48 protein-coding genes and 2 pseudogenes (1 of these 50 running past the window's edge) are annotated in these 57671 nt (G+C 69.2%); 33 read left to right on the forward strand and 17 right to left on the reverse strand.

Features of this window, described 5'->3' with window-relative positions:
• From NNI01S_RS17720 to NNI01S_RS17730, 3 genes are all read left to right on the forward strand, one after another.
• The coding region (locus NNI01S_RS17720) for a non-ribosomal peptide synthetase (protein WP_157114841.1) at positions 1-8590 on the forward strand (8590 nt) is incomplete at its 5' end.
• A gap of 238 nt (positions 8591-8828) precedes the next feature.
• Positions 8829-9818 (forward strand): alpha/beta hydrolase, encoded by a 990-nt coding sequence (locus NNI01S_RS17725; RefSeq protein WP_063021321.1) that lies wholly within the window; start codon positions 8829-8831, stop codon positions 9816-9818.
• A 138-nt stretch (positions 9819-9956) separates the two neighbouring features.
• Positions 9957-11198 carry an Nramp family divalent metal transporter gene (locus tag NNI01S_RS17730; RefSeq protein WP_063021322.1) on the forward strand — a complete coding sequence of 414 codons (1242 nt, stop codon included), beginning with the start codon at positions 9957-9959 and terminating at the stop codon, positions 11196-11198.
• Positions 11199-11219: 21 nt separating this feature from the next.
• Here the strand turns inward: NNI01S_RS17730 and NNI01S_RS17735 are convergent, their stop codons facing one another.
• Together NNI01S_RS17735 and NNI01S_RS17740 are read right to left on the reverse strand one after the other, a co-directional pair.
• Positions 11220-12245, reverse strand: coding sequence for an SDR family oxidoreductase (locus tag NNI01S_RS17735; protein ID WP_063021245.1), 1026 nt, complete (start codon positions 12243-12245; stop codon positions 11220-11222).
• A 48-nt stretch (positions 12246-12293) separates the two neighbouring features.
• Positions 12294-13109 (reverse strand): enoyl-CoA hydratase, encoded by an 816-nt coding sequence (locus NNI01S_RS17740; RefSeq protein ID WP_063021246.1) that lies wholly within the window; start codon positions 13107-13109, stop codon positions 12294-12296.
• Between the two features lie 127 nt (positions 13110-13236).
• Here NNI01S_RS17740 and NNI01S_RS17745 point away from each other — a divergent pair, with 127 nt between their 5' ends.
• On the forward strand, positions 13237-14475 hold the full coding sequence (locus NNI01S_RS17745) for a TetR/AcrR family transcriptional regulator (protein ID WP_084488941.1): 1239 nt from the start codon (positions 13237-13239) through the stop codon (positions 14473-14475).
• A 5-nt stretch (positions 14476-14480) separates the two neighbouring features.
• Here the strand turns inward: NNI01S_RS17745 and NNI01S_RS17750 are convergent, their stop codons facing one another.
• Positions 14481-16007 (reverse strand): aldehyde dehydrogenase family protein, encoded by a 1527-nt coding sequence (locus NNI01S_RS17750; RefSeq protein WP_084488951.1) that lies wholly within the window; start codon positions 16005-16007, stop codon positions 14481-14483.
• A 364-nt stretch (positions 16008-16371) separates the two neighbouring features.
• Between NNI01S_RS17750 and NNI01S_RS17755 the strand changes: the two genes are divergently transcribed.
• From NNI01S_RS17755 to NNI01S_RS17765, 3 genes are read left to right on the forward strand one after another with little or no spacing between them, the layout of a single operon-like run.
• Complete coding sequence (locus NNI01S_RS17755; RefSeq protein ID WP_063021247.1) at positions 16372-17355, forward strand: daunorubicin/doxorubicin resistance ABC transporter ATP-binding protein DrrA; 984 nt, start codon at positions 16372-16374, stop codon at positions 17353-17355.
• Complete coding sequence (locus NNI01S_RS17760; RefSeq protein WP_063021248.1) at positions 17352-18176, forward strand: ABC transporter permease; 825 nt, start codon at positions 17352-17354, stop codon at positions 18174-18176. Before NNI01S_RS17755 ends, NNI01S_RS17760 begins: the two co-directional genes overlap by 4 nt.
• Positions 18173-19051: an ABC transporter permease gene (locus NNI01S_RS17765; protein WP_063021249.1), complete on the forward strand. Its 879-nt coding sequence runs from the start codon at positions 18173-18175 to the stop codon at positions 19049-19051. The genes NNI01S_RS17760 and NNI01S_RS17765 overlap by 4 nt, the downstream gene beginning before the upstream one ends.
• Positions 19052-19068: 17 nt before the next feature.
• Here NNI01S_RS17765 and NNI01S_RS17770 read toward each other — a convergent pair whose 3' ends face one another.
• Positions 19069-20265: a lycopene cyclase family protein gene (locus tag NNI01S_RS17770; RefSeq protein ID WP_063021250.1), complete on the reverse strand. Its 1197-nt coding sequence runs from the start codon at positions 20263-20265 to the stop codon at positions 19069-19071.
• Between the two features lie 222 nt (positions 20266-20487).
• On the opposite strand from NNI01S_RS17770, the gene NNI01S_RS17775 reads away from it, so the two are divergent.
• Genes NNI01S_RS17775 through NNI01S_RS17785 form a run of 3 tightly spaced genes read left to right on the forward strand, consistent with a single transcriptional unit; the run spans position 20488 to position 23241 of the window.
• Positions 20488-21492: an alpha/beta hydrolase gene (locus NNI01S_RS17775; RefSeq protein ID WP_063021251.1), complete on the forward strand. Its 1005-nt coding sequence runs from the start codon at positions 20488-20490 to the stop codon at positions 21490-21492.
• Positions 21493-21509: 17 nt separating this feature from the next.
• The gene (locus tag NNI01S_RS17780) at positions 21510-22445 is read left to right on the forward strand and encodes a lipase family alpha/beta hydrolase (RefSeq protein WP_063021252.1); all 936 of its coding nucleotides are present in this window, start codon (positions 21510-21512) and stop codon (positions 22443-22445) included.
• Between the two features lie 43 nt (positions 22446-22488).
• Positions 22489-23241, forward strand: coding sequence for an ATP-binding cassette domain-containing protein (locus NNI01S_RS17785; protein WP_063021253.1), 753 nt, complete (start codon positions 22489-22491; stop codon positions 23239-23241).
• Here the strand turns inward: NNI01S_RS17785 and NNI01S_RS17790 are convergent.
• A complete protein-coding gene (locus NNI01S_RS17790) occupies positions 23216-23692 on the reverse strand; it encodes a hotdog fold domain-containing protein (RefSeq protein WP_063021254.1) in 477 nt (158 codons plus the stop codon). The two genes, NNI01S_RS17785 and NNI01S_RS17790, sit on opposite strands and share 26 nt — an antisense overlap.
• A gap of 438 nt (positions 23693-24130) precedes the next feature.
• Between NNI01S_RS17790 and rpsJ the strand changes: the two genes are divergently transcribed.
• From rpsJ to NNI01S_RS17850, 12 genes and pseudogenes are all read left to right on the forward strand, one after another.
• Entirely contained in the window at positions 24131-24436 is a 306-nt protein-coding gene (gene rpsJ, locus NNI01S_RS17795; RefSeq protein ID WP_003938093.1) for a 30S ribosomal protein S10, read from the forward strand.
• 14 nt (positions 24437-24450) lie between these two features.
• The gene (gene rplC / locus NNI01S_RS17800) at positions 24451-25116 is read left to right on the forward strand and encodes a 50S ribosomal protein L3 (protein ID WP_062971941.1); all 666 of its coding nucleotides are present in this window, start codon (positions 24451-24453) and stop codon (positions 25114-25116) included.
• Positions 25113-25823, forward strand: coding sequence for a 50S ribosomal protein L4 (gene rplD / locus NNI01S_RS17805; protein WP_063021255.1), 711 nt, complete (start codon positions 25113-25115; stop codon positions 25821-25823). The genes rplC and rplD overlap by 4 nt, the downstream gene beginning before the upstream one ends.
• Positions 25820-26125 (forward strand): 50S ribosomal protein L23, encoded by a 306-nt coding sequence (rplW, locus tag NNI01S_RS17810; RefSeq protein WP_029923608.1) that lies wholly within the window; start codon positions 25820-25822, stop codon positions 26123-26125. Before rplD ends, rplW begins: the two co-directional genes overlap by 4 nt.
• 33 nt (positions 26126-26158) lie before the next feature.
• A complete protein-coding gene (gene rplB, locus NNI01S_RS17815) occupies positions 26159-26995 on the forward strand; it encodes a 50S ribosomal protein L2 (protein ID WP_063021256.1) in 837 nt (278 codons plus the stop codon).
• Between the two features lie 15 nt (positions 26996-27010).
• Positions 27011-27292: a 30S ribosomal protein S19 gene (rpsS, locus tag NNI01S_RS17820; protein ID WP_043719741.1), complete on the forward strand. Its 282-nt coding sequence runs from the start codon at positions 27011-27013 to the stop codon at positions 27290-27292.
• Positions 27289-27693 carry a 50S ribosomal protein L22 gene (gene rplV, locus NNI01S_RS17825; protein ID WP_063021257.1) on the forward strand — a complete coding sequence of 135 codons (405 nt, stop codon included), beginning with the start codon at positions 27289-27291 and terminating at the stop codon, positions 27691-27693. Before rpsS ends, rplV begins: the two co-directional genes overlap by 4 nt.
• Complete coding sequence (rpsC, locus tag NNI01S_RS17830; protein ID WP_043687258.1) at positions 27694-28488, forward strand: 30S ribosomal protein S3; 795 nt, start codon at positions 27694-27696, stop codon at positions 28486-28488. It abuts the gene before it with no gap.
• A gap of 3 nt (positions 28489-28491) precedes the next feature.
• Positions 28492-28908, forward strand: coding sequence for a 50S ribosomal protein L16 (gene rplP, locus NNI01S_RS17835; protein ID WP_063021258.1), 417 nt, complete (start codon positions 28492-28494; stop codon positions 28906-28908).
• Entirely contained in the window at positions 28908-29147 is a 240-nt protein-coding gene (gene rpmC / locus NNI01S_RS17840) for a 50S ribosomal protein L29 (protein ID WP_040864843.1), read from the forward strand. Before rplP ends, rpmC begins: the two co-directional genes overlap by 1 nt.
• Positions 29148-29167: 20 nt before the next feature.
• Positions 29168-29416 (forward strand): annotated as a pseudogene (rpsQ, locus tag NNI01S_RS17845) (30S ribosomal protein S17); the annotation flags it as partial.
• Positions 29417-29621: 205 nt separating this feature from the next.
• On the forward strand, positions 29622-30434 hold the full coding sequence (locus tag NNI01S_RS17850; protein WP_063021259.1) for a phosphatase: 813 nt from the start codon (positions 29622-29624) through the stop codon (positions 30432-30434).
• On the opposite strand, the gene NNI01S_RS17855 is transcribed toward NNI01S_RS17850, so the two are convergent.
• A complete protein-coding gene (locus NNI01S_RS17855; protein ID WP_063917545.1) occupies positions 30424-31329 on the reverse strand; it encodes an NAD-dependent epimerase/dehydratase family protein in 906 nt (301 codons plus the stop codon). The two genes, NNI01S_RS17850 and NNI01S_RS17855, sit on opposite strands and share 11 nt — an antisense overlap.
• A gap of 206 nt (positions 31330-31535) precedes the next feature.
• Between NNI01S_RS17855 and NNI01S_RS17860 the strand changes: the two are divergent.
• A pseudogene (locus NNI01S_RS17860) lies at positions 31536-32372 on the forward strand (SDR family NAD(P)-dependent oxidoreductase).
• Positions 32373-32447: 75 nt separating this feature from the next.
• Here the strand turns inward: NNI01S_RS17860 and NNI01S_RS17865 are convergent.
• Entirely contained in the window at positions 32448-32843 is a 396-nt protein-coding gene (locus NNI01S_RS17865; protein ID WP_063021261.1) for a RidA family protein, read from the reverse strand.
• A 96-nt stretch (positions 32844-32939) separates the two neighbouring features.
• Between NNI01S_RS17865 and NNI01S_RS17870 the strand changes: the two genes are divergently transcribed.
• From NNI01S_RS17870 to NNI01S_RS17880, 3 genes are all read left to right on the forward strand, one after another.
• The gene (locus NNI01S_RS17870) at positions 32940-33914 is read left to right on the forward strand and encodes a helix-turn-helix transcriptional regulator (protein WP_063021262.1); all 975 of its coding nucleotides are present in this window, start codon (positions 32940-32942) and stop codon (positions 33912-33914) included.
• A 349-nt stretch (positions 33915-34263) separates the two neighbouring features.
• A complete protein-coding gene (locus NNI01S_RS17875; RefSeq protein WP_169812981.1) occupies positions 34264-34743 on the forward strand; it encodes an EXLDI protein in 480 nt (159 codons plus the stop codon).
• A gap of 43 nt (positions 34744-34786) precedes the next feature.
• Positions 34787-36934 (forward strand): MMPL family transporter, encoded by a 2148-nt coding sequence (locus NNI01S_RS17880; RefSeq protein ID WP_063021264.1) that lies wholly within the window; start codon positions 34787-34789, stop codon positions 36932-36934.
• 112 nt (positions 36935-37046) lie between these two features.
• On the opposite strand, the gene NNI01S_RS34580 is transcribed toward NNI01S_RS17880, so the two are convergent.
• The 7 genes from NNI01S_RS34580 to NNI01S_RS17915 form a co-directional block, all read right to left on the reverse strand.
• Complete coding sequence (locus NNI01S_RS34580) at positions 37047-37259, reverse strand: hypothetical protein (protein WP_157114842.1); 213 nt, start codon at positions 37257-37259, stop codon at positions 37047-37049.
• A gap of 176 nt (positions 37260-37435) precedes the next feature.
• The gene (locus tag NNI01S_RS17890) at positions 37436-39364 is read right to left on the reverse strand and encodes a sigma-70 RNA polymerase sigma factor region 4 domain-containing protein (protein WP_157114843.1); all 1929 of its coding nucleotides are present in this window, start codon (positions 39362-39364) and stop codon (positions 37436-37438) included.
• 915 nt (positions 39365-40279) lie between these two features.
• The gene (locus NNI01S_RS17895; RefSeq protein WP_063021267.1) at positions 40280-41023 is read right to left on the reverse strand and encodes a CPBP family intramembrane glutamic endopeptidase; all 744 of its coding nucleotides are present in this window, start codon (positions 41021-41023) and stop codon (positions 40280-40282) included.
• 94 nt (positions 41024-41117) lie between these two features.
• On the reverse strand, positions 41118-42047 hold the full coding sequence (locus NNI01S_RS17900) for an RluA family pseudouridine synthase (protein ID WP_063021268.1): 930 nt from the start codon (positions 42045-42047) through the stop codon (positions 41118-41120).
• A 51-nt stretch (positions 42048-42098) separates the two neighbouring features.
• Positions 42099-42680: a putative glycolipid-binding domain-containing protein gene (locus NNI01S_RS17905; protein ID WP_063021269.1), complete on the reverse strand. Its 582-nt coding sequence runs from the start codon at positions 42678-42680 to the stop codon at positions 42099-42101.
• Between the two features lie 5 nt (positions 42681-42685).
• Positions 42686-43138 (reverse strand): TIGR03667 family PPOX class F420-dependent oxidoreductase, encoded by a 453-nt coding sequence (locus tag NNI01S_RS17910; RefSeq protein ID WP_063021270.1) that lies wholly within the window; start codon positions 43136-43138, stop codon positions 42686-42688.
• A 95-nt stretch (positions 43139-43233) separates the two neighbouring features.
• The gene (locus NNI01S_RS17915) at positions 43234-43428 is read right to left on the reverse strand and encodes a hypothetical protein (RefSeq protein WP_063021271.1); all 195 of its coding nucleotides are present in this window, start codon (positions 43426-43428) and stop codon (positions 43234-43236) included.
• Positions 43429-43824: 396 nt separating this feature from the next.
• Here NNI01S_RS17915 and NNI01S_RS17920 point away from each other — a divergent pair, with 396 nt between their 5' ends.
• Together NNI01S_RS17920 and NNI01S_RS17925 are read left to right on the forward strand one after the other, a co-directional pair.
• Complete coding sequence (locus NNI01S_RS17920; protein WP_063021272.1) at positions 43825-45678, forward strand: ABC transporter ATP-binding protein; 1854 nt, start codon at positions 43825-43827, stop codon at positions 45676-45678.
• Positions 45675-47411, forward strand: coding sequence for an ABC transporter ATP-binding protein (locus NNI01S_RS17925; protein WP_063021273.1), 1737 nt, complete (start codon positions 45675-45677; stop codon positions 47409-47411). Before NNI01S_RS17920 ends, NNI01S_RS17925 begins: the two co-directional genes overlap by 4 nt.
• A 237-nt stretch (positions 47412-47648) precedes the next feature.
• Here NNI01S_RS17925 and NNI01S_RS17930 read toward each other — a convergent pair whose 3' ends face one another.
• Together NNI01S_RS17930 and NNI01S_RS17935 are read right to left on the reverse strand one after the other, a co-directional pair.
• Positions 47649-48356, reverse strand: coding sequence for a siderophore-interacting protein (locus tag NNI01S_RS17930; protein WP_063021274.1), 708 nt, complete (start codon positions 48354-48356; stop codon positions 47649-47651).
• 104 nt (positions 48357-48460) lie between these two features.
• Entirely contained in the window at positions 48461-48928 is a 468-nt protein-coding gene (locus NNI01S_RS17935) for an MTB12 C-terminal domain-containing protein (protein WP_063021275.1), read from the reverse strand.
• A 172-nt stretch (positions 48929-49100) separates the two neighbouring features.
• On the opposite strand from NNI01S_RS17935, the gene NNI01S_RS17940 reads away from it, so the two are divergent.
• Positions 49101-50387 carry a SidA/IucD/PvdA family monooxygenase gene (locus tag NNI01S_RS17940; protein WP_063021276.1) on the forward strand — a complete coding sequence of 429 codons (1287 nt, stop codon included), beginning with the start codon at positions 49101-49103 and terminating at the stop codon, positions 50385-50387.
• 41 nt (positions 50388-50428) lie between these two features.
• On the opposite strand, the gene NNI01S_RS17945 is transcribed toward NNI01S_RS17940, so the two are convergent.
• A complete protein-coding gene (locus NNI01S_RS17945) occupies positions 50429-51091 on the reverse strand; it encodes a GNAT family N-acetyltransferase (protein WP_063021277.1) in 663 nt (220 codons plus the stop codon).
• Between the two features lie 187 nt (positions 51092-51278).
• On the opposite strand from NNI01S_RS17945, the gene NNI01S_RS17950 reads away from it, so the two are divergent.
• The 4 genes in view from NNI01S_RS17950 to NNI01S_RS17965 are tightly spaced (at most 35 nt apart) and all read left to right on the forward strand, a layout consistent with a single transcriptional unit that may run on beyond the window.
• Positions 51279-52052 (forward strand): thioesterase II family protein, encoded by a 774-nt coding sequence (locus NNI01S_RS17950; protein ID WP_063021278.1) that lies wholly within the window; start codon positions 51279-51281, stop codon positions 52050-52052.
• Positions 52053-52059: 7 nt separating this feature from the next.
• The gene (locus tag NNI01S_RS17955; RefSeq protein WP_063021279.1) at positions 52060-53388 is read left to right on the forward strand and encodes a beta-ketoacyl [acyl carrier protein] synthase domain-containing protein; all 1329 of its coding nucleotides are present in this window, start codon (positions 52060-52062) and stop codon (positions 53386-53388) included.
• Entirely contained in the window at positions 53381-56455 is a 3075-nt protein-coding gene (nbtC, locus tag NNI01S_RS17960) for a nocobactin polyketide synthase NbtC (protein ID WP_063021280.1), read from the forward strand. Before NNI01S_RS17955 ends, nbtC begins: the two co-directional genes overlap by 8 nt.
• A 35-nt stretch (positions 56456-56490) precedes the next feature.
• A protein-coding gene (locus NNI01S_RS17965) for a non-ribosomal peptide synthetase (RefSeq protein WP_063021281.1) crosses the window boundary here: on the forward strand, positions 56491-57671 show its 5' portion. It continues 3352 nt past the right edge of the window; 1181 of the gene's 4533 nt are visible here — the first part of the coding sequence; its start codon is at positions 56491-56493; the stop codon falls past the right edge of the window.

Below are 57671 nucleotides of genomic sequence, written 5' to 3' on the forward strand. Positions count from 1 at the left end.
ACTGGAGACTCGCGTCCCGGTCCGGACGATCTTCGAGGCCGCGACCGTGGCCGGACTGGCGATCAAGGTGGAACGCGGCTTCGGGGAACGCAAGCGCGCCCCGCTGATCGCCGGGCCTCGCCCCGAGCGCATCCCGCTGTCGTTCGCGCAGCAGCGCATGTGGTTCCTCAACCAGTTCGACACCTCCGCTTCGGTCTACAACATCCCGGCCGCGATCCGCTTGTCCGGCGACCTTGATGCGGCCGCGTTGCGGCAGGCCGTCGCGGATCTGGTGGCGCGGCACGAGATCCTGCGCACGGTCTACCCGCAGACAGCCGACGGCCCGGTTCAGCGAGTGCTCGCTCCGCACGAGGTCCCGGTGGATCTGAACCCCGCGCAGATCGGCGACGAGCACGTCGCCGACGAGGCGCAGCGCATCGTCGCCGCCGGCTTCGACGTGACCACCGAGGTGCCGTTCCGCACCCGGCTGTTCCAGCTCGCGGCCGGCGAATACGTGCTGGTCTTCGTCGCGCACCACATCAGCGCCGACGGCTGGTCGATGGGCCCGCTGACGAGGGATTTGATGCGGGCCTACGTGGCGCGCAGCGGCGGCGCCGAGCCGTCCTGGGCGCCGCTTCCCATCCAGTACGCCGACTACGCGCTGTGGCAGCGCGACGTGCTCGGCGCCGACGACGATCCCGAGTCGCTCGCGGGCGCGCAACTGGCCTACTGGACCACCGAGCTCGCCGACCTGCCCGACGAGCTGAACCTGCCCGCCGACCGGCCGCGCCCGCCCGCGCAGTCCTTCGCGGGCGGCCGAACCGATTTCGTCGTCGACGCCGACGTGCACGCCGCACTGGCCGACCTCGCGCGGCAGCACAGCGCCACGCTGTTCATGGTGGTGCACACCGCGTTCGCGGTCTTCGTGTCGCGCTTGTCCGGCACCGACGACATCGCCGTCGGCACGCCCGTCGCCGGCCGCGGCGAAGCCGAACTCGACGATCTGATCGGCATGTTCGTCAACACGCTGGTGCTACGCACCCGGGTCGCGCCCGGACTCGCTTTCACCGAACTCTTGGCCCGTACGCGGGAAACGGACCTACGCGCCTTCGCCAACGCCGACATCCCGTTCGAGCGGCTGGTCGAGGTACTCGACCCAGAACGCTCGGCCGCTCGCCACCCGCTGTTCCAGGTGGCGCTGTCCTTCGAGAATCTGGCCGCCATCAGCTTCGAACTACCCGGACTGAGCTGCACCGCGCTCGACCCGGCCACCGACACCGCGAAGTTCGATCTGCTGTTGACCCTGCGCGAGCAGCGCACCGCCGCCGGCGCGGAAGCCGGACTCGCCGCCGAATTCACCTACGCCCGTGATCTGTTCGACGAGCAGACCGTGGTCGAGTTCGGCCGCCGGTTCCGCCGCCTGCTGGCCGCGGTCGTCCGGCGCCCCGGCACGGCGGTGGGTGACCTGGAAATCCTGGACGACTCCGAGCGCGCCGACCTGATCGCCCGCACCGGCGCACCCGCCGTGCCGCCGCGCACGCTGCCGGATCTGATGGCCGCCGCCGTCGCCGCGAACCCGACCGGCATCGCCGTGGTCGCGGACGACCGCACCTTCAGTTACACCGAACTCGACACGGCCTCAGCTCAATTGGCGCGTGCGCTGATCGAGCTCGGCGCGGGGCCGGACGTACTGGTCGCCATCGCGCTCCGCCGTTCGGTGGAATCCGTGCTCGCGCTGTGGGCGGTGGCCAAGACCGGGGCGGCGTTCGTCCCGATCGATCCGACCTATCCGGCCGATCGCATCGCGCACATGGTCGCCGATTCCGGCGTGGCACTCGGCGTGACGGTGACCGCCGAGCTGGACAACCTTCCCGTTCTCGCCGGGGGCGCCTGGGTCGCCCTGGACGATCGGGACTTCACCCTCGACGTCGCCGAGCGCTCGGACCAGCCGTTGCGGGCCGGCGAACTACGCGGGCCGCTGCGCGCGAGCAACGCCGCGTACGTGATCTACACATCCGGCTCCACCGGGCTGCCCAAGGGCGTCGTGGTGACCCACGCCGGCCTGGCGAATTTCAGCGCCGAGCAGGTGGAACGCTATCGGCTCGACCGATCCGCCCGCGCCTTGGCGTTCGCGTCGCCGTCGTTCGACGCGTCGATGCTGGAACTGCTGCTCGCGCTCGGCTCCGCGGGCGGGCTCGTGGTGGCGCCGCCGCTCACCTTCGGTGGCGAGGAGCTGGCCGAGCTGATCCGCGCCGAGGGCGTCACGCACGCCTTCCTCACCCCCTCCGTGCTCGCCTCGCTCGACCCGGAAGCGTTGTCCGGGATGCGCGCCATCGTGGCGGGCGGCGAAGCGGTGCCCGCCGATCTGGCGGACAAGTGGACGACCGTGCCGGAGCGCGCCTTCCACAACGGCTACGGGCCCACCGAGACCACCATCATGACCAACATCAGCGACCCGCTGCGGCCCGGTGAACCGGTCACCGTCGGCGGACCGATCCGCGGCACGCGGTCGCTGGTGCTCGACGGCAGGCTGCGTCCGGTGCCCGAAGGCGTCACCGGCGAGCTGTATCTGGGCGGCATCCAGCTGGCGCGCGGCTACCACGCCCGCGCCGCGCTCACCGCCGCTCGGTTCGTGGCCGATCCGTACGGCGCACCCGGCGAGCGCCTCTACCGCACCGGCGACTTGGTGCGCTGGCGCCGGGCCGGGGACGCACCGGTTGTGGAGTACGTGGGCCGCAACGACTTCCAGGTGAAGGTGCGCGGCTTCCGCATCGAGCTCGGCGAGATCGACGCCGCCCTCGCCGCGCAGCCCGAAGTCGGCTTCGCCGTGACCCTCGGACGCCCAACCGGTTCCGGCGCGACCATGCTGGTCTCCTACGTGCTGCCGGCGAAAGACGCCACCGTGGACCAGGCCGTGCTGACCGAGCGGATCGGGCGCACGCTGCCGGAATACATGGTTCCGGCGGCGATCGTCGTGCTCGACGCGCTTCCGCTGACCCCGGTGGGCAAGCTGGATCGCAAGGCGCTGCCCGAGCCGGAGGCGCAGACCCGCGCCTATCGCCCGCCGCGTACCCCGGCCGAACTGGTGATCGCCGAGGTGATCGGCGAGGTGCTCGGCATCGACCGGGTCGGGCTGGACGACGACTTCTTCGCCCTCGGCGGCGACAGCATCGTGTCCATCCAGGTGGTCTCCCGCTCGCGCGCTCGCGGCGTGACCTTCGCCCCGCGGGATGTCTTCGAATGCCGGACCGTCGCCGCGCTGGCCCGCGCCGCCGCGGTGGCGGGCGGCCCCGGTGACGAGGCTGGCGAACTGCCGCTGACGCCGGACGCGGCCCGCATGCTGGACGAGGGCATCGAAGTGCGGGCCATCGCCCTCGACGTCCCCGAGACCTGCCCGGTCGAGACGGTGCACGGTGCGGTGACCGCCGTGCTCGACCAGCACCCGATGCTGTGGGTGCAGCTGCGATACGACGACGACGGCGCGCCGGTGCTGCGCATTCCGCCCGCCGCCGAGCGCACCGGCGAGGCGTTCCGGCGCCTGGACCCGCAGCGCGGCGAAACTTCACTGCCCATCGACGACGTGGTGCAGGCGGTCGCGGCCGCCTTGGACCCCGAGCAGGGCCGCAACATCTATTTCGTGCTCACCGGCGGCCCCGAGGGCCGTTCCACGTTGATCGTCGTGGCCAGCAGCCTCGTGGTCGACGACGTCTCCTGGCGGGCCGTCGTCGATCAGCTCACCGCCCGCTGGAATCGGGCCCGCCACGCCGCGCCCGCGAGCCCCGAGTCCGGCCTCGGCCCGCTCATCCGGGCACTGTCGGCCAAGGCGCACGACCCGGCCACCGTAGCCGAGATGGACTGGTGGCGACGGGCTCTGGGTTCCGTCCCGGAGGGTGCGGGAACCGACGGACGAGACCTGCACGCGCGCAGCCGGGTCTCGCTCACGATCACGGCCGAGGGCGCGGCGGCCGTCGCCGCGGCCGCCGAGGCCTATCACGCCGGGGTGGACGACATCCTGCTCACCGCGCTGGCACTGGCCCTGCAGACCGCCGCGGGGGAGGCGGTCACGCGCGCCATCGGTTCGGTCGTGCGACTTCCGTCCGACGGCCGCGCGGTCACCGGGGCCGACGCGGAGAGCACGGTGGGCGGCTTCGTCACCGAATATCCGTTGCCGCTGCGGTTGACCAGGATCGATATCGAGGACGCCCTGATCGGCGGCCCCGCGGCGGGCACGGCGATCGCGCAGATCAAGGAGCTGCGGCGCGCGGTTCCCTCGCGCGGTGCGGGCTACGGACTGCTGCGCCATCTCAACGCCGCGACCGCCGCCGAACTACGCGGCCTCGGCCGTGGCCGGTTCGCGCTGCGCTACCGGGATCTGCGCCCGGCGCGGGTGCACACCGACATCCCGTCCGACGACCTGCTGCTCGTGCTGACCGTCGACGCCACGGACGAGGGCCTGCTCGCCCGGTTCGACTTCGCCGCCGCCGCGTTCCGCACCGACGACGCGAAAACCTTCGCGCAGCATTGGATTCGCGCGCTCGGCGGCCTGGCCGAACACGGTCTGCGCCCGGACGCGGGTGGTTTCACGCCGTCGGACTTCCCGCTGGTGCGGCTCAAGCAGCCCGACATCGATCGCTTCGCCCGCGCCTACCCGGACCTGTCCGACGCCTGGCCGCTCACGCCGCTGCAATCGGGCATGCTGTTCCACGCCCTGCTCGCCGAGCACTCGGTGGACGTCTACACCACCCAGTTCGTGCTCGATCTCGGCGGCGCGGTGGACGCGCGCCGGATGCGGGCGGCCGCGCAGGCGGTGCTGGACCGGCACGACAATCTGCGGGTCGCTTTCGCCGACGACAGCGAGGGCAAACCCGTGCAGATCGTGCAGGAATCGCTGGAGGTGCCGTGGCGCCTGATCGATCTGTCCCAGCTGGAACCGGGCGCGGCCGAAGCCGAGCTGGACCGGATCAAGGCCGCCGACCTGGCCGACCACTTCGACATGCGGACCGCGCCGCTGCTGCGTTTCGCGCTGATCCGTTCCGCCGCCGCCCGATACCACCTGCTGGTGACCAGCCACCACATCCTCATCGACGGCTGGTCCATGCCGCTGCTGCTGAAGGACCTGCTCACGCTGTACGCGTTCGGCGGCAACTCCCGTCACCTGCCCGCGGTGCGGTCCTACCGGGACTACCTGGCGTGGCTGGTCGCGCAGGACGCGGAGGCGGCCCGTGCCGCGTGGCGCACCGCGCTGGCCGGTGTCACCGAGCCGACGCCGCTGGCGCCGGTCGACCCGGGCCGCGAGATCTCCGCGGGCGTCGGCGAGGTCGGCTTCGAGCTTCCCCCGGCCGACACCACGGCGCTGACCCGGTTCGCGTCGGGTCTCGGCGTCACGGTGAACACCGTGGTGCAAGCGGCCTGGGGTCTGTTGATCGGACGCACCGTCGACCGGGACGACGTGGTCTTCGGCGCCACCGTCTCCGGCCGCCCGCCGCAGCTCGACGGGGTGGAGGCGATGGTCGGCCTGTTCCTCAACGCGATTCCGGTGCGGGTGCGGCTGGAGGCGACCCAGACGCTCAGCGGACTGCTGCGCCAGTTGCAGGCCGAGCAGGCCGCGCTCCTGGATCACCACTACCTGGGGCTGAGCGAGATCCAGGAAACCGTCGGCGTGGAAGGCTTGTTCGACTCGCTCGTGGTGTTCGAGTCGTTCCCGGTGGACCGGGAGGGCCTGGACGAGGCGGGCGCCATCGACGGGATGAACGTCATCGGCGTCGGCGCGGTCAACGGCACCCACTATCCGTTCACGGTGCTGGTGGTGCTGGACAGCCGGTTGCGCGTCTCGGTGAAGTACCTGCGCGACGTCACCGGGGAAGCGGAGGCGCTCGCGCTCGCGCAGCGGCTCTCGGCGCTGATCGGCCGTTTCGTGACCACTCCGCAGGCGCGCGTCGGCGACGTCGACGTGCTCCTGGACGACGAACGCGCCGAACTGGCCGCGCGCAACGCCACCGATGTGCCGGAACTGCTCGACGGCGCGACATTGCCCTCGCTGTTCGACGCGCAGGTGGCGCGGACTCCGGACGCGCCCGCGGTGCGCTTCGGCGACATCACACTCAGCTACGCCGAACTCGACTCGCGCGTCCGGTCCCTGGCGGTCGAACTGATGCGCTGGGGTGTCGGCCCGGAGACGCTGGTGGCCGTGGCCATGCGCCGCGGCATCGACCTGGTGGTCGCGATCTACGCGGTGTTGCGCGCGGGCGGCGGGTACGTCCCGATCGATCCGGACCACCCGGCCGAGCGCAGCGAGTACGTCCTCGACAGCGCCGCGCCGATCTGCGTGCTGACCACCACCGCGGACGCGTTCGACACCGCGACCGGCGTGCCGGTGGTCGCGGTGGACACGCTGTATCTGCCGCCGTTCGAGGGCCCGTGGCCGCAGGAATACGTCCATCCGGACACCGTCGCCTACGTCATCTATACCTCGGGTTCGACCGGTCGTCCCAAGGGCGTGATGATCACCCACCGGCAGATGGTCAACCAGTTCCGCTGGGCGCAGTCGGCCTATCCGCACGACGGCGGCGACGTGGTGCTGCACAAGACGCCGATCACCTTCGACATCTCCGCCTGGGAGTTGTTGTGGCCGTTGCAGACCGGGGCGTCGATCGTCGTCGCCGCGCCCGACGGCCATCGCGACCCGGCCTACCTGGCCCGCCTGATCATCGAGAACGCCGTCACCACGGTGCATTTCGTGCCGTCGATGCTGGAGGCGTTCCTGGACCCGGTGGCAAACCCGGCCGCGGAGTACCCGTCGCTGCGGCGAGTGTTCGCCGCGGGCGAGGCGTTGGCGGGGGAGACGGCGGCGCGTTTCGCCGCGACGGCGCCCGCCGCCGCGCTGGTCAACTGGTACGGCCCCGCCGAAGCCACCGTGGTCACCGACCACCCTGTCCGGGACACCGCCGCGGTGGCGGTGCCGATCGGCCTTCCGGTGGCCAACACCCGCGTGCACGTGCTCGACCGGCAACTGCGGCCGGTGCCTCCGGGCGCTGCGGGCGAGTTGTACGTCGCTGGTGTGCAGGTGGCGCGCGGCTATCTCGGCGCGCCCGCCCTCACCGCAGAGCGTTTTGTCGCGCACGCGGGCGGCACGCGCCTGTATCGCACCGGTGACATCGTGCGCTGGCATGACGGAGCGCTGGAGTACCTTGGTCGCGGCGACTTCCAGGTCAAGCTGCGCGGACAGCGCGTGGAACTCGGGGAGATCGAGGCCGTGCTGACCGGTCATCCGCAGGTGCGGCACGCCGCGGTCTCGGTGGTGCGTGGCGCCACCGGCGACCGGCTGGTCGCCTATGTGGTCGCCATGCCGGGCGCGAGTCTCGACGAGGCCGAACTGCTGCTGCACGCCCGCACCGCGCTGCCGTCGTACATGGTGCCCTCGGCGGTCGTCGCGCTCGCCGAGCTGCCGCTCAACGCCAGCGGCAAACTCGACCGCAAGGCGCTGCCCGAGCCGCGGTTGGTGGCGCGTCCGTACCGCGCGCCCGGCACGCCGCTGGAGCGGACCGTGCTCGAGGTGTTCGACGCGGTGCTCGAGCCCGGCGCCGGACAGCGGGTCGGCATGGACGACGACTTCTTCGACCTGGGCGGCACGTCGCTGGTCGCCACGCGCGCGGTCAGCAGGCTGCGTGCGCTCACCGGCGCCGAAGTGCGGGTGCAGTGGTTCTTCACCGATCCCACCCCGGCGGCGCTGGCCGCCCGCATCCTGGCCGCCCTGGCCGACGACCACGACTACGACCAGGACTCGAACGCGGCGCTCGGCGTGCTGCTGCCGATCCGGACCATGGTGCCGCACGACGTGGCCGCCGCCCAGCCGCTGTTCTGCCTGCACCCGATGTACGGATTGTCCTGGTGCTACGCGGGTCTGGCGCGCTACGTGGCCGCGAGCACGCCGATCTTCGGCCTGCAGTCGCCCGCGCTGACCGAGGACGGCTACCTGCCGCGGTCGCTGGCGGAGATGGCGCATCGCTATGTGGCCGAGATCCGCGCGGTGCAGCCGCACGGGCCCTATCGGCTGCTCGGCTGGTCGCTCGGCGGTGTGCTGGCGCACGCGGTGGCCACCCAGTTGCAGGCGGCGGGGGAGGAGATCGGGCTGCTCACCATGCTCGACAGCCACCCGGACATCGACGTCACCGACTTCCGGGCGGCGATCCGCGAGGCGCTGGCCGAACTCGGCATCGGCGCGGACGCCCTGCTGCCCGGCGACGGCGACGTCCACGACCTGAGCGAGGAGGCGCTGGCCGCGCTGCACGCCACCATCCCGCCGGACATGGCGGTACTCACCCCGGAACGGGTGCGGCGGATCTACCGCAGCGCCGTGCGCTCGGCCGAACTGATCGCCGAGCACCGGCCCGAGGTCTTCCGCGGACGCTTGGACTACTTCAGCGCGGCCGGTCACGACACCGCGGCGGACGGCTGGCAACCCTACGTCGACGGCCGGGTCGACGATCACCCCGTCGGCGTCCCGCACGACCAGATGACCGCGCCCGAAGCGCTGGCGCAGATCGGTCCCAGATTGTCCGAGTTGCTGGATCCCCCGGGATGGGAAGCGACACGGAACATGGGGTGGTCATGATCGAACCGACACCGTTCCGGCATGATGGGCAACGGTGCGGTAACGAAGTCCCCTGTCGTGACGACTACATAGGCCGTATGGTCGGGCGTGTGATGCTGGGCATCCACCCCGGCGCGTGGGGCATGCAGAGCGAATCTCGAGACGAAGCGAAGGTGCGAAATTGATACGTCGACAGAGCCGGCGCGGTGGCCTGCGGGCCGCGGCCGCGATCGCGGCAACCGCGGTGCTCGCGGGAGTGATGACCGGTCTCGGCGCGTCCAGCGCGACAGCTGATCCGATCATCGATTCCAAGAGTCTGCTGGGCAACCCGGTCGCCCCGGACGGTTCGCGTATCACCAAGGCCGAATACAAGGACGCGCGCAGCATCCGCCTGTACGTGTACTCGGCGGCCATGGACGAGAAGGTCATCATCGACGTCCAGCGCCCGGCCGACGCCTCCGTGCCGCGCCCCACGCTGTACCTGCTCAACGGCGCGGGCGGCGGCGAGGACGAAGCCTCGTGGCAGGCGAAGACCGACGCGCTGCAGTTCCTGTCGGACAAGAACGTCAACGTGATCCAGCCGATCGGCGGCAAGTGGAGCTACTACACCGACTGGATCAAGGACGACCCGGTACTCGGCCGCAACAAGTGGAAGACCTTCTTCACCGAGGAGCTGCCCCCGCTGGTGGACGGCGCGCTGGGCACCAACGGCGTGAACGCCATCGCGGGCCTGTCCACCTCGGGCACCACGGTGCTGGCGCTGCCGATCTCCAAGCCGGGCCTGTACAAGGCGGCCGCGGCCTACAGCGGCTGCGCGCAGACCAGTGACCCGGTCGGCTCCGAGTTCGTCAAGCTGACCGTCGAGACCTGGGGCGGCGGCAACACCGACAACATGTGGGGCCCTGAGGGTGGCCCGGAGTGGGTGGCCAACGACCCGTACGTGAACGCCGAGGGGCTGCGTGGGCTCGACCTCTACATCTCCACCGGCAACGGTCTGCCCGGCCAGTACGACACGCTCAACGGCCAGTACGCCCTGCCCGGCGCCTACGGTCTGGCCAACCAGATCATCATCGGCGGCGTGATCGAGGCGGGCACCAACTACTGCACGCACAACCTGCAGAACCGGTTGAACGAGCTGGGCATCCCGGCCACCTACAACTTCCGCAACTCGGGCACCCACTCGTGGGGTTACTGGCGCGACGAGTTCCAGCTGTCGTGGCCTGTGCTCGCGAAGGGGCTCGGCATCTGAGCGTCATCGCGTAGCGCCGGCCGTCCCGGCTGAGTTCCCTCGACCGCCTGGTCGCACCATCGGTGCCACCAGGCGGTCGACTTTTGTGGGGCTTCGTCAACCAAAAGTTCGGGAACCCGTAAAATTCTGTTCGTGGGTATTACGCTGGCCGAGTCGACCAAGTCCGTCACCGGGCGAGCGCGTGCCGCGACGGTGCTGCTCGGTCCGGCGTTCGTCGCGGCCATCGCGTACGTCGATCCCGGCAACGTCGCGTCCAACATCAGCGCGGGTGCCCAATTCGGCTATCTGCTGGTGTGGGTGATCGTCCTGGCCAACGTGATGGCGGGGCTGGTCCAGTTCCTCTCCGCCAAGCTCGGGCTGGTGACCGGCTGGTCGCTGCCGGAGGCGGTGCGAGCGAAGGCGAGCGGCCCGGTGCGGCTGGCGTACTGGGGCCAGGCCGAGACGGTCGCGATGGCCACCGACCTGGCCGAGGTGGTCGGCGGCGCGATCGCGCTGCACCTGCTGTTCGGCCTGCCGATGCTGCTCGGCGGCGTGATCACCGGCGTGGTGTCGATGGGGCTGCTGCTGGTGCAGGACCGCCGCGGGCAGCAACCGTTCGAGCGGGTGATCACCGGGATGCTGGCGATCATCGCGATCGGATTCCTGGCGAGCGTGGTGATCGCGCCGCCGTCTGCCGGAAGCACGGCGGGCGGTCTGCTGCCGCGCTTCCAGGGCACCGAGAGCGTCTTGCTGGCGGCGGCGATGATCGGCGCGACGGTCATGCCGCACGCCGTCTACCTGCATTCGGGCCTCGCCCGCGACCGGCACGGGCATCCGGCGGCGGGGCCGCTGCGCACCCGGCTGCTGCGGATCACCAAGGTCGACGTCGGCTTGGCCATGGTCCTGGCGGGCACGGTGAACCTGGCCATGCTGCTGATGGCGGCCGGCACGCTGCGCGGCCGGAACGTAGAGACCATCGAAGACGCGCACGCCGCGGTCGGCGACGTCCTCGGCCCGGCCGCCGCGCTGCTGCTCGCGATCGGCCTGCTCGCCTCCGGCCTGGCCTCGACGTCGGTCGGCGCCTACGCGGGCGCGATGATCATGCAGGGCCTGCTGCACAAGCGCGTTCCGCTCATCACCCGCAGGCTGATCACGTTGATCCCCGCCATCGCTGTGCTGGCGCTCGGCATCGACCCGACGCGCGCGCTGATCATCTCCCAGGTGGTGCTGTCGTTCGGCATTCCCTTCGCGCTGATTCCCTTGGTGCGCTTCACGAGTGATCGCGCGCTGATGGGCGCGGACGTCAACCACCGCGTGACCACCGCGCTGGCCTGGACGGTCGCCGCGATCATCTCCGTGCTCAACGCCGCGCTGATCTATCTCACCGTCACCGGGCGGTAGCCGGCGGGGTGCGGCGGGCCGTCAGACCCAGTTCTCGATCCAGTACTTCCAGATCCGCGGCGCGTAGGCGTCCAACGGCGGGACCCTGATGTCGGTGCCCGCCAGCGCCGCGCTGGTGTGCCTGCAGTCGAACCAGCAGGCGAATTCGCTGTGCTCCAGCACGTCCAGCGGCACGCCGACCCGGGGCAGCAGCCAGTTCGCGCCGGGGACGCGCAACATCATGTCCAGGGTGCGCTTGGGCATCACTTCCACCAGGTGCGGCGCGCCCGCCTCGTCGGCGAACAGGTTCAGCGCTTCCACCGCGCTCTGCCTGCGCGGATCCACCAGGTGATAGGTCGTCTTGTCCGAACCGGGGCGATGCGCGATGTGATCGAGGGCGCGGGCCACGAAGTCGACCGGCACCATGTTTGTCTCGCCCAGTTTGGGCACCAGCACCGGCAGCAGCCTGGGCAACTGGGCGCCCATGCGCAGCAGGCGGAAGAAGTAGTACGGACCGTCGATCCGATCGATCTCGCCGGTCCGGGAGTGTCCGATCACGATCGACGGCCGGTAGATCCGCCAGCGCACCGACGACTCCCGCACGATCCGCTCGGCCTCGAACTTCGCCCGCTGCGCAGGCGTGGTCAGCGTTTGGCCGTGCTCGAACATGTCCTCGGTGAACAAGCCCGTGCTGCTCCCGGCCACCTCGACGGTCGAGAGGTGGTGCAGCAGATCGACTCCCAGTTCGTCGGCGACGTCGACCAGGTGCCTTGTGCCGCCGCCGCGCTCGGTCAGGTCGTAGCCCGCGGCCAGATGGAAGACGTGCTCGATGGCGCCACGATGCCGGGCCAGCCAGGTCGGGTCGATGCCCAGCCCCGGGGCGCCCAGATCGCCGCGCACCGGACGGACGCGGTCGCCGCCCGCCCATTCCTGCGCGCAGCAGGCGAACCGGTCGGCCGAGGCGTCGCCCGGCCGGACCAGCACATGGATGTCACCCTCGCGTTTCAGCAGCTCGGGGATGAGGAACCGACCGATGAACCCAGTTGCCCCGGTAACCAGGTAAGTCATAGCCGATGAACATAGTCGCCCGTCGGTTGCTGGGTTCCGGCGGGCCGATCAGTCGGCGAAGACGGGCTTGCGCTTGGTGAGCATCGCGGTGGCGCCCTCGACGAAATCGGGGGAGCGCAGCAGCTCGGTCTGTCCCGCCTTCTCGGCGGCCAGGGCCGCGTCCAGCGCGGACAGTGTGGCCTGGTTCAGCGCCTGCTTGGTGAGCTCGAGCGCACGGCGCGGACCGGCGGCGATCTTCTCGACGCCTGCCTCGACCGCGGCATCGAGCTCGCTGTCGGGGACCACCGCGGTGAACAGCCCGGCGGCCGCGGCTTCCCGGGCGGGCAGTCGCTCGCCGAGCAGTGCCATCCGTGCCGCCAGCGGGCGGCCCGCCGCGGCGGCGACCAGCGCGGCCGCGCCGCCGTCGGGCATCAGGCCGATGTTGATGAAGGCCAGTAGCAAGTAGGAGTCCTCGCTGGCGTAGACCAGGTCGGCGGCCAGCGCGATACCGACGCCGACGCCCGCCGCGGCGCCACGGATGCGCACGATCACCGGGACCGGGGCGTCGACGATGGCGCGCACCAGCCGGTTCGCCGCGTCCATCACCATGTCCGAGGTGATGCCCCGCTGCGCCTCGCCCGCGCTCGCGGACAGATCGGCGCCGGTGCAGAAATCGCCGCCCTCGCCGGTGAGTACGATCGCCCGCACCGCACGATCCTCGGCCGCCGCGCGGAAGGCGTCTCCGAGCGCGACCATGGTGTCGTAATCGATGGCGTTCTTCCGCTTGGGGTTGGTGATCGTGAGCCGGAGCACCTTGCCGTCTTGGACCGCGATGAACTTCGCGGCGGCGGGTGCGGCCGGGGCCGCGGAATCGTTGTTGCTCATGTTTGCTCCTAAGCTGCAATTCGGCGGACGCCAGGCCGTGAATAGTGGTTAACTTTGCGAATTGTGGTTAACTTAGGTTCCATTGTCGGGCGCTGTCAACCAGCGCCGCCGGAGAACGGAGAGGTGCATGGTCGCGGATCGCAGCGAGGTCGACCTCGCTCCCGCGCGGCCCGAACCGGGTAGAAGGGCGGGGGCCGAGGGCGCGCCGTCGGTGCGCCGCCGTCCGAAGGACCGCAAGGTCCAGATCATCCGGGCGGCCGCGCGCGCCTTCAGCGAACGCGGGTACTACCCGGTCGGCGTGGACGAGATCGCCGCCGAGGTCGGCATCTCCGGTCCGGCTCTCTACCGGCATTTCACGAACAAGTACGCGTTGCTGGTCGCGGCCGCCGAAGAAGGCGCGCAGCATCTGCTGAACGTCGCCGAGGGGGCCGACGACGCCCGGCTGGACCCGGTGCGGCGCGCGGACGCGCTGATCCGTGCGATCAGCGAGCACACCGTCGAGATCCGCCGCGAGGCCGGACTCTATCGCTGGGAGCGGCGCTATCTCGAGCCCGACGACCGGGTGCGGATCAAGAAGATCTACGACGAGCTGAACAACACCCTCGCTGCCCCGATCGCGCTGCTGCGCCCCGAAGCGCCACCCGCGGACGTGGCGATGCTCGCCGCGGGCGTGCTGAGCGCGATCGCCAGCATCGCCGCGCACCGCACCGCGCTGTCCAGCGCTCGGCTGCTCCCACTGCTGCATCGGGTGTCGTGGGCCGTTGTCCGGACCGACCTGCCGCCCGCCCCGGACGAACCGGATCCCGGCGCACCCGTGCGCGGCATCCCGGTGACCTCCAAGCGGGAACAGCTGCTCACCGAGGCCATCCGGATCTTCGGCAGGCAGGGCTATCACGAGGCGAGCATCGAGGAGATCGGCGCCGCCGTCGGCATCAACGCCTCCAGCGTGTACCGGTACTTCGCGAGCAAGGCCGATCTGCTGGCCGCGGCGTTCCACCGCACCGGCGACCGGCTGGCCATCGCGATCACCGAGGCGCTGGCCGAGGCGACGAGCCGGGCCGACGCCGCGCGGCGGGTCGCCGACCGCTACGCCAAACTGAGTTTCGCCATGCCGGAGATCATGGCCGTGTACTACGCCGAGTTCGGCAATCTGCCGCAGACCGAGCAGCACAAACTGCGCGCCATTCAGCGGCAGAACGTGCTGGAGTGGGCCAACCTGCTGGACGGCGATCCGGTGGAGGCGCGCTTCCGGGTGCACGCCGCCATCAGTCAGGTGATCGATGTGGGCAGGCTGATCCGGTTCGACTCCCGGCCCGCGCAAGTCGCGCGGGTCACCGCGCTCATGGACGCGGTGCTGCTCGACTAGTCGTCTCAGGGGCGGCGGCCGTGCCGGATCCGGAAGATCATCTTGGCCAGCCGCAGGTGACGCGGGTGCCGATCGAACGTGGAGAGGTTCACCGGCGCCTGGTACCGCTTGCGGGTGATGGCCAAGGTGCGGCTGAACTCCCGCAGCCCCTGGTCGCCGTGGCTGTGGCCCTGGCCGTACTCGCCGACGCCACCGAAGGGCAGCGCGGGAATGCCCGCGTAGGCGGTCGAGGAGTTGATGGTCACCACCCCGACACGAAGTTGCTCGGCGAACGCCTCGATCTCGTGCACATCCCGGGTGAACACCGACACCGCGACATCGGTGCCCACCGCGTTGATCCGCTCGGCGGCCTCCTCCATGCTCGCCACCTTGTTCACGATGAGCACCGGGCCGATGCCCTCGCCCGTGATCGCGATGCTCTCCTCCGGCACCTCGGCCAGCACGATCGGCTCGATGTAGGGGTCGCGGATGGAGTCCAGCCCGCCGACCACGGCGCGACCGCCGCGGGCCACCGCGTCGCGCACCTGCCTGCGCACCACGTCGATCTGGGACTCCAGGATCATCGGGCCGTAGGACGCCTTCCGGTCGGCGCCCGGCCGCAGCTTGCGGGCCTGGTCCGCGACCAGGTCCAGGAAGCGGTCGTAGACCGACTGGGCGACGTAGGCCCGCTGGACGCCGGTGGCGTTCTGTCCGGCGTTGGCCATCGCGCCGAACACGGCGGCCTCGGCGGCGTCGTCCAGCTTCGCGTCGACGTGCACGACCATGCTGCCCTTGCCGCTGCGCTCCACGACGACCGGCGTCATGGTCTGCGCGCACACCGAGATCACCTCGCGTGCGCCCGCCTCGGAACCGGCGTACGCGATCTTGTCGACCTTCGCCCGGCACAGCGCGGTGCCGGTGGCTTTGTCCCCGGTGACCACTTGCAGCACCGGCTGGTTCGGCGCGAGCCGCGACCAGCTGTCGGCCAGCCACACGCCCACGCCGGTGGTCAGCTCGTGCGGCTTGAACACCACGGCGTTGCCCGCCGCCATCGCGTAGGCGATCGAGCCCATCGGAGTGAACACCGGGTTGTTCCACGGGCCGAGCACTCCGACGACGCCCAGCGGCAAGTAACCGACCGTGGCCCGCTGGTTGCGGGTGAGCCAGCTGGAACCGATGCGCCGCCGGTCCAGCGTGCGGCTCGCGTTGCGCGCGGCCCAGTCCAGGTTCTCCACCGCGAGCAGAACCTCGATGGCGGCGTCCGCCTCCGGCTTCCCCGTTTCCTCGCACAGCAGAGCCACCAATTCGCCGGAGCGCCGGGCGATCTCGCGCTTCCAGTCCAGCAGCCAACGCTTCCGTCCGGCGAATCCCAGCTCCGCCCACCACTTTTCGGCGGAGCGGGCCGCACGCACCGTGCGGTGCAACTCGCCGGAACTCATCACGGCGTAGTTGCCCACGACCTCACCGGTGCGCGGATCGTAGGACGTCAGCACGTTCGTTCGGCCCGTTCCTCCCGGACGCGCCGCCAACCCTGGCTGCGCGGACTCGGCCATGATCACCTCTCGCAGTGTCGAAACCAACGTGCGGACCGTTGAACAGGCCCACAGCCGCGGACGAGTGAGTGTTTTCCCCCGCAAAGCAGACTATGGTCTGGCGCAGCGGGCCGACAAGGCTCGGCCGCCGGCTCCGGGCCGCACCGGATCGCGCTCACCAGCGCCGATCCCTTGCGTGGTGGACGGGTGGCGAGAAATGTGAGTAAGGACACACCAGGCGCACGCTGGTGCGGGTACCGCGCGCGACGCGAAAGCCCGCGCGATCGGGCCGGTAACATCACGCCGAGCGCGACGGATCACCAATCCGGGCGTGCGCTTGCGCTCGGGCGACCTGGTCGCCGCACCGGTCGATAGTGGAGAGTTGATGCCGAGTTCCAACCAAGCAGATTCGCATGCGAGTGAGCCTGCGGTCCGGGTAGCGGACGTTCGCAAGTCGTTCGGCGATGTGCATGCGCTGCAGGGCGTCAGCTTCGTCGCCGAACGCGCCTCCGTCCTCGGCATCCTCGGGCCCAACGGCGCGGGCAAGACGACCATGGTGAAAGTGCTGTCCACCTTGCTGCGGCCCGACTCGGGCACCGCCGTGGTCGCCGGATACGACGTGCTGCGGGACCCGGCGGGCGTGCGCCGCTCGATCATGATGACCGGTCAGTACGCGGCGCTGGACGAGAACCTCTCCGGCCGGGAGAACCTCGAGCTGTTCGGACGGCTGATGGGTCTGGGCAAGGCCGCGGCCCGCAAGCGCGCTGACACCTTGCTGGAGGAATTCGATCTTGTCAGCGCGGGCCGCCGCGCCGTGCGCCACTATTCGGGCGGCATGCGCCGCCGCGTCGACATCGCCTGCGGTCTGGTGGTGCGTCCCGAGGTGGTGTTCCTGGACGAGCCGACCACCGGTCTGGACCCGCGGAGCAGGCAGGGCGTCTGGGACCTGGTGACCGCGCTGAAGACGCAGGGCATAACGGTGCTGCTCACCACGCAGTACCTGGAGGAAGCCGACGTGCTCAGCGACAACATCATCGTGATCGACAAGGGCACGGTGATCGCCGAGGGCACCGCCGACGAACTCAAGGAGAAGACCGGCGGCAGCTACTGCGAAGTCGTCCCGCTGGATCCGAAGAAGCTGCGCACCGCCGCGTACGCGCTGGGCGACCTCGTTCCGCCCGCGGTGCTGGCCGACCTCGACGGCGGCGACCGGCTGTCCATCCCCGCGCCGGAGGGTGCGGCGACGCTGACCGAGGCGCTGCGCAGGCTCGACAGCGCCGGTGTCGATCTGGCCGACATCGCGCTGCGCCGCCCCTCGCTCGACGACGTGTTCCTGTCCATCACCGGCCACTCGGGCGGGCGCGCGTGACCGCTGCGACAGCTCCGGAGCAGACTCCGGCCGAGGCGACGTTGTTCGCCGAGCTTCCCGCGCCGCGGCTGTCGTCGTTCGCGCAATGGCGCGCGCTGACCGGCCGCATCGTGCGCACCATGGCGACCAAGGGCGAACTGATCGTCGCGATGGTCACGCCGCTGATCTTCACCCTCGGCTTCTACCTGCCGCTGCGCTACGTGATGAAAATCCAAGGCGTCGACTACGCCCAGTACGTCATGCCGATCATCGTGCTGCAGACCATGGCCTTCACCATGATGTCCAACGCGCAGCTGGCCGCGTTCGAGGCCATGACCGGTCTGAGCACCCGTCTGCAGACCATGCCCATCGGCATGCTGGTGCCGTTCACTTCGCGGATCTGCGCCGGCCTGGTCCGTTCGGTCACCTCGCTCACCGCGGCGGTGCTGTTCGGGTACCTGATCGGCTTCCGCTTCGTCGCGGGCGTCGGCCAGGCCGTGCTGTTCTGCGCGTTCTCCCTCGCGGTCGGCACGGTGCTCGCGATCGGCGCCGACGGGCTCGGCAGTCTGACCAAGAGCCCGGAGTCGCTGAGTCAGGCGCTGACCCTGCCGACGCTGATCTTCGGCATGCTCTCCTGCGGGTTCGTGCCGGAACGCAACTTCCCGGAGTGGATTCGCCCGTTCGTGCGCAACCAGCCCATCTCGCAGTTCTCCTTCGCCTTGCGCGACATGGCGGCCGACGGGGTGACCTGGCATGTGCTGTGGGTTCCGCTGGTGTGGTTGATCGGGCTGGCGGCGGCGTTCTTCCCGTTGGCGATCTGGGCGAGTGTGAGGCGGTCATGAGTTCGGTGGAATCGACCGTGGAACGCGTCGACCAAGCGGCCGAGCAGGCCGAGGTCCGAGCGACCGAACCCCTGCCCGTCGTCCGGGCACGGCCGGAAGGCTCACTGGTCACCTGGGTGGCGCAGAGCCTGATCCAGTGCAAGCGGCTGCTGCTGATCTGGGCGCGTGACCCGGCGACGACCATCCAGACCCTGGTCTATCCGGCGCTGACCCTGCTGATGTTCTACATCGTGCTGAACAAGCCCGTGTCCGGAGCCACCGGCATGCCCGCGGTGTACGGCACGGTCCCGCTGCTGACGTTGGTCGCGGCGATGTCCGGTGCGGTCGTCAGCGCCCTCGGCTTCAAGACCGAGAAGATGACCGGGCTGCTCGGCCGGTTCTGGACTATGCCGGTGCACCGTGCGGCCGGTTTCACCGGCCGGCTGCTGGCCGAGGCGATCCGCGTTCTGGTGACGACGGTGTTCGTCGTGGCGGTGGGCCTGCTGCTCGGCTTCCGCTTCGGTCAGGGGCCCCTCGCGGCGGTGGCGCTGATCGGCATTCCGGTGCTGTTCGGCGTCGCGTTCGCCGTTCTGGTCACCGCGCTGGCCACCGTGTCCGAGGGCGTGATGCTGGTGAACATCATCGGCATGGTCAGCACGCTGCTGATGTTCTTCAACTCCGGTTTCGTCCCGGTCTTCGCCTACCCGGTCTGGTTGCAGGACGTGGTGGAGCACCAACCGATGAGCTGCGCCATCGACGCGATGCGCGGATTGTCCTATGGCGGTGCGGTCGCCGACCCGCTGCTCGAGACGCTCGCCTGGACGCTCGGCATCATCGTCGTCTTCGCCTACCCCGCGGTCAGGGGATACCGGCGGGCAGCGGAAACCGGGCCCTAACCGCCCGCGGCGCCGGGTCACCGGACCCGGCGTTCGGCCTCCTCTCGTGGTTCGGCGAAGTCGTAGTCCAGCCAGCGGTTCCGGTTGGTCCACCCGACCAGGTCGTAACGCCAGTGGAACGGCCAGGTGTGCGCCACCGTGTTGAACAGCACCGCGCCCAGAGCGGTGTAGTCGTCGTGCGCGGAGAGCAGGGCGCGCTGACCGCGCGGGGACGCGCTGAAGAACGCGTCGAACATGGCGACGGACTGCTCGGTGGTGAGTCTGCCGAGGCCGTAGAGCCCCCGCATCCGCATCCAATACACCAGTCGCGCCCGCGGCGGCCACAGCGCGGCGATCGGGTCGCCGCCCTGTCGCAGCGCGGTGATCGCGGTGTCCACCAGCGCCAAGGAGTCGGCGACGCTGTACCCCGTGCACGGATGCATCATGCCGCCGCGCGAACCGAACGGGATCGCGCGCGCCTCGCCCTTGCGCGGCGGCGGCTGGTCGAGCGGATAGTGCGCCGCCTCGCTCGGTTCGGCTCCGGTGAGGCGGATGCCGTGCGCGGCGAGGCGCGCGAGCGTGCGCCTGCGCAGTTCGCGCTGTGGCATGCCGCCCCGGAGGCCGAGGCTGGTCTCCTCGAAGATCACCGTGCCGTCGCCGAGCGGCACCGCGTAGAGGAACGACGGCGGCTCGTCCGGGCCCGCGCCGTTCTCCGGTCGCCAGTCCAGCAGCAGTCCCGAGCCTTCGGCGACCATCGGGGCGGCCGTGTCGGCGTCCACGAAGATGCCGTGGGCGCTGGCCGCCCGGCGGCGTCCGAGCGGGGGCAGGCCCCGGGTGTCGAACACCGCCGCCGCCCGATGCACCGTGCCGCCGGCGAGTTCCACCTCGTGCGCGTCCACCCGGGTGGCGCGGCCCGCCACGACGGTGACGTCGTCGAGCGGCAGCGCCGCGCGCAGACCGGGCTTGGACAGCACGCAGTAGGGCCGGTCGATGCGATGTTCGGACTTCGTCCAGACCGTGGGCGCCGGAATGGTGGTGGCTATGGCCGTGGACGGCAGCCATTGCGGCAGCTCGTCCACCCAGCAGGAGAAGGTGGGCGGCCACATCCGGTCCGGGCGCGGGTCTATCGCGATCACCGACAGCCCGGCACGCATGGCGCGGTGCGCGAGCGCCTGCCCGGTGGGGCCGAGCCCGACCACGCACACATCGACTTCCCGGCCCGCGCTGACACCCATAGTGGCATTCAATCCGGTCGGCCGACGCGAGCGCAACTATTCGAAGCGGGCGAGCCCAAGGAATTAGGGTCTCGCTTTTTTCGCCCCATCGGTGGAATTCACGTTTTTCGCGCATGCCCCCAGAATCGGTGGCCCAGCAACTTCAGTCGTGTTTCGGCTCGCGACGCACCATAGCCTGGGCTCGGAACGCGAGGCGTTCCGGGATTCGGGATAAGGGGAGTCATGAGAGGAAGCCACCTCCGCCGGCTGGTGTTGTCGGCGGTCGTCGCCGGTGCCGTCGCATCGGCAATGGTTTCGGTGCGGGCAGCAGCGGCGCCCGCGGAGTCTTCTATCGTCTCCGTGCAGGAACACGATGCGCGGAGCCTGACATTGACGGTGCATTCCGCCGCGATGGATCTCGATATCCCGGTGGAAGTGCAGCGCGCCGCGGACACCAGCGTGCCGCGTCCGGTGCTGTATCTGCTGCTCGGCGCGGCCGGCGGCGTGGACGGCTCCACCTGGGCGACCAAGACCGATGCGATGCAGTTCCTCGCGGACAAGAACGTGCACGCGGTCACGCCGATCGGCGGCATGTTCAGTTATTACGCGGACTGGCAGAAGGACGACGCCAGACTGGGCCGTCAGAAGTGGCGGACCTTCCTGAGCAGCGAACTGCCTCCACTGATCGACTCGTATCTGGGGACCAGCGGGCGCAATGCCCTCGCGGGATTCTCGATGTCGGGGACCACGACCCTCGCGCTCGCCGCGACCACGGGTGACCTGTTCTCCAGCGTGGCCGCCTACAGCGGCTGCGCGCAGACCAGCGATCCGGTCGGCCGCGAATTCGTCCGGCTGACCGTAGAGGAATGGGGTCTCGCCGAGCTGGACAACATGTGGGGGCCCGCGGGCGATCCGCAGTGGGTGGCCAATGATCCCTACGTGCAGGCGGAGGGGCTGCGCGGGAAATCCATTTACATCGCCAGCGGGAATGGCATGCCCGGCGTCTACGACCGGTACGGCGGAAAATACTCGCTGAACGGTCCGTGGGGATTCGCGAATCAGCTCGTCGTCGGCGGGGTGATCGAAGCGGCCACCAATTATTGCTCGCACAACATGAAAACCCGGCTGGACGGCCTCGGCATTCCCGCGCGATACAACTTCCGCCCGGAAGGAACCCATTCCTGGGGTTATTGGGAGGACGCGCTGAAGGATTCGTGGCCGACGCTGACCGCTGGATTGGGAATCTGAACAGCCGGGAATTCGAGATGACTCTTCGCTTCCGGGCCGCGCGTTTCGCCGGCCTCGTGATGGTCGCCGCCGCCGCGGCGTTGCCCCTCGCGCCGAGCGCGGCCGCCGCTCCCGAGACGCCCGCGCTGGACGGCGCCAACGACTGGTCCTGTCGCCCCACGCCGCAACGGCCGGAGCCGGTGGTGCTCGTACACGGCTCTGGTACCGACATCGGCCGCAGCTTCGCCCTGCTCGCGCCCGCCATCCGGGCCGAGGGGCATTGCGTGTTCGCCGCGAATCTCGGTGCCGCGCCGGGCGTCGTCGACGCGGTGAGCGGCCAGAGCGGCTCGAGTTCCACCGGCATCGGGCCGATCGGCGCCGCCTTGCTGGGCCGCGTGGTCTACGGCGTGGCCGACATCGGCCGGATGGCAGGTGAACTCGCCGAGGTCGTACGGTCGGTGCGGGAAACGACGGGGGCGAGCCGGGTGGCGCTGGTCGGCCACTCCACCGGCGGCACCGTGATCCGGCAGTACCTGCGCGCTCGCGGCGGGGAGGCGGTGTCCCAGGTGGTGACCCTCGGAACGCCCTATCGCGGCTCGACCTGGGCCGGATTACGCGGCACCTATCCCGACCTGGCCGCCATCGGCCTCGACGACGCGCAGATCGCGGCCCAGGTCTTCGGAGCCCCGGGGCAGCAGCAGGTGGTCGGGTCATCGCTGCTGAACCGGTTGAACGCGGGAGGCGAGACCGTCCCCGGTCCCCGGTACACGGCCATCGCCTCCCGCGCCGACCGAGTGATCACGCCGCAGGACACCGCCCTGCTCGCCGCCCCCGCCCCCACCGACCGCAACGTCTGGCTGCAGGAGGGCTGCTCAGGCAACGCCGCCGACCACAGCGGCATGCTCGAAGACCCGCGCGCCGCCGCCGCCGTTCTCTCCGCGCTCGCCGGGGATCGACGAGCGTTGCCCTGCTGAGCGCGCCCCGGCCGGACCGAACGCACGAAGATGGAGAACCTCGGTGAGTCTCGGCATTACTTGTAGCGGGCTGCGCCGCGAATTCGCCGGAGTCGCGGTGATCGACGGCGTGACCTTCCGCGCGCCTGCGGGCCGGGTCACCGCGGTGGTCGGACCGAACGGCGCGGGGAAGACGACGCTGTTGTCGATGCTCGCCGGTCAATTGCGGCCGCACCGAGGGTGGCTCCGCGTGGAGGACGCGGATCCGAGCGTCGAACCATGGGTGGTCCGCTCCCGGGTCGGCTGGGTCCCCGACGTGTACGAGGGAAGCATCACCTGGACCGTTGCCGACACCGTGGCGTTCTCGGCGAAGATCGCGGGCCACAGCGGAGACACGGCCGAAGAACTCGTCGACCGGGCACTGCATCTCGTGCGTTTGGCCGACTCCGCCGCCACGCCGGTTCTGCGTCTGTCCCGGAGTGCGAAGAAGTGGCTGAGCGTGGCCAGAGCGCTCGCCGCGGGTACGACGGCGCTCGTCCTGGACAACCCGATGGCCGACTTGGACCACGACGGTCGTCGCTATCTGGCCGGAATGCTGCGAGCGCTCGCGCGCCAGGACATGACCATCGTCGTTTCGGCTTGTCTCACCGACGATCTCGCCGGATGCGCGGAGAGCATCCTGCACATCGATCACGGGCGGCTCGTCGCCGTCGACGCGTCGGCGCCGGCCCCGGTCGATCCGGGCCGGACGGCCTGCGCGGGACCGGACGCGCGCGGCTCGCGGAGGCCGGCTACTTCGGCGTCACCCAGGTCGTGATGTCGGCGTGCACCACCTCGCGGCCGTGCTTGTCGTAGATCGAGACCGGCACCACCACCTCGCGCCCTTCGGTGATGCTCGCGAAATCGGGGATCTCGGCCAGCTCCGCGACGGCGCGCAGGCCGGTCTCGGCCTTGGCCAGATATTGCACGTTCATCGCCTTGGGAATCCACCGGTGCGTCGCGGGTACCGTCGCCTCGCTCAGCATGCCCATCGCGACCTCGGCGAGATTGCACGCCGCGATGGCGTGGAAGGTGCCCAGATGGTTGTGGATGCCGAACCACTTCGGCGAACTCACCTCGCACAACCCTGGTTCGAGCCGGACCACGTTCGGCAGCACGGTGCCGAAGTAGGGCACCCGCGCCACCATCCCGAGCGAGAACAGGGCATGCCCCAGCCGGTTGTCGGGCAGCTTCTTCCAGCCGCGGTAGGTCGCGGTCTCTTTTGCCATACGCGTATCTTACTCAAAAGTAAGTTCCTGGACACCCCACCGATTTGAAGTGACTCGCGGGGGTCGTGCATACTGTTCGGGTTGCCCTGCACCGGGTCATGTCCGTTTCCGCGTGAAACGGGTGGCTGGGCGGGGCGAGCAGTACCCCATCGTGTACCTCGCCGGGCTTCCGGCGTGGGTACGTCCGGGACAGTGTTCCAGACCTGAGATACGTCAGCGATCCGAGGCCGAGGAATGAGCGGACGGGCGACACGCCCGACCGCGTGGACCGGAGAACCATGACAGATGAACAGCGGCGAGGATCGAGCATGGCTCGGTCGTGGTCTCCACCGTGTGGGACGTCTTCGTGTGTTCGGGCTGTGCAAATGAGGGTGGTCCAGAGGACTGGTGTAGCCGGGCTTCGGATCACGAAGGAAAGCGGAGAAAAGGACACTTAGCGTGGCGGGACAAAAGATCCGCATCAGGCTCAAGGCCTATGACCACGAGGCGATCGACGCATCGGCGCGCAAGATCGTGGAGACGGTGACCCGCACCGGGGCACGCGTCGTCGGCCCGGTGCCGTTGCCGACCGAGAAGAACGTGTACTGCGTCATCCGTTCGCCGCACAAGTACAAGGACTCGCGCGAGCACTTCGAGATGCGTACGCACAAGCGCCTTATCGACATCCTCGACCCGACGCCGAAGACGGTGGACGCGCTCATGCGCATCGACCTGCCGGCCAGCGTCGACGTCAACATTCAGTGACGGGGACTCGAGACATGACTGACAACAAGAACAGGCCGGCCGCCGGCATCCTGGGCACCAAGCTCGGCATGACCCAGGTCTTCGACGACAAGAACCGCGTCGTTCCCGTGACCGTCATCAAGGCCGGGCCGAACGTCGTCACCCAGATCCGCACCGAGGAGCGCGACGGCTACAGCGCCGTCCAGGTCGCCTTCGGCGCCATCGATCCGCGCAAGGTGAACAAGCCGGTCTCCGGCCAGTTCGCCAAGGCGGGCGTCACCCCGCGCCGCCACGTCGCCGAGATCCGCGTCGCGGACGCCTCCACCTTCGAGGTCGGCCAGGAGATCAGCGCCGACGTGTTCGAAGAGGGCAGCTACGTCGACGTCACCGGCACCAGCAAGGGCAAGGGCTTCGCGGGCACCATGAAGCGCCACGGCTTCCGTGGTCAGGGCGCCTCGCACGGTGCGCAGGCCGTGCACCGCCGTCCGGGTTCGATCGGTGGCTGCGCCACCCCCGGCCGCGTGTTCAAGGGCATGCGCATGTCGGGCCGGATGGGTAACGACCGGGTCACCACGCAGAACCTGTCGGTGCACAAGGTGGACGCCGAGAACGGCCTGCTGCTGATCAAGGGAGCGATCCCGGGTCGCAAGGGCGGCGTCGTGATCGTCAAGAGCGCCGTGAAGGGTGGTGCGCACGCATGACGAGCTCAGCTGTGAACACTGAGAAGAAGTCTGCAAATCTCACGCTGCCGGTCAAGGAGATCGGCGGCAAGACCAACGGCACCGTCGACCTCCCCGCGGAGATCTTCGACGTGACCGCCAACATCGCGCTGATGCACCAGGTCGTCGTGGCCCAGCAGGCCGCCGCGCGCCAGGGCACGCACGCGACCAAGACCCGCGGCCAGGTCTCCGGCGGCGGCAAGAAGCCGTACCGGCAGAAGGGCACCGGCCGCGCCCGCCAGGGCTCGACCCGCGCGCCGCAGTTCACCGGCGGTGGCACCGTGCACGGCCCACAGCCGCGCGACTACAGCCAGCGCCTGCCCAAGAAGATGAAGGCCGCCGCCCTGCGTGGCGCGCTGTCGGACCGGGCGCGCAACGAGCGCATCCACGTGATCACCGAACTGGTGGCGGGCCAGGCCCCGTCCACCAAGACCGCCAAGACCTTCCTGGCCGAGCTGTCGGACCGCAAGAAGTTCCTGGTCGTGGTGGGCCGCGAGGACGTCGCCGCGTGGAAGAGCGTGGCGAACCTGCAGAACGTGCACCCGATCGCTCCCGACCAGCTCAACACCTACGACGTCCTCAACAGCGACGAAGTGGTGTTCAGCGTCGAGGCGCTCAACGCGTTCGTGCACGGCCCCGCGGAGTCTCCGCAAGACACTGCGGCGATTGCACAGGAGGAGAGCAAGTGACCACCATCGCCGACCCCCGCGACATTCTGCTGGCGCCGGTCATCTCCGAGAAGTCCTACGGACTGATCGAGGAAGGCACCTACACCTTCCTGGTGCACCCGGACTCCAACAAGACGCAGATCAAGATCGCCGTGGAGAAGGTCTTCGGTGTGAAGGTGACCAGCGTCAACACCGCCAACCGTCAGGGCAAGCGCAAGCGGACCCGCTTCGGTTACGGCAAGCGCAAGAGCACCAAGCGCGCGCTCGTGACCATCTCGGCCGACAGCAAGCCCATCGAGATCTTCGGAGGCCCGGTCGCGTAAGCGCCCGGGAATCCAGAAAGCAGAGAAGAACTCATGGCAATCCGTAAGTACAAGCCGACTACGCCGGGCCGTCGTGGTGCCAGCGTCTCGGACTTCGCCGAGATCACCCGGTCGACTCCGGAGAAGTCGCTGCTGCGTCCGCTGACCAAGTCCGGTGGCCGCAACGCGCACGGCCGGATCACCACCCGGCACCGTGGTGGCGGGCACAAGCGCGCCTACCGCCTGATCGACTTCCGTCGCCTGGACAAGGACGGCATCCCGGCCAAGGTCGCGCACATCGAGTACGACCCGAACCGCACCGCGAACATCGCGCTGCTGCACTTCGTGGACGGCGAGAAGCGCTACATCATCGCCCCCAAGGGCGTGACGCAGGGCACCCGCATCGAGTCCGGCCCGACCGCCGACATCAAGCCGGGCAACAACCTGCCGCTGCGCAACATCCCGACCGGTACCACCATCCACGCGGTGGAGCTGCGTCCGGGCGGCGGCGCCAAGCTGGCCCGCTCGGCCGGCATGAGCATCCAGCTGCTGGGCAAGGAAGGCCCCTACGCCACGCTGCGTATGCCCTCCGGTGAGATCCGCCGCGTCGACGTGCGCTGCCGCGCCACCGTCGGCGAGGTCGGCAACGCCGAGCAGTCGAACATCAACTGGGGCAAGGCCGGCCGCATGCGCTGGAAGGGCCGCCGCCCCACGGTCCGTGGTGTCGTCATGAACCCGGTCGACCACCCGCATGGTGGTGGTGAGGGCAAGACCTCCGGTGGTCGCCACCCGGTCTCGCCGTGGGGTCAGCCGGAAGGCCGCACCCGCAAGCCCAACCGTCCGAGCGACAAGCTCATCGTCCGCCGTCGCAAGACCGGCAAGAAGCGCTGAAGGAGGAGGTAAGAAATGCCACGCAGCCTCAAGAAAGGCCCGTTCGTCGACGACCACCTCCTGAAGAAGGTGGACGTGCAGAACGAGAAGGGCACCAAGCAGGTCATCAAGACCTGGTCGCGTCGTTCGACCATCATTCCCGATTTCATCGGGCACACGTTCGCGGTGCACGACGGCCGCAAGCACGTGCCGGTGTTCATCTCGGACAACATGGTCGGGCACAAGCTCGGTGAGTTCGCGCCGACCAGGACGTTCAAGAGCCACGTCAAGGAAGACCGGAAGAGCAAGCGGCGATGACGACGACCGAGACTCAGAACCCGACTGCGCGCGCGACCGCCAAGCACGTTCGCGTGACCCCGATGAAGGCACGCCGTGTCGTGGACCTGGTCCGCGGCAAGCGCGTCGAGGACGCCCTCGCCCTGCTGAAGTTCGCGCCCCAGGCCGCGAGCGAGCCGGTCGCCAAGGTCGTCGCCAGTGCCGCGGCCAACGCCGAGAACAACCTCGGCCTGAACCCGGCCACGCTGGTCATCTCGACCGCCTACGTCGACGAGGGGACGACCCTGAAGCGGTTCCAGCCGCGTGCCCAGGGCCGTGCGTTCCGCATCCGCAAGCGCACCAGCCACATCACCATCGAGGTCGAGAGCATCCCCACCGCCGGTGGAGCCACTCGTAACCGCCGGAAGGGAGGGGCAAAGTAAATGGGACAGAAGATCAATCCCCACGGCTTCCGCCTCGGTATCACCACCGACTGGAAGTCGCGCTGGTACGCGGACAAGCAGTACGCGGACTACGTGAAGGAAGACGTCGCGATCCGCAAGCTCCTGGCCACCGGCATGGAGCGGGCCGGCATCTCCAAGGTCGAGATCGAGCGCACCCGTGACCGTGTACGGGTGGACATCCACACCGCGCGTCCCGGCATCGTGATCGGCCGCCGCGGCGCCGAGGCCGACCGCATCCGCGCCGAGCTGGAGAAGCTCACCGGCAAGCAGGTGCAGCTGAACATCCTCGAGGTGAAGAACCCCGAGTCGGATGCGCAGCTGGTCGCGCAGGCCGTCGCGGAGCAGCTGTCCAACCGTGTGGCGTTCCGTCGCGCGATGCGCAAGGCCATTCAGTCGGCCATGCGTTCGCCGAACGTCAAGGGCATCCGTGTGCAGTGCTCGGGCCGCCTCGGCGGCGCGGAAATGTCGCGCTCGGAGTTCTACCGCGAGGGTCGGGTGCCGCTGCACACGCTGCGCGCCGACATCGACTACGGCCTCTACGAGGCCAAGACCACCTTCGGTCGCATCGGCGTGAAGGTCTGGATCTACAAGGGCGACATCGTCGGTGGCAAGCGTGAGCTCGCCGCCGCTGCCGCCGCGCCCGAGCGTCCGCGCCGGGAGCGGCCGAGCCGCCCGCGTCGGTCCGGTTCCACCGGCACCACGGCGACCAGCACGGAGGCCGGACGCGCCGCCACCGCGGTGGCCGACGCTCCGGCAGAGACACAGGAGGGCTGACGCATGCTGATGCCTCGCAAGGTGAAGCACCGCAAGCAGCATCACCCGGGCCGTTCCGGAACGGCCAAGGGCGGCACCTCGGTGGCGTTCGGCGATTTCGGCATCCAGGCGCTGGAGCCGGCGTACGTCACCAACCGGCAGATCGAGTCGGCGCGTATCGCGATGACTCGCCACATCCGCCGTGGCGGCAAGATCTGGATCAACATCTACCCGGATCGCCCGCTGACCAAGAAGCCCGCCGAAACCCGCATGGGTTCGGGTAAGGGTTCGCCGGAGTGGTGGGTCGCGAACGTCAAGCCCGGTCGGGTGATGTTCGAGATGAGCTACCCCAACGAGGAGACCGCTCGTGAGGCCCTGCGCCGCGCGATGCACAAGCTCCCGATGAAGTGCAGGATCGTGACCAGGGAGGAGCAGTTCTGATGGCTACCGGAACACCGGCCGCAGAGCTCCGCGAGCTCACCGAAGAGGAGTTGGTGGCCAAGCTGCGCGACTCCAAGGAAGAGCTGTTCAACCTGCGCTTCCAGATGGCGACGGGTCAGCTGGACAACAACCGTCGTCTGCGCGTCGTCCGTCACGAGATCGCGCGCATCTACACGGTCATGCGTGAGCGCGAGCTCGGTCTGGCCACCGGACCCGCTGGCAAGGGAGATGCCGCATGAGCGACAAAGTAGAAGGGCAGCGCGGCACCCGCAAGGTTCGTGTCGGTTACGTTGTCTCGGACAAGATGAACAAGACGATCGTCGTCGAGCTGGAAGACCGTAACCGGCACCCGCTCTACGGCAAGATCATTCGCACCACCTCGAAGGTGAAGGCGCACGACGAGAACGAGATCGCCGGCATCGGCGACCGCGTTCAGCTGATGGAGACCCGTCCGCTGTCGGCCACCAAGCGCTGGCGTTTGGTCGAGGTCCTGGAGAAGGCCAAGTAAGCCTGCTCCACGGCGTGAAACCCCAAGGCCCGCTTCCCCTCCCGGGAAGCGGGCCTTCGCCGTATCCGGGTGCGCCTGGGGAATTCCCTCGCTGTACACCCTGGATCGGTACTGTCTGGTCGTGTTGCGGGTGGCGATCGGGTCCTGGCCGGACCGGTGACCGACGGCGCCGACGGCCGATGCGGAGGTATGAGCGGTGGGGAATGTGACTCGACCTGACCAGCCCTATGACCGGGCGCTGTTGCGCGAACACCTACTGAAGACGCGGATCGCGGGGGATGTCGCGACGCCTCGGGAGGGGAATCTCGCGAACTACCGCAAGATGGTGCAGAAGGACCCGGGGTACCAGTTCGGGCTGACGCTGAAGGATTGGACGTTCGCCGAGACTCTGGAGATGATGGCTCGGCAGTGCGGGGTCAGCCCCGATCCTCGGCATGTGCGGGGTGCGGACACCATCGACGTCGACCTGACGCTCGACGCGCTCGACGCGATGGGGGCGCGGATCGGGGTCGCGGCCCGACGCCGCGAGACCGTGATCTTGGCGACCGGGCATCCGGACACGCTCATGGGCGTCTATCGCGCTGTCGAGGACGCGCTGCGAGCGGCAGGGTGCGCGGTGCTCACGCCTGCCGCCGGATGGTCCTACCTGGTCACCACAGCCTTCGGCCCGCAGAATCGCGAAATCGTCTACACCTCGGGCGTCGCCGCGCTCGGCACCGACGGGACGCTGCGGCACACCCATGACCCGCACCCGATGCGGGCGGTCCTGCGGGAACTGCGCGATGCCGCGACCGGCCACTGGCCCGACTTGGTGGTCGCCGATCACGGCTGGGCCGGAGCCGCGGGGGAGGCGGGCGTCGAGACCGTCGGATTCGCCGACAGCAACGATCCGGCGCTGTTCGCCGGGCAGGCCGAAGGCAAGATCGCGGTCACGGTGCCCCTGGATGACGGCGTCCACCCGGACTACTACGAGCCGATGATCGCTTACCTGCTCGACCGGGCCGGGGTCACCGACTGAGGTCATCCTGATGGCGAGTGTCGCGCACGATGGTGTCGAGGTCGGAATTCGCCGGAACCCAAGCTAATTCGGCCATCGCCTTGGCGGGGTCGCTGATCAGGGCGGCCGGTTCGGGCGCCGGTGGCCGGTGGGTCAGCTGGATCCGGCGGCCGGTCCGGCGCTCGACCGCGCCGACGACGTCGAGAATGCTGCTGCCGCGGCCGCTGCCGATGAGATAGCGACTGGTTTCGCCTGCCGGCGGCATGTTCTCGAGGCACGCGACGAAAGCCGCCGCGGCGTCGATGATGTGCAGATAGTCGCGAACCGCGGTGCCGTCGCCGTTGACCTCCAACGTCGAGCCGTTCCGCGCGGCGGTGAACGCCCGGGGGATCAAGCGCGTCGGATCGCGATCCACGCCACCGGCCACATTCATCAAGCGCAGCACGATAGCGGACAAGCGCCCCGTGCCCGCCTGCGAGCTGATCGCCCACTCGGCCGCCAACTTGCTCGCCGCGTACGGGTGCGGGGGCGCGTCGGGTAGACGCTCGGTCATCGGCTGCCGTTCCGGAGTTCCGTATATCGATCCGGTCGAAGCGAAGACCATCCGCGGGACTCCGGCGGCGAGCATGGCGTCCAGCAAGACGACGGTCCCGCCGGTATTGACGCGGAAGTACCGCAGCGGATCGGCCGTCGACTCGCGCGCCCGAGTCGAACCGCCGAGATGGCACACCGCGTCCACGCCGTCCAGCGCCCGGCGAAGCCCGGCCTCGTCCAGCAGGTCGGCGACCCGGGTCGTCACCTGCGGGGCCGAGCCGCTTGCACGAACCATCGCGATCGGCTCGTGCCCGGCTCTACCCAGCAGCTCGACAACCGCCCGGCCGATATACCCGTTCGCTCCGGTGACGAGAACGCGCACCACACGATCTTGTCATCGCGCAGGAGTCGCTGTTGCTCGGGGGAAGCCGCCACACCCAACTCTGCAAGAAGATGCGTTATACCGTACGTTCATGCACGCGAGCTGGGGCCGCCCGGCCCGTGATTCGGATGGCCGAATCCCTCAGCGGCGTTCCGCATTCGACGATGACCGGGCGCATCGGATCCGGGAAGCGAGAAGGATCGATCATGACTACGGAAACCACTGTGCGCCGCTGGCTGATCACCGGCGCGAACAGCGGCTTCGGCGCGGCGTTCACCAAGGCCGTGCTCGCTGCGGGTGACGAGGTCGTCGCGGCGGTGCGTCGGCCCGCGACCATGGCGGATGTCGTTGCCGCGCACCCGGGCCGGGTGCAGGTGGTGACCCTCGACATGCGGGACCCCGCGGCGGCCGAGCGCGCGGTGAAAGAGGCCGGACGCGTCGACGTGCTGGTCAACAACGCTGGTTACGGCGTCGTGGGCGCGATCGAATAAACCAGTCCGGCCGACGTGCGCGATGCGATGGAGGTCATGTTCCACGCCCCGCTCCGGTTGACCCAGTTGGTGCTGCCGCAGATGCGGGAACGCCGTGCCGGGTCGATCGTGCAGGTGACGAGCATGGGGGGATTCATGTCCTTCGCGGGCGTCGGCATCTACAGTGCCGCCAAGGGGGCGCTGGAGCTGGCCAGCGAAGCCCTCGCCCAGGAAGTGAATCCGCTGGGCATCCAGGTGCTCATCGTCGAGCCCGGCGCGTTCCGCACCGGTTTCGCCAAACCCGCCGCGTTGGCTATCAGCTCCGCGATCCCCGACTACGCAGCCACGGCCGGCGCCGTCCGCGACGGCCTGCCCGACTCCGATCAGCAGCAGGAAGGCGACCCCGACAAAGCCGCCGCCGCGGTTCTGGCCACCGTCGGCCGCCCCGGCGCACCACTGCGCCTGGCGTTGGGGCCCGATGCCATACAGGGCATCCGGGGCAAGCTGGCCCAGGTCGCCGCCGACCTCGATGCCACCGCCGAGCTGGGATCGAATACAGGCTTCGACTCCTGAGATCGACACGGCGGCCCGCCGGTCACGCACCGGTGGGCCGCCTCGCCGTTCGGCAGCGGTGGCCTGACGGTCGCGTCAGGCGACGGCGGTCGCCTCCAGCTCGACCATCTGGCCGGGGATCGCCAGCCGTGTCACCCCGAGCATCGTGGTGGCCGGCGCCACCCCAGCGGCGCCCAACCGCGATGCCAGCACGCCGTAGTGCGGGAAGAGCAAATCGACGTCGGTGGTGTAGACGTTGAGCCGGACGAGGTTCGCGAGGGACATGTCGGCCGCGCCGAGCACGGCCTCCAGGTTGTCGAGGCTCAGCGCCAACTGTGCCGCCATGTCACCGTCATGCTGGGGCTTGCCGTCGCCGCTCATCGCGGTCTGCCCGGAGCAGTACAGGGTCCGGGTGTGCCCGGAGACGAGCTCACCCTGGTTGAATCCCATCGCCGCCGACCACGTCACCGGGTTGACCGCTGTTCGTTCCATCATCAGTTCCCATCGATTCCGTCGAGAATTCGTACGTCCCTGAGCCTTCCAGCAAATCACGACATCTTCGGTCGTGTATTCCGGTACGTTTCTCGTATGCGCGCCGACCGGTTGGTCTCGCTGGTGTTGCTGCTGCGTCAGCGCGGTCGGTTGACGGCGGACACGCTCGCCCGCGAGCTGGAGGTATCCACTCGTACCGTGCTGCGCGACATCGAAGCCCTCTCCGCGGCAGGCGTGCCGGTATACGCCGAACGCGGCCGGCACGGCGGTTTCGCCTTGTTGCCGGGTTTTCAAACCGAGCTCACCGGCCTGAATCACGACGAGGCGCTCGCCCTGCTGGTCGCCGGATCACGACGCGGCGCGCAGGTATTCGGTCTCGGTTCGGCGCTCGCTTCGGCGATGCTCAAGGTGGTCGACGCGCTGCCCGCGAGCTATCGGGCCATCGCGAGCGACGCGGCCCAGCGATTACTCATCGAGCCGGAGACCGATCTGCTGTCGCGTCGGCTGGTGGCCGATGAGGTGCCCGACACCGTCGTGACCGAGGTCCGGCGCGCGGTGTTCGCCGCACACAAGCTGCGCATCCACTACGCGGCGGCGGACCAGGCGCCGAAGTGGCGCACGGTGGACCCGATCGGCCTGGTCACCGTGCGTGGCCAGGGCTACCTGCTGGCCATGAGATCAGGCGCGGACCGCACCTACCGGCTGTCGCGGGTGCTGGCCGCCGAGGAACTTCCCGAACCCGCACAGCGACCGAACCGGGTCGATCTGGACCGGGCCTGGCAGGAACGCAGCACGCGGTTCCGGATCGGCGGCGACCAAGTCACCGTGCTGGTGCGGGTGAACCCGGCGCGGCGGGAGGAACTGGTGAGCACCGCACTGGCCGTCCGCGCCGAGGAAGCCGACGCCGACGGCCGCCTGCGGCTCGAGGTGACCTTCCAGGACGCCCGACACGCCGAATGGGCGCTGTGGCAGCTCGCCACGGACGCGGAAGCTCTGGCCCCGGAGTCGTTGCGCATTTCCCTGCGCGACCGCGCCGTCGCGATCGCCGCTTGCTACGGCGAGTCGTCCTGAGCGTTGTCGCGTGCTGATACCGAGCATGCGATTCGGACCGCCTCGCGCTGATGGTGACTCGTCCTGCGGGGCGGGGGATGAAGCGGTGACTTCCGTGGTTGGGTGGCTTCCATCGAGGGCCGCCCTCGGTACCTCGAACACGGCCATCCGGTGGAGCGGGTCGAGTAGTTCGCGTCCGACGCGGACAGGCCGTCGGCCAGGTCTTGCGTTATACGTATACATCTACTTATAGTGAGCATCGGGCAGTCCGAGAACATCGAATGCGCGACCTGGACAGGCGGATTCGGACGGGGCCGGCCGACGTCGACGCATGCCTGCATGCGCACTGATCTATGAAACGGGGAAAATGATGACCACCGATCCGAATACCTCGAGCGATGCGGGCACTGTCGAAGAGCAGGCTTGCGGGGTCACCCTCGTGAAGGAATCCGCCGAACCGGGGGACGTGGAGGACATGCGCCGAATCGTGTTGCGCGTTGGCCCCGGCGGCGGGCGTCAGCAGCGGTTCTTCGGCAGGCTGCTCGGTGAATCCCGCGAATACGACAAGATCGGGATGACCGTGGTGCGGGTGTACGTGAGCCGCAAAGGCAAATTCGTGGTGCACCGCCGCGAATCGGACTGGCGCGAAATATCCGTCGCGATCGACTGGACCGAATGGAAGAATTGGCGCGAGCTGCTGCGGCCCGGCAGCGGCGAGCGCGAGTGGGGCGACTACACGGTGGAGATCGTGGACTCGCCCGCCGAACTGCGAGGCCGGATCCCGGAGCACATCTACCGGACGGTCGTCGATGTGGCCGAGAACCCGCCCTCGCAGGACCTGCCGATCTGAGATACCACCACTTTCACCGAATCCGGAAAGGATTTCTTCGCAGATGTTCGCACGACTGGGGGCCGTGGTCGTCCACAATCCGTGGAAGGTGATCGGCCTGTGGGTGCTGCTCGCCATCGCGGTGGTGGCCTCGGCGCCGGAACTGAAATCGACGACAGACCAATCAGCTTTCCTGCCTTCGCATTACGAGTCCATTCAGGCCTTGGAATTGCAGCAGAAGGCTTTCCCGGACAGCTCCGCTCCCGCGGCGATCATCGTATTCGCCCGCGAGGACGGCACGCCGTTGACCGACACGGACGCCGCGTCGGTCGTATCGATCGGCAACAACCTGCGTGACGCGCAGATCAAGGACGTCATCGGGATGCAACCGACGCCGCCGTCGGAGAACCGCATGGTCCAGATCATCGCGGTGCAGATGACGAAGGTGACGAATCCGAACGACACCACGCAGGGCGACGCGGTCAAGGCGCTGCGCAAACAGCTGAAGGAGCGCGTCGAGGGCACCGAGCTGAAGGCGGGCATCACCGGCCAGGCGGCGCAGGTGCTGGATCAGCGGGAATCGGGCGACAAGGGGCTGGCCATCGTCGGCGTCGCCACCGTGGTGCTGATCCTGGTGCTGTTGCTGATCATCTTCCGCAGCCCGGTGATCGCGTTGCTGCCGATCGTCGTCATCGGAGCGATCTCCAGCACGGTCGGCGGATTGATCGCCTTCGTGGCCAGAGCCTTCGACCTGCAGATCGACGCATCGATCAATGCCATCCTGGTGGTCGTGCTGTTCGGTGTCGGCACCGACTACATCCTGTTCCTCATGTTCCGTTACCGCGAGCGGCTGCGCGCAGGCGAGGATGCGAAGACCGCCATGATCAGCGCCGTCACCCGGGTGGGCGAGGCGATCACGTCCGCGGCGGGCGCGGTGATCATCGCGTTCATGGCGCTGGTGCTGTCCACGCTGGGCATGTTCCGCGCCATGGGGCCGGCGCTGGCGATCGCCGTGGCGGTCGCGTTGCTGGCGGGGCTGACGCTGGTTCCGGCCGTCGTCTCGCTGCTGGGCACCAAAGTGTTCTGGCCGTCCAAGGCGTGGCGCACCGAACCGAAGGGCGCGCGGTTCACCGCGATCGGCAATGCGCTCGGCCGTCGGCCCGGTGCGTTCGCCGTGGTCTCCGGCGGGGTGCTGGTCGTGTTCGGCGTCTTCGCCCTGGGCTTCCACCCGACGTTCGACCTCAGCTCTGGATCGACCTCGGAGGCATCGGAATCCGTCGTCTACAGCAAGGAATTGGTCAAGGGCCTGCCCGCCGGGACCACCCAGCCTTCGGATGTCCTGTTGCGGTCCGACGGCGCGTTGACCGCCGAGCAACTCACCGCCTACCGCACCGCGCTGGCCGAGGTGCCCGGGATCGGACAAGTGGCCGAGCCGAAGCTGTCCGCGGACAAGACGATCGCCGACTTCGCGGTGACGCTCGAGGCCGCGCCGGAGTCGGATGCCGCGCTGGACACCGTCAAGGGTCCCCTGCGCGATACCGCGCACGCGGCGGCCCCCGCCGGGACGACCGCCGCCGTCGGCGGCCTCACCTCGGTGTTCGTCGACTTCCAAGACGCGATGGCGCGGGATTACTCGATCGTCTTCCCGGTGGCGGCGATCCTGATCATGATCGTGCTGGGGCTGTTGCTGCGCAGTCTGGTCGCGCCGTGGTACCTGATGGCGTCGGTGTTCCTCGGATTCGCCGCCACGCTCGGCGCCGCGGTGCTGGTGTTCCAGCACTTCCGGGGTGAGACCGGCCTGATCTTCACACTGCCGGTGATCATGTACCTGTTCGTAGTCGCGCTCGGCACCGACTACAACATCCTCATGGTCGCCCGGCTGCGAGAAGAAGCACGCGAGGGCAACGAACCGAAGCAGGCCGCGGCGCTGGCCCTGCGGCACACCGGCCCCACCATCGCGGCGGCCGGGGTGATCCTGGCGGGCACGTTCGCGTCGATGATGCTGGCGGGCAACAACGTCCTCGCACAGATGGGATTCGCCATCTCGGTGGGCATCGCCATCGCGGCCTTCATCATGGCGATGTTCTTCACACCCGCGCTCACGGCGCTCATCGGGCACAAGGCGTGGTGGCCTGGGCACGGAGACGAGAAGCCCGGAGATTCGGGATCGAAGCCTCGGGAAGTCGTCGGGACTTCGGTCGGCGAGGGCTGATCGGGACCGGCGTCGACATCGGCGCTCGTGATGAGAGAGCTGTGCACGCGGATTCGTCGGCGTGCACAGCTCTTTCGTGCGAGAAACCCGGCCGGCTTGGTACCGCCATACGTCACTCGTCGGCCGCGAGCACGTGCAAACCGTGGATCACGTCCGGCAGTTCGGCGGTGTGGTCGCCGTACCAGTCTCGGCGCCTGCTCTCCTGCACCCGACGCAGTGCGGCGGCCAACTCCTCCAAGGTGACCGGCGCGCTCAGTGGTTCGTCAGCGAACGCCAGAATCTTCCGGCGCAGTTCGCGGATGGTGGCGTGGGCCCGAAAGGTCACCGAATGACCGCAGAGCTCGCAATCGTCCTTATCGTCATGGCCGCTGTCGGTGGCCTGCTGCGGTGGAAGTAGTTGCGGGGGTGGGAGCAGCTGAGCGGACGTGGCCATCGGAGGCAGGCCGGCTGCGGCGTCGGGATGCGGCACCGTGTAGAAAGCCCGTCAAGTGCCGTCGGTGATCAGCCGATGATTGCGTAAGGGCGGTGGACTTTGATCGCCGAGTCGAGGACGCGGGTTACCGCAGAGCGGGGGACGCCGAGTTCATTCGCGATGGCGGGGGTCGAGCCGCCCTGGTCGGCTAGGGTCAGTATTTCCCTGACCTCTTCGATCGGGAGGCTGGACAGGCGGCGACTGGTGATTTCGCGTGCGATAGCCGAGATTTCGTCGTCGTCGGTGTCGGCTTCCTCCAGCTCGGCGGGGAATTCGTCGTCCTCGTCGTCGCCCGCGATGACCGGCATTGGTTCAACGCGCGGGTGCGAAAGCTCGGGAGTTTCCTCGAGGGCCAGTTGTTCGCTCTCCGCGTCGGCGGAGTGGTCGTTCTGCTCGGCAGTCGCCGACTTTCCGCGCTTCGCCGCGCGCGGGGCGGTGGCGTTCGGGTGCACCTGCGCGGCGGTGTCAACGGACGCGGGGGACGGCGTGGGCATGGGTTCGGTGGGGCCCGGTCGCCGGGCGGCGTCGTCTCCGCGCCGCGCGCGATCGACCGAGCGTTCGCCTCGGGTGACCGCAGCGTGCGTCGATGCCGCACCGTTCGCCCTCGGTCGGGAGTGCTCACCGAATTCGAGGCCATCGTGCAGATCGGCGAGCGAGATCTGCTGTGTCGCAGAGTGTGCGGATTCGAGACGCGGCTGCCGGCTTTCGGACTCAGGCGCTTCCGCTCGGCTCGAGCCTCCCTCCTCGGATTCGGCCGGTCGAGTCGGGTGTCCGTCGACGCGGGCTGCCGGGACATGCTGCGTTACAGGCGGAACGGCGTGCGGTGGGGGAGCCGCCACTTCGCGGCTGCCAACCGGCTGATCAGGGTTTCCGCTGGTATCGACCGTGTGGTCTTCGGTGGCGCGAGCGGTGTTCCTGTCGAGCGGAAGGGTGTGCGCCTCGATGTCGGCGGGCATCTCGGCGGCGTGGTCGTTGGCCGCTTGCGCATCGCTGCTGTCCGTATGCGCGTCACCGTTTGCGCGGGACTCGGTGATGCGGCCGTTCGAGCTGCGGTGCACGATATTTCCGTCGATCCGCAAGGGCTGCGCGGCATCGGCAACAGTGTGGCCGTTGGTTGCCGGGCGCACCGTGTGGCCGTTGATGCGCGGGTGCGTGTTTCCGTTGAGAGGCGGCTGCTCGATGTTGCCCTCGATCGGCGGGAGGGTATGGCCGTTCGCGAAGCGTCCGTTCGAAGTGGGGTGGAACGCGGCACCGGGATCGACTGCGCAACCATCGATCACCGTATCGACCGCGCGCCCGTTGGTTGCGCGAGCATCGGTCCGGCCCGAAGCAGTGGACGGCGCGGCTGCTACGCCATCCTTGTCATCCACCGGCGTAAGGGGGGCGCGGCCGACGTCGATGGAGTAGCCGTTGATCAGCGACTCGACGGCGTGACCGTTGGTCGGCAACCTTCCGTGGTCGACGTGTGACGTGGCGGGCATGGTGGCTGCGCTGGAGTTCGTGGGCTCTGGCTGCGCAGCGCGATGCGTGCCCGGCGCTTCGGATGTCCCTCGGTACCGAGGCGCGGATCCGTCGCCCACGATCACGCGTGCGGCGTCGATATCGCCTTCCCATCGACTACGACCGCTGGTCGACGCCGCGTCGAGCGAGTGATATTCATCGGCTTCCGGCATGCTCGGTTGCGCATCGAGACGGATCATTCGCCGGTCGCGCTCGATCACCGGCGCACCGTCGATCAGCACCGCGTACCGCGCGGAAACCCAGGCGTGCAGCCAGATCACGACGCCGACCATCACCGGGGCGATCGCGTATTCCGCGGCGCGGCCGAGGTCGCCGGCGGCGAGATGCGGGCCGGTGTTGAGTGCGACGGTCGTGCCGAGCAGCGCTGCCTCGAAGAAGAGCACCTTGCCGCGTGCGAGTTCCCGGCCCCACTTGGCGGCCGTGGTCGCCGCGACCATGATCGTGATGATCGGGACGGAGATCATCGCCTCGATGCCGTAGCTCAACCAGTACAGCGGATCGGACATGTCGCCGCTGGGCACCAGATTGTGCTGCACGTTGACACCGGCCCACACCATCCCGAGCACCACGACGGCGATCAACGCGCGCGAAGACCACTCCGCTCGCCGGTAGAGCTGGGCCAGTCGCGCGTCCTCGCTGGACGCCCGCCGCCGCGCGGCGAGTGCGCGCCGATGCCAGCGGGCGTCGGCCTCTTCCGAGCGGCGTAACGCCGCCGCCGATTTGCGATCACGCTGTTCGGCGGCGAGTTCCGCCTCGACCTCGCGGCGCCGCTGCGTGCGCCGTTGCGCGCGGATCCACTCCGCGAGTTCCCGCTCCGCGGCGATCTCTCGTTCGGACAGCACCTCCAGCAGCGCCGGGTCGAGCTGCAGGGGCAGTTTGCCGCGCGCGGTCTCGACTTGTTGCGCCAGCGCGGCAATCTCGGAACTACCGTTCGAGGGTTCGTCGGGCATCGCGAGCCTTCCCAAGAGCAGGTGTCATGTCGGGTGGTGGAGACATGATTGCTCGAACATATGTGTGATCGGAGTGAGACTAAACCGAGCTCTCTCCGTGGTCAATGTGGTGGACTCCGGATTGAAAGCGACACGCCGAGCAGGCGAAATTCGTGGTCAGGCTCGAATATCCGCATGAGCGGCGCTTTTATCGGCGCCCTCCGCGTGTCGAAACTCCGTTCGAATGTGTGCACGGCAAGCGCGCTGATTCCTCGCTCCGGTTCCCCGCCCTGAACGCCCCCTTGGCCGAACACGCCGACGCGTCCACTCGTCACAGACACGCTCGCGGGCGACACCCAACCGAGCATCCACCGTTCGCGGCACCAGGGGGCCGCGAACACCCAGCGCCGCAGGCCCTGGAAATCAGCTCAGCGTGCTGTGCCAGACCACGGCGGCCGCCAGAGCTCCCGCGCCGTTGACCGACCAGTGCAGGGCGATCGGGGCGAGGAGGCTGCCGCTGCGATGGCGCAGCCAGGTGAACACCATGCCCGCGGCAGCCGTGGCGACGACGGCCAGCAGAATCCCGATGACCTGTCCGGCCACGCCGCCCCCGATGAAGCCGCTCAGGCCGCGGTTGCCGGAGGTGAGGCCGAGGGAGGACGCGATGTGCCAGAGCCCGAACAACAGGGAGCCCGCCGCGAAGACGCCGCGCGCACCGTAGGCGCGGTGCAGGGTGCCGTGCAGCACGCCGCGGAAGGCCAGTTCCTCGGGGATCACGGTTTGCAGCGGGATGACGATCATCGAGGCGATCAACGCGCCCGAGATGGTCGCGTAGCGATCGGCCAGGAAGAACGGACGGGTCAGGGGCAGTGCCGCACCGATCGCGACGACCGCGAGGACCACCGCCACCGCCGCGAGCGCGTAGCGCGAACCGCGCCGCCAGTGCCGTGGCGAAAGGCCCAGTTCCGACCAGCCGAGGCCCCGCCTGCGCATCAGCGCGAGCAGCACGATCGCGGCGACCGGGACGGTCACGACGTTCGCCCACGCGGTGGTGAAATGCGCGATCAGATTGGTGCCCGCCAGGACGATCACTACGACGGCGACGTCGACGTAGGCGTGCACTCGATGGCGTGGGTGGGTCGAGACTGCTGGGTCCGGCTCAGACATCCCGACCAAGTTTACAAATCGATACCGGCTTCGCCAGTGTCCCGCTTCGATTGCTGGATCGATCACTTTTCGCCGCCGTGCCGGTCCGGCGGCGTCAGCCCGCCCAGCCGAGCGGGTCGGTCCAGGCTTGCAGCGTGCGAGTGGTCTCGAAGCGGCGCGGTTCGCGGGTGACCGGATCGGTGAACTCGAGCGAGGCCGCCAGCAACTGGAGCGGCCTGGTGAAATCGTCGACGGGCTTGTCGGTGAGCACCGGGTAGAAGTCGTCGCCGAGGATCGGGATGCCGAGGCCGTTCATGTGCAGGCGCAACTGGTGGGTCCGGCCGGTGTGTGGGCGCAGCCGGTAGCGGCCGAGCCCGTCGCGGTGCTCGAGCAGTTCGATCTCGGTCTCCGCGTTCGGCTCGCCGGGGACCTCCTGGGCCGCGAGCACCTGCTTCTCCTTGATGATCCGGCTGCGCACCACGCGGGGCAGCGCGAGGTCGGGATCGAATCGGGCGATCGCCTCGTACTCTTTGCGCACGGTGCGCTTGTGGAACATGGTCTGGTACGCGCCGCGGCGCGCGGGGTTGATCACGAAGAGCACCAAGCCCGCCGTGACGCGGTCGAGCCGATGCGCCGGGATCAGGTCGGGTAGGTCCAGCTCCCTGCGCAGTCGCACGAGCGCGGTCTGCAGGATGTGCTGACCGCGCGGGATCGTGGCCAGGAAATGCGGTTTGTCCACCACCAGCAGGTCGTCGTCGCGGTGCACGACGGGGATGTCGAACGGGACCACCGTCTCCTCGGGCAGATCGCGATGGAACCAGACCGCGCCGCCGGGCACGTACGGTGCGTCGGGTGCGATCGGTCCGCTCAGGTCGACGATGCCGCCCGCGTGCAACAGTTCATCGATCCGCGTCGCGGGCACCCTGGGGAGACGCTCCACCAGGTGGTCCCGGATGGTCGCCCAGTCGCCCTGCTCCGGTAGTCGCAGCCGGGCCGGGTCCAAGCCGTGCCGTTTCGGCAACGGCGGTTGTTGCCGCCTTCTCATCGGTAACGACCCTAACCGCAGGCCGCGACGGCGTTGTCCGAGGCCGGGGGCTCAATGAACACGGGCCGCGATACCGGGATACTCGAGCACCAAGCCCGATTTGTCGTAGTCCAGGGTGCAGCCGAAGTCGAATTCGGGGGCGGCGTACTCGAATCGTGGTCCGTGCTCGCCATCGGTGACCCGGATGTAGCGCTGCTCCAGTCGGCCCACCGCGGCGCCGGAGGCGTGGACGTACGCCGCGGGCGCGTCCATACCGTCGCCGACCTCCCGCGCCGCCCGGTGCACCGGCAGGGCGTTGGTCAGCGCGGAGGATTCCAGGTCCACGTCCAGGCAGCCGTCGAGCAGCGGCGCGGGCATGCCGTCCAGCAGCCAGGACCCCGCGCCGTCGGACTCCAGCACCAGCGTGTTCCAGCCACCGGGTTTGCGCATCGCCACCTGGGCGCGGCGCGTACGCCACTCGGTGTCCAGTGCGATCCGGTAGTCCACCACCCACGCCGCGCCGTCCTCGACGGCCGTGGTGCAGCCGTCGATCAGCACGCCCTGCTCGGTGACGCGGAAATACGCCACCTCGAATCCGTCGCGGGCGGTGCGGTGCCGCCACGCGGCGGTGGGCGGCGGCGGCGCGAACGTCATCGGGGTCAGAATCCGCGCAGCCGATCCGGCGTGACGCGCAGGACGACGGAGTATTCGGCGTAGAACTGCTCGTCGGTCAGGCCGATCGAGCGCAGGCCCTCGGCGTATTTCTTCGTGAACGCGTCGATCTCGTCCGCGCCGGGCCGCTGGTCGACCACGCGGGCCGTGCCGGTGAGCACGACCACGTTGCCGCCGGTCTCGGTGCTGTTGAGGTTCAGCGAGACCCGCGGGTTGCGTTGGATATTGCGAATCTTCGGCTGGCCGGGCTTGCTGAAGACGAGGAATTCGCCATCGCGCCACTGGAACCAGACGGGGTTCGGCTGCGGTGTGCCGGTGGGGCCGACGGTGGTCAGCCAGAGGACGGATTCGCGGGCGAGGCGTTCGGCGACTTTCGCGCCGAATTCGGTCTCGGTGTCGACGACGGGAGTGGCGGATCGATCGGATGCCGTTGCGGTCATGACGGGGACAACACCTGGGTGCCGGGGACGATTCCGCATGGCGGTGCGTACCGGCGTCCGAAGGCGCGAACGCGGGGCGCTCGTCGCCGACGCCGTCACGGCGTCGCCCGCTCGTCGAGCACCATCAACCTGGCCTCGACCAGCGTCCGGCGTGCGCGCCGCCGGACCCGGCACATCTCCACGCTGCAATCCAGGTGCACCTGCATGGCACGATGCGCTTGGCCCGCGGTGAGTTCGCCGGGATCTTTCGTGCAATTCGACAGAACCGAAAACAACTCCGTGCCATACATGTCGGTACTCCTGCGCGTCCAATGGTTTCGCTTTCCCTCGAAGCTAGCGATGCGCACGGGCTATCAGGCCAGCATACGGCTCCCGTTCACAGAGGTTTTCCCGGCGCGTCGAAAGTTCGAAAACCATGAGCCCGCGTCAGTTTTCACACATGGACGAAGTAAGTCCCGAAGGCAACGGCCGGTAGGTGGGTGGCCGAGGCCGGCTCCGCTGAGGTGCAACGCTTTCCAGTTCGGCGACCGGGCGGCATGCGGCCGGATCCGCCGGAGCGCACTGCGCCGGATGTGAACGAGCCCGACGATGCCCGCGCCAAGATAACTTAGGCTAACCTTTCTTACCGGGCGTCGCTGTGTGAGGATAGGGCGATTCCAGACGGATGCCGCGAGAGACGAGGTCAGATGACGGTAGAGGTCGCGCCGCTGCCGGCGGCGCAGACGGGGAACCGGCCGCCGAAGTCGGTGCTGAAGGAACGCAAGCAGCAGGAGGCGCGGGCGCGCAAAGAGATCCTCGCGCCCGTGCGCGGCCCGCTGATCGTCGCGAGCCTCATCATGGTCGTCGCATCGGCGTGCGCGGTCGTGCCCTTCGTGCTGATCGTCGCGGCCTGCCGCGAATTGCTGCGGGACCAGGTGGACACCGACCGGGTGTGGCGTCTGCTGACGATCGCGGTGCTGGTGCTGGTGGCGCGGGCCCTGTTGCAAGCCGCGGCGCTGACCTGGACGCACCTGGTCGACGCCGGCTATCAGCTCGCCGTGCGCCGGGCACTGGCGGCCAAGCTGACCCGCGTGCCGCTGGGCTGGTTCGGCGAGCGGACATCGGGCGAGGTGAAGAAGTACCTCCAGGACGACGTGGAGGCGCTGCACTACCTGGTGGCCCACGCCCGCCTGGAGTTCGTCGGCGCGGTGACCGTTCCGCTGATCACCCTCGGATACCTGGTCACCGTCGAATGGCGGCTGGCCGTCGCGCTGCTGCTGCCGATCCTGGCGTACGCGGTGCTCTACAGCCGGATGATGGACCGCGACGGCCGGGACCGTTACGTGGTCTACACGCGCGCCGAGCAGGCCACCAAGCAAGCGACCATCGAATTCGTCGACGGCATCCAGGTGGTTCGTGCCTTCGGCCAGGCGGGCAAGGCGCACAGCGTCTTCCAAGAGGCCGTCGAGCACCAGGCCCGCAGCGTCGACCGGCTGAAGACGCCGATCATCAAGGTGCAGGCGGCCTCCGACATCGTCGTCACCCCTGTCTTCGTGATGCTCGTCGTGGTCGTCGGCGGTCTGGGCGCCGTCGGCCTGGACTGGATCGAGCCCCTGGACGTGCTGCCGTTCCTGCTGGTCGGTCTCGGCTTGGGCAGCTCGTTGCTCAGTCTCGGTTACGGCGCGCAGGCGCTGCGTGCCGCCGCGGTGGCCGCGCAGCGCCTGCACGAGCTGCAACAGACGCCCGAACTGAGCACCGGGGCGCCGACTCCCGCCGAACCGGAATCCGCGCCCGCCGGGCTGGTCCGGTTCGAAGGGGTCGGCTTCGGCTATCGCTCCGGTCACGACGTGCTGCACGACATCGACCTCGAGCTCGTTCCCGGCACCATCACCGCTCTGGTCGGTCCGAGCGGATCGGGCAAGTCGACACTGGCCAAATTGCTTCCCCGCTTCTACGACGTGGGATCGGGCCGGATCACCATCGGGGGCCGCGACATCCGTGACTTCCCCAGCGAGGAGCTCTACCGGACGGTGGGATTCGTCTTCCAGGACGTGCGTTTGATCCGGGGCAGCATCCGGGAGAACCTGCGCCTGGCCCGGCCCGACGCCGACGACGCCGCCGTGGAACAGGCCGCCCGCGCCGCGCAGATCCACGATCGCATCGTGGCGCTGCCGCGTGGCTACGACTCCGAACTCGGCGTCGACGCGACCTTGTCCGGTGGTGAGGCGCAGCGGCTCTCGATCGCACGCGCCTTGCTCGCGGACACCCCCGTCCTCGTGCTGGACGAAGCGACCGCCTTCGCCGATCCGGAATCGGAAGCGGCGGTGCAGGACGCGCTGGCGGTCCTGGTCGCCGGCCGCACGGTGCTGGTCATCGCGCACCGGTTGCACACCATCACGGGGGTGGACCGGATCCTGGTGCTCGAGCGGGGACGCCTGGTGGAGCAGGGCGACCACGCGAGTCTCGTCAACGCGGGCGGGGCCTACCAGCGGCTGTGGGAGATCAACGAAGCGGCGCTGGGCGAGATCGCCCTCGTCGACAGTGTGGAGGGTGCCCGATGATCCGCAAGGTGCTGGACCTGGTTCCGGCCGAATTCGCCCGGCTGACACCGAGGTTGTTCGCCGCCATCGTGGCCCAGGCCCTCAGTCAGGCGGCGGCGTATCTGCTGCTGGTCCCGGTCCTGACGGCGTTGTTCGACGACGACCTCGGCCGCGCCTGGCTCTGGGCGCTCGGCATGCTCGCCGCCGTCGCGGGCGTGGTGGTGTTCGGCTACCTGCAAGCGGCGATCGGCCTGCGCGTCGGCATCGGCATGCAGCGCGGATTGCAGACCCGGCTCGGCGACCACCTCAACGCGCTGCCCCTCGGCTGGTTCGAGACCCATGACGCCGGGCCGCTGGGGCGCCTGATGGTCGACAACGTGCGGGAGCTGCAAGGTCTGATCGCCTACCTGCTGGCCAAGATCCTCACCGGTGTCATCGTCCCGCTCGCGGTCGCGGTCGGCATGCTGCTGGTCGACTGGCGCATCGGGGTGGCCATGCTGCTCGCCGCGCCGGTGCTCTACCTGGTGAACGGCTTGGCCAATCGCGCCTACCTCGGCGCGGACCAGCGGATGCACACGGCGGCGGCGGAGGCCGACTCGCGCGTCATCGAATTCGCCCAGGCCCAGCCGGTGTTGCGCGCGTTCGGTGCGGTGGGGCCGGGAAACCGCGCGCTCGACGCCGCGCTGGCCGGGCAGCGCTCGGCTGGCTCGCGCATGGTGTTCGCCAGCGTGCCCGGCCTGATCTTGTTCGCGCTTTTCGTGCAGGCCGTGTTCCTGGTGCTGGTGTACGTCGCGGTGGCGCGGGTGACCGACGGCGCCGTCTCCGCCGCCGCCGCGATCGCGTTGATCGCGGTGAGTTCCCGGTTCATCGAACCGCTCAACCAAGCCGCGCAATTGGGCACCGCGTTACGCTCGGCAGGCACGGCCGCGGACCGGATCACCGAACTGCTGGACGAACCGGTGTTGCCGGAGGCGGAGGCGGCCGTCACGCCGGTGGCGCCGTCGGTGGTCTTCGACGACGTGAGTTTCGGATACCGTCCCGGTGAGCCGGTGCTGTCGAACGTGACGTTCACCGTGCCCGCGGGCACCACCACGGCCATCGTCGGGCCGAGCGGCGCGGGCAAGACGACTGTGCTGCGGTTGGCCGCCCGGTTCTACGACGTGGATTCGGGACGCGTGTCGGTGGGCGGGCACGATGTACGCGACCAGCCGTCGGCGACTCTGCTGAGCCAGCTCTCGCTGGTTTTCCAGAACGTCTACCTGTTCGATCAGTCGGTGGCGGACAACATCCGGATCGGCCGGCCGGAGGCCGGTGACGACGAGGTTCGTCGCGCGGCGGTGGCGGCGCGAGTCGACGAGATCGTCGACCGTCTGCCCGAGGGCTTCGACACCCAGGTCGGAGAGGGCGGCGCGGCGCTGTCCGGCGGTGAGCGCCAACGGGTCTCGATCGCCAGGGCGCTGCTGAAGGACGCGCCGATCGTGCTGCTGGACGAGGTGACCAGTGCCCTGGATCCGCACAGTGAAGCGCTCGTGGTGCGCGGCATGCACGAGATCACCAAGGACAAAACGGTGATCGTGGTCGCGCACCGGCTGGCCACCATCGCCCACGCCGACCAGATCCTGTTCGTGGACGGCGGCCGGATCGTCGAGCGCGGTACCCACGCGGAACTGCTCGCCCTGGACGGCCGGTACGCCGCCTTCTGGAACGAGCGATCCCGCGCGGCGGGCTGGCATTTGGAACCCGTCGCCACCTAGGCGAATCGAGCCGGTCGGCGGACGAGGTCGCCGTGGAGGCCGGGACAGCCGGTGGTCGCCGCGGGTGCGTCCGCCGACCGGCTCGGATCGTGAGCCCGCGGCAGCGCCGCGGCGATCCCCGGTGCACCGCTGCCGCCGCTGAATCGGCTACTCGCCCCGTGCCGGGGCCGATCGGCAGTTCGGCGGCTTCTGAAGCGAAAACGCCGCACCGCGGGGAGGCGGTGCGGCGTCGGGAATCTATTTCCAGTAAGCCTGGGATTTGATCGCCGTTTTGGGCAGATCGTGGATGGTCTTGAAGCTTTTGACGATCGAGCGGGTGGTGTGCCCGTCACAGGCGACCCAGGCGAAGGCGTCTGCCGGGCAGACGAGTTCCTGTGCGGCTTCCCGCAGCAACCTGCCGTCATCGATCCGCTGCACCCACGTCACCTGGTGGTGCGGTTTGTTGCGCAGCGGGATCGTGGTGTCGGACTCGTACTGCCACTCCAGCCAGACCCGCGCCGGGGTGTCTGCGATGGCGTCCAGCAGCGAGTTGATCGCGGGCAGTGAGGCGGTGTCGCCGAAGATGAGGTATTCGCCGGGTGCGGACTCCGGCAGCTGGAAATTCGAGCCGAGCACGGACGCGTCGAGTTCGTCGCCGACCGAGGCGTTCTGGGCCCATCGGGCGGCAGGCCCGTCGTGCAGCGCGAACTCGATCGAGAAGCGATCGCCCTCCGGATCGGGGTCGACCAGCGTGTAGCCACGCTGCTGCAACTTGCCGCTGTCGCCGTCCGGGAACCAGCCGCGGATCCACTGGGTGGGGTGCACCGGGTGATCGGCGAGCAGCCCGCCCGCGGTGAAGCCGAGTCGCACGTATTTGTCCGTGACGTTTTCGGTCGAGGTGACGGTGAGCCGGTAGTCGTTGCCGCCCCACGCCTTGACCATCAGACCGTTCAAGCCTTTACCCATGATACTAAGGTTAGCCTAACGAAAGTTGGATGTCGCGCGCTGTAGGTACAAGCGCGCGACACGCAACGGTCCCGCGGAAGATCGCGGAGAGGAAGGGTTCTGATTCAGCAGGACAGCGCGAGCGCCGAGGCGAGGCTGCATTCCGCCTGACGGGTCAGCTTCCAGTAGCCGTCGATCTGCTTCCAGGAGACGTCGTAGGTGAAGTCCGGGTAGCCCTCGGTGGTGATCAGGAGCTGTGCGTCGAGCCGGTCGCCGGAGGTGGACGGGTTGATCACGCTGTAGCGCAGGCTCGGCGGGGAGACCGCGAGCAGGCCCGCGATCTTGTCCATCGTGGCGACGCCCGCGTCGCCCGATTCCAGTTCCGCCGCTCGTGTGCTGCGCGCGGCGCCGGTGTTGATGGCCACGCGCAGTTTGGCGGTCAGCTCACCGGCGCCGGGGGCCTGGGCGTGCAGGGGTGCGACCAAGGGCGCCGCGACCGCGGGCGCGACGGTGCCCGCGGCGCCGACGAGTGCGGCGCTGAGTGCGACCGCCGTCGCGGCCAGCCGGGCGAATGCCTTGTTCGGGGAGGTCATTTGTTCATCCAATCGTTCGCGGGTGTGAGTGTCACCGCTCTGGTCGGGTACGAGTGTGCAATATAAGGTAAGCCTATGCAAACATGATCCGGACGGATTCTGGTTGCCGGCGTGGGAGCGGACCCGCGCACTCGGCGGGAAGCCGCGGGATGTCGGAGAGAGTGGAGAACCGGTGGAAACGCTTCTGGTCATCGGAGCTGGTCCGAAAGCCCTTGCGGTGGCGGCGAAAGCGCATGTGCTGCGCACGCTCGGCCTGCCCGCTCCTCGGGTCGTGGTCGTCGAGGCGCACGCGGTCGGCGGCAACTGGCTGCCGAGCGGCGGCTGGACCGACGGCAGGCACCGGCTGGGCACCAGCCCGGAGAAGGACATCGGCTTCCCGTACCACTCGACCTGGGCGCGCGGACGCAACCAGGAGATCAACGCGGCCATGATGTCCTACAGCTGGACGTCGTTCCTGATCGAGCAAGGCACCTACGCCGAGTGGATCGATCGAGGCCGCCCGAATCCGGCCCACCACGTCTGGGCCAAGTACCTGCAGTGGGTGGCGCACCGGATCGATCTCGAAGTCGTCTCGGGCACAGTGCGTTCCATCGGCGCGACCGCGGACGGCTGGCTGGTCACCGCGACCGATCCCGACGGCAGCGCGGTCCGGTTGGACGCGGCCGGACTGATGATCACCGGGCCTGGCGCCAGCACGAAGGCTCTCGCCGACCATCCGCGCGTGCTGAGCATCGCGCAGTTCTGGGATCTGGCCGGGCGCCGCAGCCTGCCGGTGTCCTCGCGCGTCGCGGTGATCGGCGGCGGCGAGACCGCGGGCTCCGCGTTGGACGAACTGGTGCGCCACGGCATGCTGTCGATCTCCGTGATCTCGCCGATGGCGACCATCTACACCCGCGGCGAAAGCTATTTCGAGAACTCGCTGTTCAGTGATCCGGTCAAATGGGCGGGACTGACCGTGCAGGAACGGCGTGACGTCATCCGCCGCACCGATCGCGGCGTCTTCTCGGTACGGGTGCAGGAGAGCCTGCTCGGCGACAGCCGCGTGCATCATCTGCAGGGTCGCGCCGTCCGCGTCGCCGAGCAGGGCGACGGGGTGGCGCTGACGCTGCGCAATGAGCGGCGGCCGGATCAGACGCATACTTTCGACCTGGTCATCGATGCCACTGGCGGACAGCCGCTCTGGTTCCTGGACCTCTTCGATCAGGATGCGGCGGATCTGCTGGAGCTTGCGGTCGGCGGCAGGCCGACCCAGGAGCGGATCGAGGTATCGATCGGCTACGACCTCGCGGTGTCGGGGATGGGCACCAAGCTCTATCTGCCCAACCTGGCCGGGGTGGCGCAGGGCCCCGGGTTCCCGAATCTGAGCTGCCTGGGCGAGCTTTCCGATCGCGTACTGCAACCGGTCCCGCGGCGGACCGGTCCGCATCCGGCGGTTGCCCTCGCGCGGGCGCTCGGGTGAGCGCCCACGCTCGCCGCGCCGCGGCCCTGCGGCGCGGCGCACTACCGGGCGACCGGGATGTCCGCCGGGGTGCGCGGCAGATAGTAGAGCGTGATCCGGCGGTCCGGCCGGATGTCGAAGTCGCCGAGGTTGGGCACGCCGAATCGTTCGGTCATGCGCCGGACCGCGACATTGCGGTGATCGGGCTCGATCACCATGCGGCGGCAGTGCGGTTCGGCTTCGAAGACGCCGGCCAGCAGGCCGGCGACGAAGGAGTACATGATGCCCCGCCCGATCACCTCCGGGTCGGCGGTGGCCAGGTGGAAGGCCACGTCGTAGGGGTCGGCGTGATAGATGCGGGCGATCTCGTCCTTGGCCGGGCGGTACAGCTCCAAGTAGGCGATGTCGCGACGGCCCAGTTCGGGCCGACCGGCCGCGGTGAAGTCGTAACCGATGATGTACGGGCGGGAATAGGATCCGAGCAGCTGCGCGCGCAGATTCTGTCTGCGCAGTTCGAGTGGCCAGGGCTGTTCCCACGTCTGCACCAGGTGTGGCCGGTTCATCCATTCGGTGAGCAACTCCGCGTCGGCGCCGTCCGCGTCGGCCGTGCGGATGTCGAACGGTGCGGGAAGGGCGGGGGTCGACGGAGCGGGCACGGCCCGCAGCTCGTCGGAGATGTCGGTCAGCTCGCGCGCGATGACATAAGGCGTTTCGGTCGGGTTCATCGGTTGTCGAGCTCCGTTCGGTAGTGGCCCTGCTGGATGAATGTAAGGTTAGCCTATGATAACCTCACGTGGTCGGCGAGGCCTGGCCGTTCCGGAAGGGCGGTTTTCGGCCGCAGCGCCCCGCGGCCGAATTCGACTGGTCATGGGAACTTTTCGCTGACACCGCGTCATGTGTAGGAGCTGTTGGATGTCGAGAAAACCTGGGTGGCTACGGAAGTTTCACAAGCCCTCCGCGGAAACGCTGCCGCCACTGGTGTTGTTTCCCCATGCGGGCAGTGGCGCGTCGACCTACCGCACCATGTCCAAGCGGCTCAGCGCTGATTTCGACGTCGTCCTCGTGCAATATCCGGGACGTCAGGATCGGGCCGCCGAACCGATGGCCGCAGATATCGCCGAACTCGCAGCGGGCGCGCTCGCGGAATTCCTCGAATCGCCTTATCACCGCGGCATTCCCATCACGGTATTCGGGCACAGCGTCGGAGCGATGGTGGCGTTCGAGTTCGTCCGGCAGGCCGAGGCGGCCGGTGTGCCGGTCGCGCTGCTCGGCGCCTCCAGCGCGGTGGCGCCGGCCTTGGTGGCCGACAGCGAGCCGCTGCCCAGTGAGGACGAGGCGCTGCTCGACCGGCTCATCGCCCTGAACGGCACCGGCGCGGACGTGCTGGCCGATCGCGACATCATGCGGATGACCCTGCCCGTCCTCAAGGCCGACTATCGCGCGTTCGACGCCTACGCGTGTGGTCCGGACGTGCGGGTCGGCGCGCGGATCGAGGTCATCGGCGGCGCCGACGACGATTTCGTCACCGTCGCCGACCTGCGGCCGTGGCTGGCGCACAGCAGCCGGGGCGGCTCGGTCACGCTCTTCGACGGCGGGCATTTCTATTTGTACGACCACATCGACGGCGTCGCGGAGTTGCTTTCCGCCGCCGCCGCCGATGCCGGACAGTCCGCCCTTTCCAGTTAGGTTCACCATGTCAGGATCGGCTTCGGGGGACGAAGACCATATCGTCGTCGTCGGAATCGGGGTCGAGGCCCCCGGCGGGATAAACAGTCCACGCGAATTCTGGTCGGCGCTCACCGAATCCAGGGAACTCATCGGCCCACTGCCACGGGACCGGGAATGGCCGATCGAACAATTACGCACACTCGGGCGGAACGCCGGGTGGAGTGATGTGCGCGACGCGGGTGGTTTTCTCTCCGAAGCAACGCAATTCGACGCGGCGTTTTTCGGTATCACGCCGCGCGAAGCCGTCGCGATGGATCCGCAGCAGCGCGTGGGGATGCGCGTCGCATGGCGGGCGGTCGAGGATGCCGGGCTGAATCCCGGCGCGGTCGACGGCGACGAGGCGGGGTGCTGGATGGGCGTCACACCGCTCGAGTACGGCCCGCGCATGGCGAGCGTCAGCGAGCACAGCGGCTATCGGATGACCGGCACGACGCTCGGTGCGGTGGCCGGTCGGATCTCACACAGCCTGGGACTGATCGGTCCCTCGATCAGCGTGGACACCTCGTGCGCGGCGGGTCTGACCGCACTGCATCAGGCGGCGGCGGCGATCCGCGCGGGCGAATGCGACTGGGCGCTCGCGGGTGGCGTGTGCGTCATGGGTTCACCCGGCATGTTCGTCGAGTTCGCGAAGAACAACGCGCTGTCGACCGACGGCCACTGCCGTGCGTACTCCGCGGGCACCACCGGGACGCTGTGGGGTGAGGGCGCGGGAGTGGTGGTGCTGGAACCGGAGTCGCGGGCACGGCGGCTCGGTCATCGGATCTACGCGCGGCTGCTCGGTTCCCGGGTCAACCACAACGGCAAGGGCGCCCCGCTGGCCGTGCCCAGCGCCGACGCGCAGGAACGGCTGATCCGGGCCGCGCTCGCCGCGGCCCGCGTCGCCCCGGAACAGATCGGACTCGTCGAGGGGCACGGCACCGGTACGTCGGTGGGCGACCCGATCGAACTCGCCGCGCTGATCCGGATGTACGGCGCACCCGAGCGAGCGCACGGCGCGCTGCTGGGCTCGGTCAAGTCGAACATCGGTCACACCCAGGCGGCGGCGGGCATGCTCGGCCTGATCAAGATGCTGCTGTGCGGCGCGAACGGTCACGTCGTGCCGAGTCTCTGGGCGGAGAACCCGACCGACGCCATCGACTGGGAGACCACCAGTCTGCGGCTGGCCACGAAGTACGCGCCGTGGGAGCCGGTCGGCGGCGTCCGCTACGGCGCGGTGTCGGCATTCGGGGTGGCGGGGACCAACGCGCACGCGATCGTGGGGATGCCCGTCCTGGAGGAGAACGGCGATGTCTGAATACCGGCTGCCGGACGGCGCCATTCCCGTTCTGCTCTCCTCGGACAGCGCAGAGGGGCTGTGCGCGGAGGCCGCTGCGATCTCGACCTACTGCGAGGCCCATCCCCGGGTGGATCCGGATCGTCTGGCGGGCCATCTCTTCCGCACGAGGATCGCCCGCCGGTATCGCGCGCTGGCCATGGTCAGCGCCCGCGACGAACTGCTCGACGCGCTGCGATCGGTCGCGGCGAACACCGCGCATCCCGCGGTGGTGACCTCCGGCGGGGCCGTCGCGGCACGCCGGGCGGGATTCGTCTTTCCCGGTCAGGGCAGTCAGCGCCCCGGCATGGGCAAGCCGTACTACGACTCCTCGCCTGCCTACCGTGCCGTCGTGGACGAGTGCGCAGCGGTGCACGAGGAGCGCTATGGTCATGCGCGGCCGGTGCACTATCTGCTCGGAAGCGGTGAGCAGTACGGCGAAACGCTGTGCGAACTACAGCCCGCCAGGATGTTCCACCTGATCGGCTTGGCCGCCATGTGGCGGGCGGCGGGCGTGCTTCCCGCCGCGACCATCGGGCACAGTCAGGGAGAACTCGCCGCCTGCGTCGTGGCCGGAGCGCTGACGCTGCGCGATGCCGTGCTGATCGTCACGCACCGCGCCCAGCTCTTGGAGCGGGACCTGTCGGACGGCTACGCGGTGGCCGTGCTCGGCGCGGGCCGCGACGAGTGTGAAGCGCTGCTGGCCCGGAATTCGGGGTGGGCGGAGGTCTCCCTCGTCAACTCACCGCACCTGACCGGTGTCTCCGGCGACGAGGCGGCGATCGCGGAACTCGTGGCGACCGCCACCGCGCAAGGATTGTTCGCCAGACAGATCCAGATGTCCTTCCCCTCGCACACCTCCGCCATGACGCGGTTGCGCGGCGAATTCCAGTCGGCACTCGGAGAACTGAGCGACAAGACGTTCAGGATCGGCGAGATCCTCTGCTACGGCGGAACGCTCGGCGCTCCGATCACCGCTGAGCTGACCCACCACGATTACTGGTACTGGAACCTGCGAAACCGGGTTCGCTTCGACCGCGCTGTCGTGGCGGCGACCGCCGACGTGGACACCTTCATCGAGATCGCCGAGCATCCGACATTGCAGCCCGCGCTGCGGGAGAACCTGTCCCAGGTCGCGGACGAACCGGCGGGGGCCGCCCGCGACTTCCGCATCGTCGGGACGTCCGTGCGCACCGCGAGCGGGTTGGGCGAATTCACCCGCAATCTGGCCGAGGTAGCGGTACACGATCTGCACTACGACTGGCAGATCCTGCGCACCGGATCGGATGATCGGACGCCCGTGCTGCCGCTGCGTGATTTCCCGGCCACCGTGATGAACCCGAAAAGGCTGTGGGCGCCGTACCAGTCGGGTGCGGAAGCGCCGGTCCCGGTCACCGCGCCCCCCGCGCGGCTGCGCGAAGAATGGATCAAGCTGTCCCGGCTCGGGCTGAGCGCGCCGCGGACCGTGCGGCTCGCCGAGCACGACGGCCGCGCCGACGAACTGGCGGCGGCGCTCCGCGCGCGGGCCCCGCGTCACGGCGCAGGCTTCTCCGACACCGAGGCCGACACCGTGGTGCTGCTGCTACCCCCGGCCGCCGCCACGGACGAGGCAGGTGCGGTAGCGGAACTCGCGGACTTCGCCGGAGCCGCCGAACGACTGGACGCGCTCGCGCCGGGCGCCGGCGCATGCTGGCTGGTGACCACCGGTGCGGAAACCGTCGGGCCGGACGATGTTCCCTCGCTCGGCCACTCGGCGGTGAGCGCCGCGTACCGCAGTCTTGCTCCGGATCATCTCGGCATCGCCTTCCGGCACCTGGACTTGCCGCCGGATGCGGCGACGCAGGATCCGGCCGCGCTGGCCGACAAGATCCTCGAAGCCATCCATGTGCTCGACGAGCCCGAACTCGCGCTGCGGCGAGGGAAATTGCACGCCAAGCGCGTCGTCCGAGCCGAGCCGTCCGGCGCGTCGACGCCGCCCGACCTGGGCGAAGTCTTGGTTCTCGGCGGAACCGGATACGTCGGCCTGGAATTCTGCGAGCAGCTCGTTCGAGACGGAGCGGGCCGGATCACGCTGGTGAACCGCAGCGGCGCCACGAGCGCCGTGGCCGAGCGGTTGCGCGCCCTACGTAACCTCGGTCCTACCGAAATCGATGTGGTGGCCTGCGATATCACCGACGCCGCCGCGGTCGGCGAGCTGGCGCGGCGTTTCGCCGAGCGCCCCGTGAGCGTGCTGGTGCACGCCGCCGTCCAGTACGCGTGGGCGCGGCTGGAACCGGCGGCGGTCGCGGAGGCAGCCGCCGCGAAGGTCCTCGGGCTCGGGGAGGTGTTGCGCGCGGTGCCGCAGACCGCCGCCTGCACCGTGCTGTTGTGCTCCTCCTTCGTGGCCACGCTCGGTGGACGCGACCAGGCGCTCTACGCGGCCACGAATCGCATGCTCGACAGTCTCGCCGTGCGGCTGCGCGCGCAGGGCAGGGATTGCGTGTCGGTGCAGTGGGGGCTGTGGGGACTGCCCGGTGCGGAGCACGCCGCTGTAGAAGCCAGGATCCTCGGCGCGGGTCTGCAGTCCATGCCCGCCGCGTCCGCCATCGAGGCGGGCTTCGCCGACCGCGCGAGCAACAGCATGGTGCTGTCCGCGGACTGGGAGCGCCTGCGTGAGACGGTCGACATCGTCGGTCTGACACCGGTTCTCGCGCCGACGCTGACAGCGCAGGAATCCTCGGCGACGGTCACCCCGGCCCCGGCCCCGGCCCCGGCCCCGGCCCCGACCCCGGCCCCGGCCCCGCCGCCCGCCGTCACGCCGGAAGCCGACGTGACGGAGAGTTTCGCGGAGATCCTCCGGCGCGAACTCGGGCAGGTGATGCTCGTCGACGGCCCCGATCACATCGACGGCTCGGTCCCGCTGGTCGCGCTCGGCGTCGACTCGCTGCAGGCGGTCGACCTGCGCGCGCGGATCAAGACGACGTTGAACCGCGAACTGCCGGTCGCGGCCATCATGGGCGGCGCGTCCCTCGACGACGTCGTCGCGCTCATGTCCGAGAACCGAGGCTGATGGTGCCCGAGAACACAGGCTCAGGAGGCCGCTCAATGTCGGAGAACACGCAGGCGCCCATGCCCGAGATCGAGGACGTGCTCGCGCTCAGCCCGTTGCAGGAGGGCTTGTTCTCGCTGGCCAGGCTGGCCGGGGAAGGCGATCTGTACGCCCTGCAGTTCGTCTACGAGATCACCGGCCCGGTGGATGTGGCGCTGCTGCGCCGCAGCGTCGAGGTGATCCTGCGGCGGCACCCCAACCTGCGCGCCTCGTTCTGGGATCGCGACCTTCCGCGGCCGGTGCAGATCGTGCCCGCCGCCGCGGAGCTGCCATGGGCCGAACGCGCGATCGACCCGGCCGAGCTCGACGCGGTCATCGCCGCGGAGACCCGGGCGCCGTTCGACCTGGCCCGCGGCCCGCTGCTGCGCGTGCTGCTGCTGCGGTTGCCCGACGACACACGGCGACTGGTACTCACCGCGCACCACATCCTGCTCGACGGGTGGTCGCTGGGCGTGTTCTTCCGGGAGCTGTTCACCCTGTACCAGGTGGGCGCCGCGGCGGACGCGCTGCCCCGGCCCCGGCCCTACCGGGATTACATCGGCTGGCTGTCCGCCCGCGACGACGCCGCCGCGCTGCGCGCCTGGCGCGACTATCTCGGTGATCTCGATCCGCTCATCCTCGCCGACCGCGGCGACGCGGCGGTCGACACCGTTGTGCCCAGCATCGACACGGTCACCCTCGACGCGGCCGACACCAGCCGGTTGACGGCATGGGCCCGGTCCAACGGCCTGACGATGAACACCGTCGTGCAGTACGCCTGGGCGGTGCTCCTCGGCAGGTTGACCGACCGCCGCGACGTGGTCTTCGGCACCACCGTCTCGGGCCGGCCGGACGAGTTGTCCGGTGTCGAGACCATGATCGGGTTGTTCATCAACACCGTCCCCGTCCGCGTGGCGCTAGGCGCCGAGAACGTGGTGCGCGAGTGCGCGCGGCTGCAACGCGAGTCGGCTCCGATGCGCGATCTCGCGTACGTCAGCCTGTCGGCGATCCAGCGGTCGCTGGGGTCCGGAACCCTGTTCGACACGCTGTTCGTGTTCGAGAACGCGCCCATGTCCGACATCCTGCGCCCCATCGACCTGGCGGACGGGGTCCGGGTCGCGCCGATCACGTCGGAGAGCCTGACGCACTATCCGCTCGCGGTGACCTCGTTCGTCTACGAGGGGCAGCTGGTGGTGAC

Source organism: Nocardia niwae NBRC 108934 = DSM 45340, from assembly GCF_001613465.1.
GTDB lineage: Bacteria > Actinomycetota > Actinomycetes > Mycobacteriales > Mycobacteriaceae > Nocardia > Nocardia niwae.

Excerpts from the sequence above, each read along its gene's own strand:
- NNI01S_RS17725 (WP_063021321.1), top strand. The coding sequence starts at position 8,829 with ATGACCGGTCTCGGCGCGTCCAGCGCGACAGCTGATCCGATCATCGAT.
- NNI01S_RS17735 (WP_063021245.1), bottom strand. The coding sequence starts at position 12,245 with ATGACTTACCTGGTTACCGGGGCAACTGGGTTCATCGGTCGGTTCCTC.
- NNI01S_RS17740 (WP_063021246.1), bottom strand. The coding sequence starts at position 13,109 with ATGAGCAACAACGATTCCGCGGCCCCGGCCGCACCCGCCGCCGCGAAG.
- NNI01S_RS17745 (WP_084488941.1), top strand. The coding sequence starts at position 13,237 with ATGGTCGCGGATCGCAGCGAGGTCGACCTCGCTCCCGCGCGGCCCGAA.
- NNI01S_RS17750 (WP_084488951.1), bottom strand. The coding sequence starts at position 16,007 with ATGGCCGAGTCCGCGCAGCCAGGGTTGGCGGCGCGTCCGGGAGGAACG.
- NNI01S_RS17755 (WP_063021247.1), top strand. The coding sequence starts at position 16,372 with ATGCCGAGTTCCAACCAAGCAGATTCGCATGCGAGTGAGCCTGCGGTC.
- NNI01S_RS17765 (WP_063021249.1), top strand. The coding sequence starts at position 18,173 with ATGAGTTCGGTGGAATCGACCGTGGAACGCGTCGACCAAGCGGCCGAG.
- NNI01S_RS17770 (WP_063021250.1), bottom strand. The coding sequence starts at position 20,265 with ATGGGTGTCAGCGCGGGCCGGGAAGTCGATGTGTGCGTGGTCGGGCTC.
- NNI01S_RS17775 (WP_063021251.1), top strand. The coding sequence starts at position 20,488 with ATGAGAGGAAGCCACCTCCGCCGGCTGGTGTTGTCGGCGGTCGTCGCC.
- NNI01S_RS17780 (WP_063021252.1), top strand. The coding sequence starts at position 21,510 with ATGACTCTTCGCTTCCGGGCCGCGCGTTTCGCCGGCCTCGTGATGGTC.
- NNI01S_RS17790 (WP_063021254.1), bottom strand. The coding sequence starts at position 23,692 with ATGGCAAAAGAGACCGCGACCTACCGCGGCTGGAAGAAGCTGCCCGAC.
- rplC (WP_062971941.1), top strand. The coding sequence starts at position 24,451 with ATGACTGACAACAAGAACAGGCCGGCCGCCGGCATCCTGGGCACCAAG.
- rplD (WP_063021255.1), top strand. The coding sequence starts at position 25,113 with ATGACGAGCTCAGCTGTGAACACTGAGAAGAAGTCTGCAAATCTCACG.
- rplB (WP_063021256.1), top strand. The coding sequence starts at position 26,159 with ATGGCAATCCGTAAGTACAAGCCGACTACGCCGGGCCGTCGTGGTGCC.
- rpsS (WP_043719741.1), top strand. The coding sequence starts at position 27,011 with ATGCCACGCAGCCTCAAGAAAGGCCCGTTCGTCGACGACCACCTCCTG.
- rplV (WP_063021257.1), top strand. The coding sequence starts at position 27,289 with ATGACGACGACCGAGACTCAGAACCCGACTGCGCGCGCGACCGCCAAG.
- rpsC (WP_043687258.1), top strand. The coding sequence starts at position 27,694 with ATGGGACAGAAGATCAATCCCCACGGCTTCCGCCTCGGTATCACCACC.
- rplP (WP_063021258.1), top strand. The coding sequence starts at position 28,492 with ATGCTGATGCCTCGCAAGGTGAAGCACCGCAAGCAGCATCACCCGGGC.
- rpmC (WP_040864843.1), top strand. The coding sequence starts at position 28,908 with ATGGCTACCGGAACACCGGCCGCAGAGCTCCGCGAGCTCACCGAAGAG.
- NNI01S_RS17865 (WP_063021261.1), bottom strand. The coding sequence starts at position 32,843 with ATGGAACGAACAGCGGTCAACCCGGTGACGTGGTCGGCGGCGATGGGA.
- NNI01S_RS17870 (WP_063021262.1), top strand. The coding sequence starts at position 32,940 with ATGCGCGCCGACCGGTTGGTCTCGCTGGTGTTGCTGCTGCGTCAGCGC.
- NNI01S_RS17875 (WP_169812981.1), top strand. The coding sequence starts at position 34,264 with ATGACCACCGATCCGAATACCTCGAGCGATGCGGGCACTGTCGAAGAG.
- NNI01S_RS17880 (WP_063021264.1), top strand. The coding sequence starts at position 34,787 with ATGTTCGCACGACTGGGGGCCGTGGTCGTCCACAATCCGTGGAAGGTG.
- NNI01S_RS17890 (WP_157114843.1), bottom strand. The coding sequence starts at position 39,364 with ATGGTCGCGGCGACCACGGCCGCCAAGTGGGGCCGGGAACTCGCACGC.
- NNI01S_RS17895 (WP_063021267.1), bottom strand. The coding sequence starts at position 41,023 with ATGTCTGAGCCGGACCCAGCAGTCTCGACCCACCCACGCCATCGAGTG.
- NNI01S_RS17900 (WP_063021268.1), bottom strand. The coding sequence starts at position 42,047 with ATGAGAAGGCGGCAACAACCGCCGTTGCCGAAACGGCACGGCTTGGAC.
- NNI01S_RS17905 (WP_063021269.1), bottom strand. The coding sequence starts at position 42,680 with ATGACGTTCGCGCCGCCGCCGCCCACCGCCGCGTGGCGGCACCGCACC.
- NNI01S_RS17910 (WP_063021270.1), bottom strand. The coding sequence starts at position 43,138 with ATGACCGCAACGGCATCCGATCGATCCGCCACTCCCGTCGTCGACACC.
- NNI01S_RS17915 (WP_063021271.1), bottom strand. The coding sequence starts at position 43,428 with ATGTATGGCACGGAGTTGTTTTCGGTTCTGTCGAATTGCACGAAAGAT.
- NNI01S_RS17920 (WP_063021272.1), top strand. The coding sequence starts at position 43,825 with ATGACGGTAGAGGTCGCGCCGCTGCCGGCGGCGCAGACGGGGAACCGG.
- NNI01S_RS17925 (WP_063021273.1), top strand. The coding sequence starts at position 45,675 with ATGATCCGCAAGGTGCTGGACCTGGTTCCGGCCGAATTCGCCCGGCTG.
- NNI01S_RS17930 (WP_063021274.1), bottom strand. The coding sequence starts at position 48,356 with ATGGGTAAAGGCTTGAACGGTCTGATGGTCAAGGCGTGGGGCGGCAAC.
- NNI01S_RS17935 (WP_063021275.1), bottom strand. The coding sequence starts at position 48,928 with ATGACCTCCCCGAACAAGGCATTCGCCCGGCTGGCCGCGACGGCGGTC.
- NNI01S_RS17945 (WP_063021277.1), bottom strand. The coding sequence starts at position 51,091 with ATGAACCCGACCGAAACGCCTTATGTCATCGCGCGCGAGCTGACCGAC.
- NNI01S_RS17950 (WP_063021278.1), top strand. The coding sequence starts at position 51,279 with ATGTCGAGAAAACCTGGGTGGCTACGGAAGTTTCACAAGCCCTCCGCG.
- NNI01S_RS17955 (WP_063021279.1), top strand. The coding sequence starts at position 52,060 with ATGTCAGGATCGGCTTCGGGGGACGAAGACCATATCGTCGTCGTCGGA.
- nbtC (WP_063021280.1), top strand. The coding sequence starts at position 53,381 with ATGTCTGAATACCGGCTGCCGGACGGCGCCATTCCCGTTCTGCTCTCC.